The organism is Variovorax sp. Varisp85 (genome assembly GCF_047304045.1).
Taxonomy (GTDB): Bacteria; Pseudomonadota; Gammaproteobacteria; order Burkholderiales; family Burkholderiaceae_C; genus Variovorax.
Window position 1 is genome coordinate 55,008 of record NZ_JBGLYN010000007.1, and the last position, 56,389, is coordinate 111,396.

Consider the following 56,389-nt stretch of genomic DNA (forward strand, 5'->3'; position numbering starts at 1 on the left):
CAGTCGTAGGCGCGCTCGACGTTCACCGGCGGAAAGTCGAAGGTGGTGCGGCGGCTGCCTTTTTCCGCCTGCGTGTCGCGGCCGTACTTGCCGCTCAGCAGGCCGCCCGCGAGCGGGCTCCAGACCATCAACCCGACGTTTTCGCTGCGCAGCATGGGCGCCAGCTCGCGTTCCAGGTCGCGCCCGGCGATGGTGTAGTAGGCCTGCAGCGACTCGAAGCGCGCGAGCCGGTCGCGCTCGGCGATGCCCAGCGCCTTCGCGATCTGCCAGGCCGCCCAGTTCGACACGCCCACGTAGCGCACGTGGCCCTGGCGCACGAGGTTGTCGAGCGCGTGCACGGTTTCCTCGATGGGCGTGATGGGGTCGAAGCCGTGGATCTGGTACAGGTCGATGTGGTCGAGCTGCAGGCGCTGCAGGCTGGCCTTGACGCCGTCCATTATGTGGAAGCGCGAGGCGCCCGCGGAGTTGACGCCCTTGCTGCCGGTTTCGCCGAGCACCTTGGTGGCCAGCACGAAACTGTCGCGCGGCACCTTGAGGTTCTTCAGCGCCTGGCCGGTGATGACTTCCGACTGCCCTTCGGAGTACGCGTCCGCCGTGTCGATGAAGTTGATGCCGGCGTCGAGCGCGCGGCCGACCAGCCCTTCGGCCTCCGACTGCTGCAGGTTGCCGATCTGGCCCCAGATGCCGGAGGAGCCGCCGAAGGTCATGGTGCCGAGGCACAGTTCGGAAACCAGGAGGCCGGTGCGGCCGAATTTGCGGTATTGCATGGAGAGGTTCCTTTGCGTTGGAGGCAGGCGCCGAAAGGGGCCGACAAGCCCGGGCGACTGCGGAAAAGTATCCCGCCGGCGCCTGGCCCATGGCGAGCGCGTTCCTGCAAAGTATTCGCCTGATTCTCCAGACCTCCCGCGTGGCGCGTGCGAATCCGATGGAGGAGCGCTAAGCTTCGAACCGCTCATTCCTCCATGGTGGCCGCCCCTTTGGCCCCCAACCATGACAAGGCCTCGAACATGTCCGACGAAACACCCGAAATCGCCGCCGTCATCGCCCAGCCGATGCCGCTGGAGCCCGAACTCGACGAAGCCCGCAAGGAACTGGTGGCGCTCATCGAGCACATCACGCGCGGGCAGGACGGCACCGTCATCACCGCCGTGCCCGGCCTGCAGGTGTTCTGCATCAGCAAGCCCGAAGGCCCCAAGCACGCCTTCGCGTCTCCGGCGCTGGGCCTGATCGCGCAGGGTTCCAAGCGGATCATCGTGGGCGACGACATCTACGTGTACGACCCGATGCACTACCTCGTCACCTCGGTCGACCTGCCGGTGTGCGGCCAGGTGTGCGTGACGAGCGAGAAGGAGCCTTACCTCGGCGTGCGGCTGGAACTGGCCCTCGACGAAATCGGCGAGCTCATCGGCGACGAGAAGCTGCCCGCCAAGGCCAATGCGCCAGCCTCGCGCGGCATGTACGTCAACCGCATCGCCATGCCGGTGCTCGAACCCGTGCTGCGCCTGTTGCGGCTGCTCGATACGCCGGAAGACGTGCCGATCATGGCGCCGCTCATCAAGCGCGAGATCATGTACCGCCTGCTGGTCAACGGCGAGGGCGCGCGGCTGCGGCAGATCGCGCTGCAGGACAGCCACACCCAGCGCATCGCGAAAGCCATCAGCGCGCTGCGCGTCAACTACGCGCAGTCGCTGCGGGTGGAAGACATGGCGCGGGCGGTGCACATGAGCGTGTCGTCATTCCATCACCACTTCAAGGCCGTCACCGCGATGAGCCCGCTGCAGTACCAGAAGCAGCTGCGCCTGCAGGAGGCGCGCCGGCAGATGCTGATCGCCGGCGCCGACGTGGCGAGCGCCGCGCACAACGTGGGCTACGAAAGCCCGTCGCAGTTCGCGCGCGAGTACGGCCGCATGTTCGGCGCGCCGCCGCTGCGCGACAAGCGCCGCTGGCTCGGCGAGGCAGGCAACGACGCGATGGGGGCGGCCTCGATGGAGGCTGCGTGAACCGGCCGGGCAGCATGGCCGGCGCGCCGCCGCATGGCTGATTCGAAGATCGCCAAGTTCATCGTCGCGGGCATCACCGGCAGCTCGGCCATGCTGTCGGAAGGCATCCGTTCGGGCACGGCAAGGAGCTGTACTTCTGGAGCCTCATCGTCGCGGTGCTGATCTTCGGGCTGGGCGGCGGCGTTTCGTTCTACAAAGGCGTCCAGCACATCCGCCAGCCCGAGCCGATGCGCGACCCGACGTGGAATTACGTGGTGCTTGCGGCGGCCGCGCCGGGCATCTGGTCCAGCCATGCACTGGACGCGCGGTAGCACCTGCCGCGGTTCGCACGTCGCCCCTGCCATGCAGGTTTCGCGGAATTTCGCTATTGTTTTGTTCGCTGCAGCAACACGGAGTAATGCATGCTTTGGCAAAAGAAGCTGGCACGATGGAGCGACGTGGTCCGCGAACGCGCCAACCTGCCTGTGCGGCTTACCTTGTGGGACGGCCAGTCCTACGACTTCGGCACCTTCAGCGGGCCTTCGGTCACGCTGCACGTGAAGACGCCCGCCGCGCTGCCGCTGATGCTGCATCCCACGCTCGACAACCTCGGCGAGGCCTACGTCAAGAGCAAGATCGACATCGAGGGCAAGCTCAGCGACGTCATCGACATCGCCTACGGCCTCGCCAGGACGTCGATCGACAAGCACGGCGGGGCGCTGCGGAACATGGCGCGCCATTTCGCGCACACGAGGTCGTCGGACAGGAAGTCCGTCCAGTACCACTACGACGTCTCCAACGAGTTCTATCGGCTGTGGCTCGATCCGAACATGGTCTATTCATGCGCCTACTTCGAGAACGGCGACGAGGACTTGGCCACTGCGCAACTGAAGAAGATAGACCACATCCTCACCAAGATCGAACTGAAGCCGGGCCAGACGCTGCTCGACATCGGCTGCGGCTGGGGCGCTCTGGCGATCCGTGCGGCGCAGAAATTCGGCGCGCGCTGCGTGGGGGTGACGCTCTCTCGGAACCAGCTGGAGCTGGCGACCGAACGCGTGAAGGCCGCCGGCCTGCACGACCGCATCGAGATCCGCCTGCAGGACTACCGCGACGTGACCGGCCGGTTCGACCGCATCACCAGCGTCGGCATGTTCGAGCACGTGGGCCGCAGGAACCTGCCTGCGTACTTCAGGCGCGTGCAGGAGCTGCTTGCAGACGACGGCGTGGTGATGAACCACGGCATCACCTCGTCCGACCCCGCCGGCGGCGGCATGTCGTACGGCGGCGGCGACTTCATCGACCGCTACGTGTTCCCCAACGGCGAGCTGCCGCACATCAGCCTCGCGCTGCAGGCCATGCAGCAGGGCGGCCTCGAAGCCTTCGACGTGGAGAACCTGCGCCGCCACTATGTGCGCACGCTGCGCTGCTGGAGCGATGCCTACGAAGCCAACAGCGAGAAGGCGCGCGCGTTCGTCGACGAAGAAAAATTCCGTATCTGGCGCATCTACCTCGCGGGCTGCGCCTATGCCTTCGAGAACGACGACGTGGCCATCTACCAGGTCGTGGGCCGCAAGGCAGGGCGGCCGGCGAACACGCTGCCGTGGTCGCGCCGCTATATCTACGACGGCACCTCGTTCGGAAGCCCCTAGAGCTTGAGCGCCGGACAAGGGCTCAAGCCGTCTATAGCATGCACGGCTCATGACTTCCACCAACAGAACAACAAACCGCCCCCTCGTCATCGCCTCGATCATGGCCTCCATGGCGATGGTGGCCATCGAAGCCACCATCGTCTCCACCGTCATGCCGCAGATCGCCTCCGAACTGGGCGGACTGCATCTGTACAGCTGGGTGTTCGCCTCCTTCCTGCTGGCGCAGACCGCGATGACTGTGGTGTTCGGCAAGCTCTCGGACCTGTACGGCCGCAAGCCCATCATGTTCGTGGGCATCGCCGTCTTCGTCCTCGGGTCGGTGCTGGCGGGTTTCGCGTGGTCGATGCCGGCCATGATCTGCTTCCGGCTCATCCAGGGCATCGGCGCGGGCGCCATCCAGCCGGTGGCGCTCACCATCGTGGGCGATCTCTATCCGGTGCGCGAACGCGGCAAGGTGCAGGGCTGGCTTGCGAGCGTCTGGGCCGTGTCGGCTGTGGTGGGGCCGATGATCGGCGCACTGATCGTGCAGAAGCTGTCCTGGGCCTGGATCTTCTGGGTCAACGTGCCCATCGGCCTGGCGGCCGCGGCTGGCTTCTGGCTCTTCCTGCACGAAGCGCCGACGGTGCGCCGCTCGTCCATCGACATGGTGGGCGCGGTGCTGTTCACCATCGGCATTGCGGCGCTGATGATCGCGCTGACGGAATTCGGCGTCGGCAATTCGGGCGTGGCACTCGCGTGGGCCGGGTTGTTCGTCGTCACGCTCGTGCTGTTCATCGCGCAGGAGCGCCGTGCCACCGACCCGATGATGTCGCTGAAGCTCTGGGGCGCGCGGATGATCGCCGCCGTCAACGGCGCGGCAATGCTGGCCGGCATGGTGCTGATCGGCATCACGACCTTCCTGCCGATGTACGTGCAGGTGGTGCTCGAGCGCTCGTCGGTCACGGCCGGCCTCACGCTCACGATGGTGATGCTCGGCTGGCCCATCGGTGCGACGCTGACCTCGCGCACCTTCCATCGCATCGGCCTGTGGCGCATGGTGGTGGTCGGTGCAGCGCTGATTCCGGTGGGCACCTCGACCTTCGTCCTGCTCGCGTCAGGCAGCTCGCCGGTGCTGCCCGCCATCGGCTCCTTCGTCATCGGCCTGGGCATGGGCGTGATGAGCCTGAGTTCGCTGATCCTGATCCAGGAAGGCGTCGATCTTGCGCAGCGCGGCATCGCCACGGCGTCGAACGTGTTCTCCCGCAACCTTGGCAGTGCGCTGGGCGCGGCCTTCTTCGGCGCAGTCTTCAATTTCGGGCTGACGCGCGGGGATGGCAGCCCGATGTTCACCGACGACCAACTGCGCCTGCTGCTGCAGGGTGTGCAGGGTTCGGAGGCCAATGACGCGGGCATTCGCCTGGCGCTGGGCGGTTCGCTGCATCTGACTTTTGTGGCGATGCTGACCGTGAGCCTGGGTGTGGTCGCGCTGGCGTTGCTGCTGCCGAAGGAAGGACTGGAGAGCCATGCGGTCGGGGCTGGGAAGCCGGCGCCGAAGTAGGCCGCTTCAGCGCAGCAGCGACTTCTTCATGTACGCCAGGTAGAAGCCGGGCGCGTAATCGTCGATGCGGGCGTACTCCTCGTAGCCGTGCTTCAGGTAGAACGGGCGCGCCTGCCACTCGAAGGTGTCCAGCTTTGCGTTCTTCGCGCCCAGCGCGATGGCTTGCTGCTCGGCCTCGGCCAGCAGGCGGGTGCCAAGGCCCGAGCCTCGCGCGTCTTCTTCGACGAAGAGCACTTCGATGTTGAGCCAGTAGAGAAACACGAAGCCGCGCAGGCCACCGAGGAGACGCCCGTTCTCGTCCCTTGCGTTGAGGCGGATGTACTGCTGTTCGGGGTACTCGCCGACGAAGCCATAGTTGTAGTGGCGCAGCTTGAGGCCGAGCTCGCTAGAGCGGATTTCTTCAGGCGTGGCGGGGGCAATGGTGAGGTTTTTCATTCGGGAGAAAAGCTGTGCGATGGAACGGTGCAACTCTACCGGCTCGCCCCAAGTCCGAACCCGAACCACAGCCCGCTCAGGATTGGCGGACGAAGCCACCCAACGAAGAAAGCCGCGCACGCATATGCAATCCCTGGGAGACGCCATCGACCGACTTCGCCTGAGCCCCTCCATCGCGAACCTCATCAGGTAACTTGGAATCCGTCTTTGGAAAGGCGGTGGCACTGCGCAGAATCGGCCGAAGCGTTCGTTCGACCATTGCCATGCCACTGCGTACCTTTCATCTTTCTCCGTCGGCCCAGGGCCGCAAAGTTCTTGCCCTGACAGCCACTGCCTGGCGCATTCCGCCGCGCTCGGCACGCGAAGTGGCGCGCCGGGCACCACACGGCTATGTGCCTGTGCGGGCGCTGCGGCGGCTGCATGCGGCCGCGGTGCTGGCCCTGCTGCCGCATTCGTGGTGAACTTGGCGCCAGGGCCATGAACCTGGAGACAAGAGAAGATGCTGATCGTCCTGGGCGGTCTGCCGGGCACGGGCAAGACCACCATCGCGCGCGATATCGCCGAACATCGGCGCCGCGTCGAGCAGCGCAGCGTCGACGTGCCGGGCCTCGTGCCGCCGGCGTGGGCGTCCGTGCAGCGCCACGACTACGCGCCCTGGACCACCCAACGCCTCGTCATCGACACCGCAAGCCTCAGCGCGCATGAGGCCGTGCAATCGATCCTGTCCCACGTGCGCGACTGAGCATTCAGCAAATATCGATATAGAAATTCAGCGCAAACGGTGCGCGCGATGCCTCGGAGAATTTGCATCAATTCTTTCCGAGGCGTCTTTCGCCGCACACCGTGTCCTACTCGCTGTCCCTGCTCGACAAGAGCCTGATCCCAGAAGGCGCCGACGCCGCTCAAGCGTTCCAGCACACCATTGCGCTCGCGCAAAGCGCGGAGCGGCTGGGCTACCACCGCTACTGGCTCGCCGAGCATCACGGCAACAGGAACTACGCGGGCTCCGCCCCCGAGGTGCTGGCAGCGCACGTGCTCGCGAAGACCTCGCGAATCCGCGTGGGCACGGGTGGCGTCATGCTGCAGCACTACAGCCCGTTCAAGGTGGCCGAGACCTTCCGCGTGTTGGCTTCGCTGGCACCGGGGCGCGTGGACCTGGGCATCGGCAAGGCACCCGGCGGCCTGCCGCTGACGAGCAAGGCGCTGCAATGGCTGCACGATCCGGTGAAGGCGAAGGGCGAGGACTTCGGGCTGCGCCTGGCCGAGCTCGATGCCTTCCTGCACGATGGCATTGCCTCCGGCCATGCGTTGGCCGGCGTGGTGGCCACGCCCAATCCCCCGCAGCTGCCGCAGCGCGTGCTGCTCGGCGGCAGTCCTGAAAGCGCGGTGCTGGCGGCGCGCCTCGGCTGGGACTTTGCCTATGCGGGGCATTTCAACGGCGACCCGGTGAACCTTGCGCAATCGATCGAGGCCTACCGTGCCGAGACGGGCCGCGCGCCGCTGCTCGCGCTCTTCGCCTTCGCGGCCGAGACGCACGAGAAGGCCGCGGAGCTTGTCGGTGCGCTGCGCAGCTTTCGCGTGCACCTGTCCACGGGCCAGAGCGTCAACCTGCCGAGCCTCGAGGCGGCCGCCGAGTTTGCGCGGCAGGCCGGCGTGAGCGACTACCGCACCGAAGAACGCCGCCCGCATGTGATCGCAGGTTCCGGCGAAGAGGTGCGCGACGCGCTCGACGGGTTGAGCGAGCGCTACGGCATCGAGGAGTTCGTCATAGACATCCCCGTGGCCGGTTTCGCCGAGCGCCACGCCTGCGTCGAACTGCTTGCCAAGGCGCGCGAACCGGCGCTGGCCTGAGCCTTTCCTTCAACCTCACAAGAACGATCGTCATGAGCAACATCAAGTTCGGCGTCATGCTGCAGGGTGCCGGCAGCCACATGAATTCATGGAAGCATCCGGGCGGGCCGGCCGACGCCAGCGTCAACCTCGACTTTTTCGTGCGCACCGCGCAGAGGGCCGAAGCGGCCGGCATCGCCTTCGCATTTGTGGCGGACGGGCTCTACATCAACGAGAAGTCGATCCCGCATTTCCTCAACCGCTTCGAGCCGATCTCGATTCTTTCGGCTCTCGCCACCGTGACCTCGAAGATCGGCCTCGCGGGTACCGTTTCCAGTTCGTACAGCGACCCGTTCACGGTGGCGCGCCAGTTCGCCTCGCTCGACCTGATCAGCGGCGGCCGCGCGGGCTGGAACGTGGTGACCACCCCGCTCGAAGGCAGCGCGAAGAACTACAGCCGCAGCCACCCCGAGCACGCGCTGCGCTACGAGATCGCCGACGAGTACCTTGCCGTCACGCAGGGCCTGTGGGACAGCTGGGACGACGATGCCTTCGCGCGCAACCGCGAGACCGGCCAGTTCTTCGAGCGCGAGAAGCTCCACACGCTGGACCACAAGGGGCGCTTCTTCCAGGTATCGGGCCCGCTGAACATCCAGCGCTCGCCGCAGGGCCAGCCGGTGATTTTCCAGGCCGGATCGTCGGACGCGGGTGTCGGTCTCGCGGGCAAGTATGCGGACGCGGTGTTCACGCATTCACCTTCGCTGGAAGACACGCGCAGCTTCCTGCGGCAGGTGAAGGCCAGTGCGGTCGCGCAGGGCCGTCAGGCCGACGACGTGAAGATATTCCCCGGCATCGGTCCCGTGGTCGCGGCCACCGAGGAAGAAGCCGAGGCCAAGTACCGCGCCATCCGCGAACTGCTGACGGTGGAGGAGGCGCTGGCCTACTTGGGTCGCTTCTTCGATCATCACGACTTCGGCCAGTACCCGCTGGACGCGCCGTTCCCCGAGCTGGACGAAATCGGCCGCAACAGTTTTCGCTCGACCACCGACCGCATCAAGGCCAACGCGAAGGCCAATGGCCAGACCTTGCGCGAAGTGGCGCTCGAAGTGGCCACGCCGCGCACGCAGTTTGTAGGCACCGGCGAGCGCATCGCCGACGAGATCATCCGCTGGGTGGACGAGGGCGCGGCCGATGGCTTCATCCTCGGTTTCCCGGTGCTGGGGCAGGGCCTGGACGACTTCATCGAGTTCGTGATTCCGGTGCTGGAGGCGCGCGGGCGCTACCAGCGAGAACTGCCTGGCGTCACCCTGCGCGACCACCTGGGACTGCCACGCAAGGCGAGCCGCTACGCCGCGCAAGACGACGCACCCGCAGCGAAAAAGAAGGTCGCCTGATGGGAGTGAACCGCAAGGAGACGGAGACGAACCGCATGAACGAACACTTCCTCTACACCACGCCGCTCGACCCGCGCGCAAAGCCGTTGCTCGAAGGCCTTTCGTTTGAGTACGACAGCCGCTATGGCGACGTGCTGCGCGAGCCCGGCGCGCCGCGCGAGATAGACCGCTATCCGGCCGAGGTGTTTGCGCCGTCGCACGGCGGCAACTTCGTGCTGCTGCTGCGGGACGGCATCGCCATCGGCGGTGGCGCCTTCATGCGCCATGACGAGCGCACGGCGGAACTCAAGCGCGTGTGGACGCATGCAGACCTGCGGCGGCAGGGTTTGGCCAGCAAGGTGCTTGCCGAGCTGGAGGCGCAGGTGCTGCGGCAGGGCTATGAGCGCATCTACCTGACGACGGGCTTTCGCCAGCCCGAGGCCGTGGGCCTGTACCTCGGCCATGGCTACACGGCGCTGTTCGATCCGCCCATCGACCCCGAAACGCCGCGCAAGCTGCCTTTCGAGAAGCACCTGGACACGGGGCGCCATCACGGCCGTCCGGCCGCGCAACGAGCCGAGGCGGTACAGCGATGAACACGACCGTCCTCGACGCCGGCAGCGAGCCGCGCAGCCCCGCGCCCGTTCGCGTGCCTCAACCGCCGCGCGCGGCAGCAGCGCCAGCACCCGCCAAGGGCGACTACTCGCACTTCCGCGTCGTGCCGGCGAAGTACCCGGCCCGCACGGCCGGCACCATCTTTGCCGTGGCGGTCATCGGCATCGTGCTGCATTCGACGCTCACCAACCCGCGCTGGGGCTGGGGCGTGTTCGCCGAATGGTTCTTTGCGCAGCCGGTGCTCGAAGGGCTGGGCCGCACGCTGCTGCTGACGGCGCTGGGCGCGTTGCTCGGCTTCTTTTTCGGCACCGGGCTGGCGCTGGCACGCGTCTCCCGCTCGCCGCTGCTGGCGCGGCTGTCATGGGTGTTCACGTGGATCTTCCGGTCGATTCCGGTGATCGTGCTGCTGCTGATCATCAACAACCTCGGCTACCTCTACGAGACCGTAGCGCTGGGCATTCCGGGCACCGACGTCACCTTCTTCTCGTACCCGACCACGCAGCTGATCAGCCCGTTCGTGGCGGCACTGGTGGGCCTCACGCTGAACCAGGCGGCCTTTGCCTCGGAGATCGTGCGCGGCGGCATCCTTTCGGTGGAGCAGGGGCAGCTCGAAGCGGCGGCTGCACTGGGGCTGTCGCGCGGAAGGCAGTCGCTGCGTATCGTGCTGCCGCAGGCGATGCGCACGATCTTGCCGACGGCCTTCAACGACATCATCGGGCTGGCCAAGGGCACGTCGAACCTCTACATCCTGGCGCTGCCCGAGCTGTTCTACACGATCCAGATCATCTACCGGCGCAACCTCGAAGTGATTCCGCTGCTGATGGTGGCGACGGTGTGGTACCTCATCATCCTCACGGTGCTGTCGGTGGCGCAGCACTACATCGAGCGGTATTTTTCGCGCGGCGCGCTGCGCCATCCGCCGCGTTCGTGGCTCGGTGGCGTGGTGCGTGGCCTGTGGCGATCGAAGGCGCCGACCGTGGCACCCGTGACCGGAGCGCCGGTCGCCGCCGACGCCCCCGCGCAGGTGCCGCGCTGGACCGATCCGCTCACGCGGGGCGGCGAGGTCACGATCCACGGCGTTTCGAAGAGCTTCGGCACGCTCAAGGTACTCGACGACGTGACGCTCACCGTGGGTCAGGGCAGCGTGACGGTCATCCTCGGCCAGTCGGGCTCGGGCAAGTCGACGCTGCTGCGCGTCATCAATCACCTGGAGCGCGTGGACGACGGCTTCATTGCCATCGACGGCGAACTCATCGGCTACCGCCGCGACGCGGACACGCTCTACGAGCTGCACGAGAAGGAAATCCTCAAGCGCCGCGTTGACGTGGGCATGGTGTTCCAGAACTTCAACCTGTTCCCGCACCTCACGGTGCTGGAGAACATCGTCGAGGCGCCGGTGTCGGTGCGCGGCCTGCCGCGCGCCGAAGCCGAGGCACTGGCCTCCGAGCTGCTGGGGCGCGTGGGCCTGGGCGACAAGACGCATGCCTATCCGCGCCAGCTTTCCGGCGGCCAGCAGCAGCGCGTGGCCATCGCGCGCGCGCTCGCGGTCAAGCCCAAGGTGCTGCTGTTCGACGAGCCCACCTCGGCGCTCGACCCCGAGCTTGTGGGCGAGGTGCTGGCCGTCATCAAGGAGCTGGCGCGCTCGGGCACCACGCTGGTCATCGTGACGCACGAGATCGGTTTTGCGCGCGAGGTGGCCGACACCATCGTCTTCATGGAGCGCGGCCGCATTCTCGAAACCGGCACGCCCGACAAGGTGTTCAACGCGCCGGAGCATCCGCGCACGGCTGAGTTCCTGGCCAAGGTTCTTTGATTCCTCATCCTTTTCTTTCTCTACTGCATCGCTCTTCATGACCCATCGACGAAACATCCTGTCCGCTCTTCTGGCGACGTTGCTGCCCCTGGCTGCCCTGGCGCAACCCGCCGCCGACCTGAGCCCCGAGCAGGCCGGCCGGCCGCGCGCGCAGAAGCTCGACGAGGCCGTCAAGCTCGCGAAGGACTTCAAGTTCCAGAAGGAGGGCGTGCTCGTCGTCGGCACGACCACCGGCCGCCTGCCGTTCGCGGCCTATGCGACCGACACGAAGACGCCCGTGGGCAACGCCCCCGACATCGCCCAGCTGGTGGCCGACAGCCTCGGCCGCAAGCTGGAGCTGGTGTCCACCGCCTGGGCCGATTGGCCGCTGGGCCTGCAGTCGGGCAAGTTCGACGTGGTGGTGTCCAACGTGACAGTGACCGAAGAGCGCAAGGAGAAGTTCGACTTCTCCACTTACCGCAACGACCAGATCGGCATCTACGTGAAGTCCGACAGCAAGCTTGGCGCCATCAAGGAGCCGAAGGACATTGCGGGTCTGAAGGTGATCGTGTCGGCCAGCACCAACCAGGAGCAGATCCTGCTGCGCTGGAACAAGCAGAACGTGGCGGCCGGGCTGAAGCCGGTCGAGATCCAGTACTACGACGACGATGTGGTGCAGCGGCTGGCGATCCAGTCGGGCCGCGCCGATGCGTACGTGGGCCCGAACGCCATCGCGGCCTATGAGGCGCGCGACGGCAAGACGAAGCTCGCGGGTGTGTTCTCCGGCGGCTGGCCGCAGAACGCCGAGATTGCAGTCACTTCACGCAAGGGCTCGGGCATTGCGGACGCCATCACGCTCGCACTGAACGCGCAGATCAGGAACGGCAACTACGCCAAGGCGCTTTCGCGCTGGAATCTGAATTCCGAAGCCATCGAGGCCTCGCGCACCAATCCGCCAGGCCTGCCGAAGAACTGAGCGACGGGCATGACTTTCAAGTACGCACCGGGCGCCTGGATCGCCCGCAGCTTCGTCGCACTCGCGCTGGTTGCCGGCGCGGTGCAGGCTGCCGACAAGTTCGACTTCAGCCCCGAACAGCGCAGCCGTCTGCGCGCCGGCAAGGACGCGGAAGCCGTCAATGCCATTCCACCGAGCTTCAGATTCGTGAAGGAAGGCGTGCTGACCGTCGCCATTGCGCCGTTCGCCCCACCCATCTCGACCTACGCCACCGACGCGAGGACGGTCGTCGGCTTCGACGCCGACTTCGCGCTGCTCATCGCCGATGCGCTGGGCCTGAAGCTCGACCTGCAGCCCATCGCCTGGGCCGACTGGCCGCTGGGCCTGAGCTCGGGTAAGTACGACGCGGTGATCTCCAACGTGGGCGTGACCGAGCAGCGCAAGGAGAAGTTCGACTTCTCGACCTACCGCCTCGGCCTGCATGGCTTCTATGTGCGCACCGACAGCGCGATCAAGTCGATCAAGGAGCCGAAGGACGTGGCGGGCCTCAAGCTGACGACCGGCGCCGGCACCAACCAGGAGCGCATCCTGCTCGAGTGGAACCGGCAGAACGTTGCGGCGGGTTTGAAGCCCGTCGAGATCCAGTACTACGACGATGATGTGACGCGCACGCTGGCGGTGGTCACCAAGCGGGTCGATGCCAACTTCAATCCGAATGCGCCGCAGGCCTATGAGGCTGCGAAGAACGGGCAGATCCGGTTGGTCGGAACGGTCAACGCGGGCTGGCCGCTGAAGTCGGACGTGGCCATTGCCACGCGCAAGGGCAGCGGCCTCGCGGTGGCGCTGACCACCGCGGCCAATGGCCTGATCCGCAACGGCACCTACGCCAAGGCCCTGGCGCGCTGGAGCCTCGTGGAAGAAGCCTTGCCGAAGTCGGAGACCAACCCGCCCGGTTTGCCGAAGTTCGCGCCATGAGCATCCGCCATCTTGCATTCCTCACGCCCGGCAACTACGCCGAGGGCGATCCGCACACCGGACTCGAAGCCGCGCTGAAGCTCTTCGAATTCGGCGAGAAGCTCGGCTTCAACGGTGCATGGGTGCGGCAGCGGCACCTGGAGCGCGGCGTGTCGTCGGCCGCGACCTTCCTGGCCGCCGCAACGCAGCGTGCGCGTCGCATCGAGCTGGGCGCGGCAGTGATCCAGATGGGCTACGAGAATCCGTTCCGGCTTGCCGAAGACCTCGCCACGGTCGACGTGCTCTCGCGCGGCCGGCTGCAGGTGGGCCTGAGCGCGGGCGCGCCGCAGCATGGCGCGCTCTTGGGCAACCGCTTCTACGACGCGGCGCCGAACACCGTCGACTTCACGCACAAGCGCGTCGGGCGGCTCAAGGCCAACCTGGAGGACACGCTGCTTGGCGATGAGCAGACTTTTGTCGAGTCGGCCGGCGGTCGCGTGCGGCCGCGCATTCAACCGTACCCACAGGGCTTGACCGACCGGCTCTGGTACGGCGGCGGTTCGCTGCGCTCGGTCGAGTGGGCGGGACGCAATGCGTTCAACCTGCTGCTGGGCAATGTGCTGTCGGGCGAGACCACCGACGACTTTTTGCAGGCGCAGCTGGGCCTCGTCGAGCGCTATCGCGCCAGCGAAGCGGATGGGCGCAGGGGCAGGGTGGCGCTGGGCCGCGTGATCGTGCCGCTCGATGGCGCCGATGCCGCCACGCGCAAGCGCTACCGCGAGTTTGCGGCCGGCCGCGTCGAACGCACGCTGACGCCGCAGGGCGAGCGGCGCACGCTGTTCGCGGGCGACCTCGTGGGTACCTCCGACGAAATCCTGGAGCGCCTGCGGCACGACCCGGTGCTGCCGCATGTGAGCGAATTGCGTGTGGAGCTGCCCTACAACTTCAGCGGTGCGGAATACGAACAGATCCTGACCGACTTGTCTGGCCGCATCGCGCCGGAACTCGGTTGGCGGGCGCTTTGAACTGGAGGATGGAGAGAGAGGGGAGACCCTGAGGCATTGAGTTCGAGGTGAGTTGGAGTCGGGTTGCGCTTTCTGCAATTCGACGGGCGACTTTTCAACGGGCCTTCGGCCCGTTTTTTTTCAAGAGAAGGCGAGCCCTACAGCATGTAAGTCACGAGCTTGAAGTCCGGGTCCTCGGGGAAGGGCCTCACCGTGAAGCCCAGCCGCCGCACCAGCTTCAGCATGTCGGGGTTGTTGGCCAGCACCAGCCCGTCGATTTCCGCAAGGCCCTTGTCGCGCGCCACGTCGATGATGCTTTCCATCAGCCGCGAGCCGATGCCCTTGCCGCTGAACTCGTCGGCCACCACCAGCGAGAACTCGCAGCTGGTCTGGTCGGGGTTGGTGACGTAGCGCGACACCCCCACGATGTGCTCGCTCTCGAGCACGGTGCCTTCGGGCGACACGCTGCGCTCCAGCATCACCGCCACCAGCGCCATCTCGCGGTCGTAGTCGATCAGCGTGAAGCGCGACAGCATCGACGGCGGCAGTTCGTGGAAGCGCGAGACGAAGCGGAACCAGCGGCTCTCGGGCGACAGGCCCTGCACCAGCGCCTGCAGCATCTGGGCGTCGTTGGGGTGTACCGGCCGCACGATGTAGGTGCCGCCGCCGGTGCCCGGCAGGGGCCACTCGCGCCGGTAGCGCGCGGGGTACGGCATGATCGCCAGGTGCTGGTAGCCGTTGCCCAGGTGGCCCGCCGCCGCCTGCGTGCTGCTGCCGATCACGATGCGCGCATCGACGGACACCGCGCCCGACTCGTCCACGATGATCGGGTTGATATCCATCTCGCGCAGCTCGGGCAGCTCGCACACCATTTCAGACACGCGCAGCAGCACGTCTTCGATCGCTTCCATGTTCACGGCACTCGCGCCGCGCCATTCACCCAGCGTCTGCGCCACGCGCGAGCGCTCGATGAGCCGGTGCGCGAGAAACTGGTTGAGCGGCGGCAGCTCCATCGCGCGGTCGTTCAGCAGCTCGATCATGGTGCCTCCCGCACCGAAGACGATGACCGGGCCGAAGGGCTCGTCGGTCACCATGCCCACGTAGATCTCGCGGCCGCGCCGCGCCCGCACCATCTTCTGCACGGTCACGCCGTTGATGCGCGCCTCGGGCGCGAGGCGGGCCACGCGCTCCATCATCTCGATGTAGGTGTCGCGCGCGCCGGTGCCGTTCATCACGTTGAGCGCGACGCCCTCGACGTCCGACTTGTGGGGGATGTCGGGCGAATCGATCTTCAGCGCCACCGGAAAGCCAAGCTGCGTCGCGATCATCATCGCCTCGCTGGCGCTGCGCGCGAGCATCGTGCGCGTGATCGGAATGTGGAAGGACGACAGCAGCGACTTCGATTCCATCTCCGTCAACACACGGCGCCGCTCGGCCAGCACGCTTTCGATCAGCAGGCGCGCGCCCTCGATGTCGGGCTTGGCCAGCGCCGACAGCGGCGGCGGCGTCTGCTGCAGCAACTGCTGGTTCTGGTAGAAGGCCGCGATGTTGCCGAAGGCGCCCACCGCGGCCTCTGGCGTGCGAAAGCTCGGGATGGTTGCCTCGGCCAGCACCGAGCGCGCCTTGCCGACGGAAGAGTCGCCCATCCAGCAGGCCAGCAGCGGCTTGTTCATCGGCCGCGGAATGTCCGCCAGCGCTTTTGCGGTGGCGGCCGCATCGGCGCCGGCCTTGGGCGAGAAGATGGCGAGCACGCCGTCGACCTGGCTGTCGGCCGAGGCTGCGTCGATGGCGGCGCGGTAGTGTGCGGGCAGGGCCTCTTCAGAAAGGTCGATCAGGTCGGCCAGCGAGGCGAGCGGGGGCAGGGCGGGCTGCAGCACTTTCTGCGCGGGTGCGGAGAGCTTGCCCAGGTCGAGCCCGATCTCGTTGATCCAGTCGGCCGCCAGCACACCGGGGCCGCCGCCGTTGGTGACCACCGCAAGCCGCTTGCCCACGGGGCGGTAGCGCGAGGCCAGGCACTTGGCGGCCGAGAACAGTTCGACGAAGGAACGCACGCGCACGGCGCCCGCGCGGCGCAAAGCGGAATCGAACACGTCGTCGCTGCCCACGATGGCCGCGCTGTGTGTCTGCGCGGCCTCGTTGCCCGCGGGCTTGCGGCCGGCCTTGAGCACCACCACCGGCTTCGCATGCGAGGCCGAACGCAGCGCGCTCATGAAGCGGCGCGCGTCGGCAATACCTTCGAGGTACACGATGATGCTGTGCGTGGCCTGGTCGTTGGCGAGGAAGTCGAGCACCTGCGGAATGTCGACCGAGGTGTGCGGGCCCAGCGACACCACGCTGGAAAAACCGACGCCGTTCTGCCGCGCCCAGTCGAGCATCGAGGCCGTGAGCGCACCCGATTGCGACACCAGTGCGAGCGGCCCCGGCTTGGCCAGCGGACCGGCCGCACTCGCATTCAGATGCAGCAGCGGCCGCTGGAAACCGAGCGAGTTCGGCCCCAGCAGATGCACCCCTTCGCGCTGCGCGATCTTGCGCCACTGAGCCGCCTGGTCCGCGCCGATGCCGCTCGAAAGAACCGCTGCCGCCGTGCAGCCGATGCGCCCTGCGATTTCAAGCGCGGCCGCCACGTCGCGCGGCGCCAGCGCGATCAGTGCGAGGTCGGCGTGGGTCTGGGCCAACTCTTCGAGCGTGCCCTTGGTGCGCACGTCCAGAAAGCGCAATGTGCCGTCGAAGCGGTCGGTGCGAAAGGCCTCGCGCAGCGTGTGGCCCGCCGGAGTCTGGCCGCCCGGATCGTCGGCGTGGCCGACGAAGGCCACGATGGAGGCGGGCGCGAAAAGCGGGTTCAGGAAATGCTTGTCCATGCCCCCAAGTCTGCACCGTTCGCCGGCCGTTGTGCAGTGCGGTGGTCAGGACGGATTCAGCGCGCTTGGCTATAGTCAAGGTTCCATGCAAAAACGTATCGGCGTGATCTTCGTCTCGCGACGAAATTCATTACGCAGCATCCTGGCCGAAGCGTGCCTCGCGCACCTGGACCCGAAGCGGTTCTCGGCATCTTCCTGCGGTCAACCCGGGCAGGTCGCCCGCGAGTTCCATCCCGCAGCCGTCGCCGCATTGAAGAGCACGAGCATCCCCGTGCCGCTGCGGCCGCCGCGCAGCTGGGACGAACTGGTGCGCGCGAATGCAGCGGCGGCAGACTTCGTCATCACGCTGGATGCGACCACCGAATCCCGCCAGCCGCCATGGCCCGGCCAGCCCGACGCGGCGTTGTGGGCCTACCCGGACGTGGCCGATGGCAGCGACCTCGACAAGATCGCGCACGACGCGATCCAGATGCTGTTCTCGCTGCGCCGCCGGCTGGAACTGCTCGTGAGCCTGCCGATACAAGGGGTGGATCGCTCGGCCGTGCGCTCCGACCTGCGGGACCTGGGGTACTTGCGCTAGCGGGCCTGCGCGCCCGTTCGCTTCACTCCAGCGTGAAGCCGATCTTCAGCGTCACCTGCCAGTGCGCCACCTTGCCGTCGACCACATGCCCACGTGTCTCGGTCACGGTGAACCACTGGATGTTGCGCACCGTCTCGTGCGCCTTGGCGATGGCCACCTGCACGGCATCTTCGATGCTCGTCGGCGAGGAGCCCGTCAGTTCGAGCGATTTGTAGACATGGTTGGACATGGGATCGGTCTCCTTCAGGTTGTTGGTTGGACAGCGGCGGCAAGGCGGCCGCAAAACATCGTAGTCCTGTTGCGGGCGGCAGTGGACGAATCCGGCTATCGATATGCGCCCAGCTGCTTTCCCGCAGCCCCGAAGCTCTCGACCAGGAACCCGACGACGGCCTGCACGCGCGCCGTGCGGCCCTTGCGGCTCGGTACCAGCAGCGTGACCGGTGCACTGTCGAACTGCCAGTCGGCCAGCACGCGCACCAGCGTGCCGCGCGCGACGGCGTCGGCTGCGTCCCATTCGGAACGCAGCACGAGGCCCATGCCTTGCTCGGCCCATTGCCGGGCCACGCCGCCATCGTTGGTGACGTAGGCGGGCGAGATGCGCAGCGTTTCCCGCGCGGCCGACCGCTTGCCCGATGACCCCGCTGCGCCTTTGGCCGGACGCACGTGCCACAGCGTCACGTCTTCGTCGTTCTCCCGGATGCAGATGCAGCCGTGCGCCAGCACATCGCGCGGTGCACGCGGCACGCCGTGCAGGCGCAGGTAGTCCGGGCTCGCGCACAGCCAGCGCTCGTTGGCGCTCAGCGTGCGCGCCACCCATGAAGAATCGCGCACCGTGCCGATGTGGATCACCGCGTCGGCGTCGTGCCGGTCGGGCCACGGGGTTTCGCGCAGGTCGAGCTGCACGCGCAGCCCCGGATGCAGCCGGGCGAAGCGCGCCAGCATTGGCGCGATGTACTGCCGGCCGTAGCCGAAGGGCGCGGCGATGCGCAGCGCGCCGGTGAGCCGCCGGTCGTCGCGCTGCATCGATTCGCGCAGGCCCTCGATCTGCCCGAGCAGCGCGGCGGCCTCGCGCGCGAAGCGTTCGCCTTCTGGCGTGAGGCTCAGCCGCCGTGCGGTGCGGGTGGCGAGCGACAGGCCCAACGCGGCTTCGAGCTTGCGCAGCCGCATCGACAGCGCGGGCGGCGTCACGTCGAGCGCGCGGGCCGCGGCGCTCAGTGAGGGTTCGCGCAAAAGGGCGGCGGCGAGCTGCATGTCCTCGATCTGGATCATTAACTTCTGCTTAACGATTGATGACAGTGCATTGAAGCACAGGCTCGGCCTTGAAACGTACAGTCGGTGGCCATGAGTACCCTTTCCACCATCGACACACCCGCCGCCCTCATCGAACAGGCGCGCATGCAGCACAACATCGCGCGCATGCAGCAGCGCATGAACGAACTCGGCGTGCGCTTTCGCCCGCACGTGAAGACCAGCAAATGCATCGACGTTGCCAAGGCGCAGTGCGGCGCGGGCGCGCAGGGCATCACCGTTTCCACGCTGAAGGAGGCCGAGCAGTTCCTCGCCGGGGGCTTCACCGACATCCTCTATGCCGTCGGCATGGCGCCGCACCGGCTGCCGTATGCGCTGGACCTGCGCCGGCGAGGCTGTGCGCTCGGCATCATCACCGACAGCGTGGAATCGGCGCGGGCGATTGCCGCGTTCGGCCGCGCGAACGGCGAAGTGTTCGACGTGCTGATCGAGGTCGACACCGACGGCCACCGCAGCGGCATCCGCCCCGAGGAAGACGCGCTGCTCGACGTGGCACACGCGCTGCACGACGGCGGCATGCGCCTTGGCGGCGTGATGACCCATGCCGGCTCCAGCTACGAGCTGGACACGCCAGAAGCCCTGAGGGCGATGGCCGAACAGGAGCGCTCGGGCTGCGTGCGCGCCGCACAGCGTCTGCGCGGCGCGGGCCTGCCATGTCCCGTGGTCAGCGTCGGCTCCACGCCCACGGCGCTGATGGCCCAGGCGCTCGATGGCGTGACCGAGGTGCGGGCCGGCGTGTACGTGTTCTTCGACCTCGTGATGCGCAACATCGGCGTGTGCACCGAGGCCGACATTGCCTTGAGCGTGCTCACCACGGTGATCGGCCACCAGGCCGAGAAGGGCTGGGCCATCGTCGACGCGGGCTGGATGGCCATGAGCCGCGACCGCGGCACGCAGAAGCAGAAGCGCGACTTCGGCTACGGGCAGGTCTGCGGTATCGACGGCAAGGTGCTGGATGGCTACGTGCTCAGCGGTGCCAACCAGGAGCACGGCATCCTCTCGCGCGAAGGCACGCCGGACGCGGACATCGCGGCGCGCTTTCCCGTCGGCACGCGGCTGCGCATTCTGCCGAACCACGCCTGCGCGACGGGCGCCCAGTTTCCCGAATATCACGCGCTGTCGGAAGAGGGCGCGCTGAAGACCTGGGGACGGTTCCACGGTTGGTGACGCGGGCGTTGCGGAGCGGGCAAGGAAGGCATCACCTCCGCTCACCGCCTGGATGAACGATCGCTGCGCCTCGCAGCGGGTCATCGGTGCGCATGCATCGATGCGAACGCGAGGCAAAAAGGCGACGGCTGGGGTGCGGAAACCCCCCAGCCGTCTGACCAAGTGAAGTGCAACACCTCGGAAAGGACGCGCAACGTCGCCCAGTTCCGCTCTGCTCACCGAGATTGCACCCTTTCCATCCCTCGTTCCTGTTGTGAGTGCGAATGGCTTTGACGGAGTTGCAGCAAGGGGCCGGGTTTACTTCGAACGTCCGTCGAAATGCTGTACCGGCACCGCCTCAAGGTCGATGCCCTCGAGGCAGCGGATGTTGATGGCCGCCATCTTGTTGCCCTTGGGATCGGTGCCTTCGCCGAAGGGATGGATGCCGCAGACCGGGCAGAAGCGATGCGAGATCACGTGCTTGTTGAACATGTAGTTGCTCATGTCCTCGGCTGGCGTCTTCAGCCTGAGCCGGTCGTGCGGCACGAACCACAACAACGACCCCTTGCGCTGGCACATCGAGCAGTTGCATGCCATTGCCCCTTGGATGTCGCCCTCGACTTCGAAAGCGATCCGGCCACAGTGACAGCTGCCTTGGTAGTTCATCGGTCCTCCAGAAGAAAATTCGCGCATTCCGCGCCCGCCTTGCCGGGGATTGCTCACACCCCTTCGATGATCCGCAGATCCCGTTCGGCACCGTCGCACAGTGCAGCCAGCGCCGCTTGGTAGTCGGGGCTGTCATGAACGGATCTTGCATGATCGATGCTGTCGAATTCGACCAACACGGTGCGCTGGGCCAGTCCGAATTCGTAGACCTGGGCCGGCAGCCCTCGCGCCAGAAAGCGTCCGCCACCGGCGGTGATTGCCGGGCCGGCCAGCTTTGCGTAGGCCGCAAGTTTGTCGGCGTCCTTGATGGCACGGTATGCACTGACCCAGTAGGCTTTTGCCATGGTGATTTCTCTCAGGTTGGGGAGCAGGCAATATAGCTTGCGATGGCTCCTCGCCACCACTCGCCGGCATGGACACCCCCGATGAAACGGCTGTGTCGCCTCTGCAGGCACTCTCAGAAGGACTGTTCCGCAATCACCCGGCGCACCGTCCGCAATGCACTGCGCAGGCTGTCCAACCCGACGGAGCCGAGCGCCAGCCGCAGCGCATGCGGCACGTGCTGCGAGGCGGCAAAAGGCTCCGCCGTCGACACCGACACGCCATCGCGCATCAGCGCCGCCGCGACGCGGTCGGCGCGCGTTTCTTCCGGCAAGGGCAGCCAGACGAAGTACGACGCCGGGTGGCGCACGCAGCGCAGCCCGGCGAGCGCGTCGCCGGCAATGGCCTGCCGCGTCGCGGCGTCGTGCCGTTTCTCGGATTCGAGCCGGCCGACGGTGCCGTCCTCCAGCCACGCGCAGGCGATTGCCGTGGTCACGCCGGGGTTGCACCAGGTCGTGGCCCGGATCGACCGTTCGATCTTCGGCACCCAGGCTTCCGGGGCCACGACGAAGCCCACGCGCAGCCCGGTCGCCACGCTCTTGGACAAGCCCGAGACGTACACCGTCGTCTCCGGTGCCAGCGTCGCCAGCGGGGGAGGCGGGTCGTCGGCCAGAAAGGCGTAGGCCGCGTCTTCGATGACGAGCAGGCCGTGCCGCCGCGCGATGGCGGCCAGGCGGCGGCGCCGGCTCGCACTCATCACCCAGCCGAGCGGGTTGTGCAAGGTCGGCATGGTGTAGACGGCCCGCACGCGGCGCTGCGTGCACAGGCGCTCCAGCGCGTCAAGGTCGGGTCCCTGGCCGGATGCCGGAATGGGTGCCAGCTCCAGCCGCTGCGCCTCGGCGAGCACCTTGAAGCCCGGGTAGGTGAGGGCATCGACCGCGATCACGTCGCCCGGCTGCAGCAGCGCCATGACCGTCACTGCCAACCCGTGCTGCGCGCCGTCGACGATCAGCACCCTCGACGGTTCGGCCGCCAGCCCGCGCGACTCGAGGTGCCGCGCAACGCGGGCGCGTTCGTGCATCCGGCCGCCATGGGGCGCATAGCGCAGCATCGCTTCCAGTTCGCCGCCGGCGGCAAGCTGGCGCAATGCGCCGCGCAGCAGCTCGGCCTGTCCGGGCAGCGAGGGGTAGTTGAAGTTCAGGTCCACCAGGCCCGCGGCCACGGCCTGCTGGTCGATACCCGGTCCGCGAGGCCGCACGGTCTCGCGCACGAAGGTGCCGCGGCCGACCTCGCCGCTGACCAGCCCCATGGCCTCGAGCTCCGCATAGACGCGCGATGCAGTGACCAGCGCCAGCCCGTGGCGTTCGGCCAGCCGCCGGTGCGTGGGCAGGCGGGTGCCGGGCTGCAGGCGCCCCGCGCGGATCTCGGCAGCGAGTTGATCGACCAGTTGCTTGTAGCGGGCTTCGGCCATCGCGGGATGTATCCATGACAATTTTTTGATTGTATTGATCGTCTCTCCTACGATGGGCGCGCCCCTTCTTCCAACGCACGAACTCCACGGACACCATGCACATCGCGATCCTTACCTTCGACGGCTTCAATGAACTTGATTCGCTCATCGCGCTCGGCGTCCTCAACCGGATCAAGAAACCGGACTGGCGCGTGAGCCTGTGCTGCCCGACGGCGGAAGTCACGTCGATGAACGGCGTGACTGTTCGTGCGCAGTCCCTGCTCGAAGACGTGCGCCATGCGGATGCGGTCGTCGTCGGCAGCGGCATGCGGACGCGCGATGTCGTCGCCAGTCCCGAGCTGATGGGGCGCCTCGCGCTCGATCCGGCGCGCCAGCTGATCGCGGCCCAGTGCTCGGGCACGTTGATCCTGGCAAAGCTGGGCCTCGTGGGCAGCGTGCCGGCCTGCACCGACCTGACCACCAAGCCGTGGGTGCAGGAGGCGGGGGTGGAAGTGCTGAACCAGCCCTTTTATGCGCGCGGCAATGTCGCCACCGCGGGCGGCTGCCTTGCTTCTCCCTATCTGGCCGGCTGGATCATCGCCCGCACCGAGGGGCTCGAAGCCGCCACCGCGGCGCTTCACTACGTCGCCCCCGTGGGCGAGAAGGAAGCCTACGTTGCCAATGCGCTGAAGAACATCACGCCGTACCTGCCCCGATGACATTCGGATTCGGCTGAACGCAGAAATTCAGTGGTCCACGGGCGCCTGCAGCACCGCGGTCGCGCCCGATCCGGCCGACGCGTCCGCCAATATCCTGGCCGGCCCGCAGCGGCCGTAGGTGTCGTCGAAGCGCACAATGTCGTCCTCGCCCAGGTAGCCGCCGGTCTGCACCTCGATCACCTCGAGCACGGTCTTGCCCGGGTTCTCCAGCCGGTGGATCGCTCCCGAGGGCAGGTAGATCGATTCGTTCTCTCGCACCAGCGTGACTTCGCCGTTGCAGGTGGCCCGCGCCGTGCCCTGCACGACGATCCAGTGCTCCGCGCGGTGGTGGTGCATCTGCAGCGACAGCTTGCCGCCGGGCTTGACGGTCAGGCGCTTGACCTGGAAGCGCTCGCCCAGATCGATGCTGTCGTACGCGCCCCAGGGCCGCACCACGCGGCGGTGCTGGGTGGCCTCGGCGCAGCCTTCCCGCACGAGCTTGCGCACGACGTCAGCCACCTGCTCGGCGCAGCCCACGCCGGCCACCAGCACGGCGTCGGGCGTGTCCACGATGATCAGGTCTTCGGTGCCCAGCGCCACCACCGGCCGGTGCGGCGCGTGGATGAAGGTGTTGCGCGAATTCAGCGCGCTGGCCTTGCCGCTCAGGCGGTTGCCCGCATCGTCCGCCGGATGCAGGCTGGCAACCGCGTTCCAGCTGCCGACGTCGCTCCAGGCGCCTTCGAATTTCACGACCGCGATGTCCTTGTGCTTTTCGAGCACGGCGTAGTCGATGCTGTCGGCGCGGCAGCCCTCGAAGGCAACGGGCTCCAGCCGCAGAAAGCTGCCGTCGGCAGCCACCGCGGCGGTGGCATGTTCGCAGGCCAGGAGGATGTCGGGCGCGTGCTCGCGCAGCGCCGCGACCAGCGTGCGCGCCTGCACGAGGAAGATGCCCGCGTTCCAGCTGTAGCCGCCGTGCAGGATCAGTGTTTCGGCCACCGCCGCCGTCGGCTTTTCCACAAAGCGCGCGACGGCCTGGCTGCGCCCGTCGGCCGAGGGCTCGCCGGCCTCGATGTAGCCGTAGGCGGTGCTCGGAAAACTCGGCACCACGCCGAAGGTGACGATCTTGCCGGCCAGTGCTGCCTTGACGCCGGTGCGCACGGTGCGGGCGAACAGCGCGGTGTCTGGAATGTGGTGGTCGGCCGGCGCGAACAGCAGCAGGTCGCCGGGATCGGCCAACAGCGCGGCCGAGGCCATGGCCGCGGCGGTGTTGCGCGCCACCGGCTCCAGGATCTGCCGGCCCGTGGCATTGGCGTTCTCCAGCGTTTCCTTCACCAGGAAGCGATGGTCTTCCGACGTGATGCAGGTGATGTCGCGGTTCAGCACCGACAGTCGTTCGAGCGTGAGGTGCAGCAGGCTCTTGCCGCCGACCAGCGGCGCGAACTGCTTGGGCAGCGCCTTGCGCGACAGCGGCCACAGCCGCGTGCCGCTGCCGCCGCACAGAACCACGGGATGGATGAGAGGGGTTTTCATGATGGCCTGCCTGCGTTTCTTTTTGAGAGAGTGGGAAGAGGGCTTCAGATCAGCCCTGAGTACGCCGCGTAGCTCACGGCCTGCGCACGCGAATGCACGTGCAGTTTCTTGTAGATGTTCTTGATGTGCGCGTTGACGGTCTGGCCCGAGATGCCGAGCTTGGTGCCGATCTCGTCGGTGACGTGGCCGCGCGCCACGCAGCGCAGGATCTCGCACTCGCGGGCCGTCAGCGTCGCCTCGCGTGCGGGCGGCTCCACCGACGGCGGCATGTTGCCGGGCCGATGGATCAGTCGCGAGAGCAGCCGCCGCGCCAGCCGCGGCGTGATGGCCGCGCCACCGTTGACCACCTGCAGCACGGCCTGGGAAAAGCTCTGCAGCCAAGCGTCCTTCAGCAGGTAGCCGGTGGCGCCCAGTTCGAAGGCATGCAGCACGTGCGCCTCGTCCTCCATCGCGGAAATCACGATGATCTCTCCCGCGCGGTGGAGCTCGCGGGCCTCCTGGATCAGCTCGAAGCCGCTGCCGTCGCCCAGCCGCAGGTCGACCATCAACACGTCGAACTCGTGCGTGACCAGCAGCCGGCGGCCGTCGCGCAGGCTGCCGGCCTGGCCTTCGAGCTGGATGCGCAAGTCCGACAGCAGTTCCTGCGCGATGACCCGGCGCATGAACTCGTCGTCGTCGACGAGCAGCACGCGCACCGGCGCGTTTTCCTGCCCCCTCAGGAAGCCGGGCCATAGCGGCGCGGCGGGCGCGCAGACACCCGGTGGATACCCCGAGCGGCCAGCGGCCTGCTCGCCAGGAGATGAGGATGCGTTTTCAGGCATGGCTGTGTCCCGGTTTGGAGTTGATGCTCGTGCTGGTGTTGTCCTGGAAGCGCGGCAGGCCCGAGGCATGGGCCGGTGCCGGGTCGTCGAAACCATGCGGATTCGCGGCCTGCCAGCGCCAGCTGTCCGCGCACATCTGGTCGAGGTCGCGGCGCGCGCGCCAGCCGAAGGCCTGCCAGGCGCCGCGCGCATCGGCCCAGTAGGCGGGTGCGTCTCCTGGTCGGCGCGGCCCGATGCGCAGCGCGATGCGGCGGCCGCTCGCGCGCTCGAAGGCCGACACCACCTCCAGCACCGATGCGCCGCGGCCGGTGCCGAGATTGGCCATGAGAATGCCGGGCCGGCGGGCCACGTCCATCACGTGCACGTAGTCGCGCACGCCGGTGCCGTCGACGGTGTCGTAGTCGGCGCCATGCACCACGAGCCATTCGCGCTGGCCGGCCGCGACCTGCGCGATGTAGGGCATCAGGTTGTTGGGCGGCCCGTGCGGCCGCTCGCCGAGCAGTCCGCTTTCGTGCGCGCCGATGGGGTTGAAGTAGCGCAGGCAGGCGATGCTCCAGCGCGCATCGGCCCGAGCCAGGTCGGCCAGCATGCTTTCCACCATTGCCTTGGTGCGGCCGTAGGGGTTCACCGCAGCGTACGGCGCGCTTTCCACGATCGGCGAGGGCTGCGAGTCGCCGTACACCGTCGCCGACGAGGAAAACACCAGCGTGCGCACGCCGGTCCGGTCCATGGCCTGCACCAGCGCCAGCGTGCCGGCGAGGTTGACGTCGTAGTAGCTCACCGGGTCGGCCATCGATTCGCCGACCGCCTTCAGGCCGGCGAGATGCACCACCGCTGCGACGTCGTACGCCGCGAACACCCGGTCGAGCGCCACCGCGTCGCGCACGTCGCCGCACACGAGGACGGGCTCGACGCCCGTGATGCACGCCACCCGCTGCAGCGAACGCGCGTCGCTGTTGACGAGCGTGTCGAGCACCACCGGCAGGTAGCCCGCCGCGATCAGCGCCACGCAGGTGTGGCTGCCGATGAATCCGGCGCCGCCGGTCACGAGAATTCTGGGTGCGCGCATGGTCGTGGTCCTGGTGTGCGGCGCGTTTCGTCAGCGCGCGATGCAGCGCTGCAGTTCCTCTTCGAGGCGCAGCAGGATGGTGTCGCGGTCCAGCTCTTCCTCCGCGAAGCGGCGGCCGGCCGAGCCCAGCAGATCGCGCGTCGCGGGCGACATGGAGAGCTGTTCGATGGCATCGGCCAGCGCTGCCGCGTCGCCAGGCTCGACCACCACGCCGCGGCCCCACACGGCCTCGCTGAGCGCGGTGCCGGCGTGCGCGGTGACGATCACGGCGCGGCCGCTCGCGAACATGCCGCCGAGCTTCGACGGCATGACGAGGTCCGCGGCATCGGCGCGCTGGGGCAGCACGTGGATGTCGGCCATGCCCAGCAGTTCGTTGAATCGCTCGGCCGGCTGCAGGTCGAGAAAATGCGTGTTGGCCAGCCGGACGCAGGCGTCCATCAGCGAAGCGCGGCTCGGTCCGTTGCCGCAGAACACGAAGTGGATGCCGTGCGAGCAGACCAGCAGGCGCGCCGCCTCGGCCAGCAGCTCGATGCCCTGCTTGCTGCCGAGGCTGCCCGCATAGAGCACCACCACTGCGTCGGCCGGAATGTTCAGCTCGGCCCGATAGCCCTGCGGCGGCACGCCTTCGGCCACCGCCGGCCTTGCGACAGGCTGGATGGCCTCCACGTCGACCCAGTTCGGAAACAGCACCAGTTGGGCCTCGTCCACGCCTTTTTCCAGGGCTTTGGTGCACATCGCTGAAGAGATGCTCGACACCCGGTCGAACCGCTGCATCAGCCAGCACTCGGCCGCCAGCGCGAAGCGCCGCACCCGTTCGCCGCGTATCCAGCCCAGGCCGAATGCCGCGTCCACCTCGTAGTCCTGGATGTGCAGCCACGACCGGATGCCGAGCAGCTTCGCAAAGCACAGGGCGGCCGGCGTGCAGGAAATGGGCGGTTCCACGACGAACACCACGTCGGGCTTCCAGCGCAGTTGCGCCAGCAGCGACGGAATGCTCGACAGCGTGAAGGACAGCAGGTGCCCGATGCGCCCCAGCGCACGGGGCTTCGACGGTACCCAGGTGGGCGCGCGCCAGACCGTGACACCGTTCCAGCCAGTCTTGCGCCAGCTCCACGCCGAGTGGCCCTCGAACACCGACCATTGCGGAAAGAAGGGCGGCGACGCAATCACCCGCACCTCGTGTCCGCGGGCGTGCAGCCACTCAGCCATCTCGCCCGAGTACTTGCCGATGCCGGCCAGCTCGGGCGCGAAGTTCATCGAGTAGAGGAGGATCTTCACGATGCCTGCCTCCGCGCCAGCAGGCGCAGCAGGGGGAAGAAGCCGAAATGCAGGCGCATGCGTGTTTCGTACAGCGCGAGGTCGGTCGCACAGGCGATGAAGAACACGTAGTGCGGCTTGCCCGGAAACATCGCCGCCACCGCGACGTAGGACGCCAGCCGCAGGGCAACCTCCAGCAGCGCCCACCGGCCGAGCGACCCCATCGAGGTCTTCAGCGAGAGCACCATTTCGTGATGGATCGTGTAGGTGCGCAGCAGGAAGTACGGCGCAATGCACAGGAAGATGGAGCGCGCCTCGTTGCCCAGCTTGAGCAGCGGCGCAGCCACCGAGATGAGGGCGGCCAGCCCGACGAAGAGCCCGCAGCCCAGCAGGAAGGAATACTTCGCGAGGCGCAGCTTTTCCGCGGAGAAGTTGTGCGCATCCGTCTCCAGCATCGCGGGTGTCTTCGTCACGAGAAAAGCCTGCACGAACTGCGACGGCGCCTCGGCCAGCAGGAAGGCGATCTTGAAGGCCCCCACGTAGCCGAGCGGCATGAAGTACGCCACGATGAGCAGGTCCGATTTGCGCAGCAGGAACATGAGCAGCGAGTACATCGTTGCGCCGGCCTGCGACGCCAGCCCGAGCGCAGCCCGCCCGGCCGGTGGCGCCGCGCCGCTGCCCGGCAGGCCGATGGCCAGGCAAACCACCACCACGGCGAACAGGTTGATGAGCAGCAGGTGTGCCACGCCCAGCTCGAAGCGCACCGCCACGCAGAGGCCCACGCCGGCGACCAGGATGGTCGAGCGGATGCCGGTCTCCAGGTTGAGCAGCCCTGCGTGGCCGAGGCCGCGGCTGAACGAGAGGCGCAGGCTGTTGAACGCGAAGACCGCCAGCGTGGCAATCACGAGCAGGAAGGGCGCGTCGCCCACCGGCATGTGCTGCACCGTGAGGATCACGGTCGCCAGCATCGCGGCCAGCGGCAGCCCGATGGCCAGCGTGCGCACCACGTCGCCGCGCGTGACGCCCGGCGGTACGGTGGCCGCATTGCGCGAGAACAGCAGCGAGCTGCCCAGCGTGCCCACCACCAGCGCCACTTCCATGACCGACTGGTAGATGGAGTACTCGCCGAAGCGCGCCGGGGAAATGCTCGCCGCCATCAGGAAGATGGCCAGGAAACCCGACAGGTACACATACAGCCGCGAAGCCAGCGCGCCCACGCCCGAAAGCCAGGCCATGCGGGCGCCGGGCAGTGCGAGTTGCGGGCTGAAGTGCTTCATGGCGCAGGCCGGTTCACGGTTGCTTGCTGGCCGAGGCGCGGGGCGCGCGGCGCGGGTCGAAGACCCGGCGCGCGAACGCCGCGGCCCGGAACGCATTGTTCCTGGCGCGGCGTGCCATCTGCAGCACGAAGGTCACGACCGCCACGGCGTACGTGTGGCCGCGCAGTGCGTAGGGCATGGCCATCTTGGCGCTGCCCTGGAAGTGCAGCGCCACCACGTGCGTCATGTCGCCGGTGGTGCTCGTCAGCCAGGCCTTGCCCTCGCGGTACGCGATGCGCTTGGCGCCGCCCAGGACCTTGAACTCCCGCTGCAGCTGGTTGTGCATGCCGTTGATGTTGTGGTCGATGACGGTGCCGTTGAGCACGCGGTTGATGGGCGCGTCGTTGCCCGTGGCGTGGGCCCAGAGGTAGAGCAGTGTCATGTCCGACACGCCGCCGCGCACGCCCCGCGCGGCAAAGCGCGCGGCAATCTCGCGCAGCTTCCTGCGGCCCGACGGGGTGGCGTAGCAGTCGAGCACGTAGGCCACGAAGCGGCGCAGGCCGTTCGCGGTCCAGTAGCTCACGTGCGGCGAGATCTGGCAGTGGTTCCAGCCGTCCGAGGTCTGCATGCAGGAACCCGAGAAATCGGCCTTGCCCGCGAGCCGGGCGACATGCGGCCCGGCCCCCTGGAAGAGCAGCACGTCGCTGTCGATCAGCGTGAACTCGCGCACCTCCGGGTTGGATTCCAGAAACTGCGCTAGAAGAAAGTAGCGCCGGAAGCAGATCTTCTCGAACTCGGGCGAGTTGCTCGACAGATGCAGATACGACCGGCAGAAGCGTTCGTAGGCCGGGCCGGCGTCGGTGCTTGAGAGCACGAAAAGCGGCTCGCCGGCCAGCGCGGCCGATTCGCGGCACAGCGCGAGGGTCTTGTTCTGGCGGTCTTCCACGACGATGAAGGGCAAGGATGGATTCATGGCTCTTGTTTGAGGGGTGAGGGGACGTGACAGCACTCGTTGAATTCAGGGGGTGCGCGCCGTGACGCTCCTCATCAGCGCGACATGCGCGGGAAGAAAACGGCCGGTGGCATCGATGGGCATGTCCAGCGTGAAGAGGCCGCGCGCGGCGGCCGCTTCCGAGATCCAGTTGCGCAGCTGCGTGGCCGAGAAGCGCGCCGGCGCCTCGCGGCCCCACGAGGCACTCAGCGGCGTGAGCACGTGGAGCGCCAGCTCCGACGGCGGGGCCGAGAGACGCGCGGGCGGCTGCATGTACTCGCCGGCCATCAGGTTCTGGCAGGGCGCCGATTTCGCGCTGAAGTGCTCCGCGCCTTCCCCCGCGTTGAAGGCCAGCCAGCGGTTGCCCCCGCCCGCGCGGGCTGCGCTGCACAGCAGCTCCCAGCCGGCCGGCGTGATGCCCTTCGTGTTGTAGGTGCCGTCGAACCACCAGCCGCTCACGAGCGAGCCGTAGCGTTCCGACCAGTCGCGGATCACGCTCGACCAGGCGGCGATGAAGCGCGCGGGCGGCGGCTCCTGTTCGGACACGTCGCCCAGGCATTCCATCAGCGCGCGGTCGCCCTGCGGCGCGCGGAACGGCAGGTAGAGGATCAGCGCAATGCCGCGGCTGCGAAGCGCCTGGCCGATTTCCATCGGCAGGTCGCGCGGCGAACGGTTGCCTGCGCTGGCCGGGCAGAGCGCTTCGAGCGCGGCATTGGGCGCGATGTACTGGCCGTTGTTCTGCCCGAGCGTCAGGATCAGGTGCGAGGCACGCATGTCCGCCAGAGCCGACGCGAAGGCTTCGACGTCGAAGCGCCCGATCTCGCTGATCGACTGCTTGTCGGGCAGGTAATGCACCATCACGCCGAAGCCCGGCACCGGGCCGCCCGCAGGCTGCGCACGGCCGGCCAGCGGCAGTGCCGCCAGCTGGAACGACAGCAGCGCCGCGAGAAATCGCATGGCGCGGAGCGGCCGCTTCGTCATGGCATGGCCCTGGCGAGCGACAGCGTGCCGCGCTTGAGCATCAGGTAGCGGCCCGCGATGGTGGCGGGCGCGCAGGCGGCGGCATGCGCCCATACCGGATGCGTGCGTTCGTGGTGGGCGAGGTGCTTGGCGAGCCGGAAGGGGTCGCTGGAAGCGCTCCCCACGAAGAAGCCGTAGCCCTCGAACAACTCGCGGTGCACCGGAATGTCCGACAGCAGCAGCGGCACGCCCAGCGTCGCCGCTTCGGCCGCCGAGAGGTTGAAGCCCTCGAAGGTGGACAGCGAGATGAAAGCGGTGGCGCCCTGGTAGAGCCGCAGCAGTTCGTCGCGCGACACCAGCCCCCGGTGCCGCACGAAGCCGCGCACCTCGGGCGCCAGCGCGGCCACCATGCGCTCGACCTCGGCCGCGCCGTTGCCGGTGATGTCGAGGTAGTCGACGAGGCCGGCGCGCCGCATGCGCTCGAACAGCGTGAGGATGCCGCCGAAGTTCTTGTGCGGGTAGTAGTGGTAGGCGGCGATGAGGTAGCGCTCGTTCGGTGTCGCGGCGGGCGTCGCGGCGACCCGGGGCGCGTCCACCGGGTTGAAGATGACTGTCGAATGCTCGCAGCGGCCGAAGTGGCGCTCGAAGTCGCGCTGGCTGCTGCGACTGATGAAGACCACGTCCGCCGCGCTGCGTGCCGCGCGCCACAGGCTCCAGTCCAGGAAGAGGCGCTTGCTGCGCTTGAAGTACTGCGGGTAGGCCTTGTACTGCAGGTCGTGGACGATGACGATCGAATGGCGGTGCCGCCCGAAAAGCGTGACCGGCAGGAAGTAGTTGGGAAAGAACGAGTACAGCCGCTCGCCCGTCAACAGCGTGCGCAGGCAGTGGAAGTTGTAGAGCAGCGTGTCGAGGATGAAGCGGTTGATCTTCAGGCGCTGCGCCAGGGCGAACAGGCGCGGATGCCGCTCGCTCACCGGCTCGACCCGGTCGTCCTGCGACAGCCGCATGTGGCGAAGCAGCACCTCGGACACATTGAGCACGCCGCCGGCCGCCTTGTTGAGCCGCACGGTGTCGTAGTAGAGGTAGATGGCCATGGCGATGCCCCTCTTCATGCGCTCGGAAGGCCATGCCGCACGGCGCGCGGAAGCGGGCGACGGGCGCGGGAACTCAGGGCGCCGGCAATGAGAGCGGCGATCAGGCCCGAAGCCGCGAACGGCCCCCAGCCCAGGATCGGGCCGCGCATGAACGGCACGTAGGCCGCGAGCAGCACCAGCGCCGACAGGTAGGCGCCCGACAGCGGCCGGTTCGGATCGATGGCGCGGTCGACCATGCGAAAGCCCGCCGAGATCGCAAAGCCGAACAGCGCCGGCCCCGCCAGGCCGAAGTCGAAGTACGCCGTGGTGAAGGGCGGCAGCGACAAGTTGCTTTGGGAGAAGTTGCCGAGGATGGCCGACCAGCCGAGCGGGTCGAAGTCGGGAAACATCTTCAGGTCGCGCGGCAGGAAGAAAGAGAACGCCGAGAGCAGGTAGCGGCCCCAGCCGAGGTCCGGAATGGGCGCGCGCTCCAGGATGCCCGCGACAACGAACATGGCGTCGAAGTCCTGGCTGAACGGGAAGGTCGTGAGCTCCTCGCCCCACATGCTGCCGCGCGAGATCAGGTTCAGCACCGGGCCCAGGCCGGCGATGGAGCCGAAGGTCACCCCTGCGAGCAGCCAGCGCCGGCCGCGCCCCAGCCCATGGATGAGCAGCGGCAGCAGCCCGATCAGCAGGACCTGCCGCGCCGTGTTCACCGGGTTGGCCGCGGCCAGCGCCAGGCCGAACGCCAGGCCCGCCGCGCACCAGGACCACAGCGTGCGGCGGCGCACCGCGTGGATGACCAGCGCCACGAAGCACAGCAGAACCACCAGCTTGGGCAGCGTCGAATAGAAGATGTAATCGATCGGCACGTTGTCTTCACCGCCGCCGGCACCGCCCACGACGCCGCGCGCCACGAAGTTGAGCTCGGGCCTGATGAACAGCGAGGCGAAGGCGGCCAGCGAGCAGCTCAGCAACAGAAGAAGAGGGTGGGCCACGCCGATCAGCCGCCGGTCGTGGGCCCCCGGCAGGTGCTCGGGCGCGTCGGGCACGCCCAGCCGCGCGGCCTCCACGCCGGCCATGTACAGCAACAGGAGCATCAGCGCCTGGGTGTACGCGTCCGTGCGCATGACGCCGGCCTCCCAGAACTCGACGTCCTGCGAAATCTGCATCGCCGGCGCGATCGAGAAGTAGGTGAGGATCGTCGCGTAGTGGATCAGCAGGAACACGCTGCCGCCGGAGGAACCCAGCATCGAGAGCTGGATCAGCGACAGCGCGAACACCGCCGCATAGCCCCACACCGGATCGACCAGGCCGCACAGCATGGCGCAGACGATGCCGGACCAGAAGGAGAGGGTTCGCATGGCGGGCCTGCCGTGGGTGGGTCGATGGATGGGTTGGAGCGGTTCAGGCGTGCACGTGCGCCTGGACCGGGTTGCTTTCCTCGAGCGGCCGGGGCGCCTTCTGGTAGTCGGCGTAGGTGCGGCGAAGCCCCTCTGCCAGCGGCACGGTCGCGTGCCAGCCGAGGCTGGCGGCGCGCGACACGTCCAGCAGCTTTCTCGGCGCGCCGTCGGGCTGCGCGAGGTCGTAGCGGATGCTGCCGGTGTAGCCCACGACTTCGCTGATCAGCTCGGTGAGCTCGGCGATCGAGACGTCTTCGCCGGTGCCGAGGTTGATGTGCCCGCGCATCGCGTCGGTCTGCCGGTCGTAGTCGGCGCGCGACAGGTTCATCACCTCGAGGCAGCCTTCGACCATGTCGTCGACGTACAGGAACTCGCGCCGTGCGCGCCCGCTGCCCCAGATCAGCACGCTGGGCGCGTTGCTGATCTTGGCCAGGTGGAAGCGCTGGATCAGCGCCGGCACCACGTGGCTGTTCTCCAGGTGGTAGTTGTCGCCGGGGCCGTACAGGTTGGTCGGCATCACGCTGCGGTAGTCGATGCCGTGGCTGGCCCCGTACTGGCGGTTGTAGCTCTCGCACAGCTTGAGGCCCGCGATCTTGGCGATCGCATAGGGCTCGTTGGTGGGTTCGAGCTTGCCGTTGAGCAGGTACTCCTCGCGGATCGGCTGCTCGGCCATGCGCGGGTAGATGCAGCTGGAGCCGAGGAACAGCAGCCGCTTCACGCCCGACACGAAGGCCTGGTGCGTGACGTTGGTGGCGATCGTCAGGTTCTCGTAGATGAACTGCGCGGGATAGGTCATGTTGGCGTGGATGCCGCCGACCTTGGCGGCTGCCAGGTAGACCTGGTCGATCTGCTCCGTCGCGAAGAAACGGGCCACTGCCGCCTGGTCGAGGAGGTCGAGTTCGCTGTGGGTTCGTGTCACCACGTCGTGGCCCAGTTCGCGCAGCCGCCTTGCCGTCGCCTGACCCACCAAGCCGCGATGACCTGCAACAAAGATTCGCATATGAGCTTTCGTGAAGGGGTTGATGAAGTTCGAGGGAGACGGAATCGAAGCCGGCTACCGGGACCCGCGTGCGCCGGCGACCACGCCGAAGGTCTTCAGCAGGATCACGAAGTCGCGCCACAGCGACAGGTGGGCCACGTATTCCGCGTCCATCGCCGCGCGCCGGCGGTAGCTGATCTCGTTGCGCCCGCTGATCTGCCACAGGCCCGTGATGCCCGGGCGCACGGCGCGGTAGTGGTCCCAGTACTCGCCATACAGGTCCTTCTGCGCGAACATGCAGGGGCGCGGTCCCACCATGCTCATGTCGCCCTTGAGCACGTTCCAGAACTGCGGGAACTCGTCGATGCTGTACTTGCGAAGGAAGGCACCGAAGCGGGTGATGCGCGGGTCGTTCTGCAGCTTCTGGTACACGGCCCATTCGCGCCGCGCGGCCTCGTTGTTGCGCAGGTGACGTGCCAGCACCGCGTCGGCATTGGCCACCATCGAGCGGAACTTGTAGAACTTGAAGACGCGGCCATCCTTGCCGTAGCGCGGCTGCATGTAGATGGCCGGGCCGCCCGAGGTGTAGAGCACGCCCAGCCAGATGAGCGCGTAGGCCCAGCCGAAGAACAGGAAGAACGAGCCGGCCATCAGGATGTCGGCCGCACGCTTGGCGCGGCGCAGCGAGGGCGTGCCGCCCAGCGGCCCGTACGCGGCCGTGTTGGCCGCCGTGCCACCGGCGCTTCGCCCGGTGGAGGATGTCGATCGCAGTGTGTTCATGATTCTGCGTGCTCCGGCTGGATGCGCTTGGGCATGACGGTGTCGGCCGTGTCCAGCGCGTAGGGGGGGTCGCGGCGGGTCGGGGCATAGGCGTAGTAGCCGTAGCTGTAGCTACGGGAGTGGCGCTTCGAGGCGTCGACCGCGTTGAACACCGCGCCGTGGAAGGCCGCGCCCACGTGAGCCAGCCGCTTGGCGCTTTCCACCAGCTCGCCGAGCTCGCTCTCGTCGGCGCGGGCCACGAGCAGCACCGTGCCCATGCTCGGCGCCATCGCGGCGGTCTCGGACGCGAGCAGGACGGGAGGACCATCGACGATCACGACGTCGTAGCGCGCGGACAGCGTCGACAGCGTGTGCGCGAAGGCGTCGCTGGTCATCATGGATGCGGGGTCCGGACGCAGGGTGCCCGCGGCCATCACGTCCAGATGCGGCAGCACATGTTGGTGAATGGCGTCCTCGAGCGGCACGCCACCGGCGATGACGTCGGCCAGGCCCTCCTTGCTCTGCAGGCCGAACTCCTGGCTCAGCTTGCCGCGGCGCAGGTCGGCGTCGATCAGCAGCACGCGCTGGCCCGACGCGGCCAGCAGCGTGGCGAAGTTCGACGACACGAAGGTCTTGCCCGCACCGGCCGTGGCGCTCGATATCAGCACCCGGTTGTTGGGTGCTCCCATCGTCACGAACTTCAGCGCAGTGCGCAGCCGGCGCAGGCCCTCGAGCGCTGGGTCTTCCACGTGCAGCGCCGCCAGCACCTTGATGCCGGGCTTGCCTTTGCGAACGGCGCGGTCGAGCACGCGCTGCTGGGTGCTCATCGGGATCGAGGTGTACACCTGCACGCCGGTAACGGCCTCGATGTCGCCGGGGTTGCCGATGGAGCGCTTCAGGTTCTTGCGGGCCATCGCCGCGGCGCCGCCGAGGAACAGGCCGCCCGCCAGCGCCAGCGCGACGACGATCAGCGGCTTCGGCCGTACCGGCTTCTCGGCCAGCAGCGCCAGGTCGAGCACGCGCACGTTGGCAACCTTGCCTTCCTTGGCCAGCCGCATCTGCAGCGAGCTGTTCAGCAGCGTGGCGTAGAGGTCGGTGTTGACCTTGATATCGCGCTGCATGCGCAGCGAGTTCTGCTGCAGCATGGGCATGCGGCGGATGCGGCCGTCAACCGAGCCGAGCTCCTTCTTGAGCGATGCGATCTGCGCGTCCAGCGTCTTCAGGTCGGGGTGTGCGGCGGTGAAGCGGCTTGCCAGGTCCAGCCGCTTCTGCTTCGCATCGAGCAGCTTGGCCTGCAGGTCCACGTTCTGCGACAGGGCATTGCGGGCCTCGTCGTCCAGGCTGATGGTGCCGTTCTGGTTGCGGTACTGGTTGTAGGCGTCTTCCGACTGCTCCAGCTGCTGCTTGAACTTGGGCAGCTCGGTGCCCAGGAAGGCCAGCGCGCGCTCGGCCTGCACCGTCTTCTGGTCGATGTTCTGGCGCAGGTAGAGGCGCGAGATCTCGTTGAGCACGTCGGCCAGCTGGGCGCGGTTCGGGGCCTGCAGGCTGACGTCAATCACGCCGGACTGCTTGCCTTTCTCGACCACGCGCAGGTCTTTCTGAAGGCCCAGCAGGGTGAGCTGCTTCGAGTAGCGCACCAGCTCGAAGGCGCCGCCGGGCCGGGCTTCGAAGGAGCCCACCAGCAGGTGCAGGGTGCCGCCGGGCACGGAGGCCTCCAGCGGCACGCCGGCCGTGCCCTTCAGCGGCGTTTCCAGGTCCGGGTTGGTCAGCGTGTAGTTGCCTTCGCTGCCCGCGATCAGCGTGAACTTCTTGCCCTCGAAAGCGCTCGGCACATCCATCTGCGCGACGGCGATCCGCTCGGTGCCCGAGACGAAATTGCCATATCCGAACACGCCGGGGCTGGAGAGCTGGCTCGAATGCCGGGCGATGAACTCGCCCACCACCGGTATGTAGCGCGGCTTCGCGCTGATGTACAGCCGCGTGTTCTCCATCGCCTGTCCCAGCACCATGCGCGACCTCAGGATCTCGGTCTCGCCGGCGGTCGGCGTCTTCACGCTGATGCCCCCGCCGCCGTTGGCGTCACCGGGAAAGTTGCCGCCGGAGCGGTCGGGGTCTTCCACCTGGATCAGGATGTTGGCCTCGTACATGCGCGGGCCGAACAGCGCGTAGCCCACGCCCACCAGCAGCGCCAGCGCGGCGATGGAGGCAATCAGCCAGCGGCTGTCGATCAGGATGTCGAGGTACTCGTGGAACCGGGACTCCCGGGGCCAGGCCGTGGTCTCGATCACCGTCATGGGGGAAGCCGCAGGTGCGGGAAGCGAAGGTTGCCAGCGCGCGTTCATGGGGTTCACCTTTTCGTATTGCGGGGCGAGGCTGCGTGCTTACCGGCGAGCGGTGTCGCGGCCGAGGTTGACGACCTGGGCGGACGGCAGGATCAGGCTGATGACGCGGTTCCAGGTGACCAGCGGCACGTGGTCGACGTACACCACGTCGCGCGGCTGCAGCTCGAAGCGGTCGGCCAGCGCCAGCGCTGCCGGGTTCCTCGCGTTGAGGTTGAAGATCTGCTGCGTGTCGAGGTTGTCGGGCGCGTTGCGCACCACGTAGATCTGCCCCGTGCTGGCCGACAGCAAGTCGGGGCCGCCGGCATCGCCCAGCGCCTCGTTGAGGCTCAGGCGGCCGTTGTTGCGCATCAGCAGCGCGCCGGGGCCGCGCACCTCGCCCATCACGAAGACCCGGCTGTCGTCGCGGGAGCCGACATTCACCACATCGCCGTTGCGCAGCGCGATGCTGTTGCCGTCCAGGCCCATGGACTGGAGCATCGGCAGGTCGATCACCGTCGAGACGCCGCCGCGCGTCAGCGTGACCCGCGAACGGTCGCCGCTCTGCGTGAAGCTGCCGGCGCGGCCGATGGCTTCGGACAGCGTCATCGGCACGTCGGTGAAGATCTGCAGGCCGGGCGTGCGCACCTCGCCCTGCACGTAGGCGCGCTGGCTGCGGAACGACTGGATGCGCACCGAGACCTGCGGCTCCTTGATGTAGGTCCCGATGCGCCGCGCGACCAGCTCGGACGCGCCGCTTTCGGTCAGGCCCTGCAGCTTGACACGCCCAATGAACGGAAAGCTGATCTCACCCTTGGCGTCGACGATGAAGCCGGGCGCCACGGCAACGCCGGTCGGGTCGGTCTGCTGCGCGATCACCGCGCCGGCGTTGGGCAGCAGTTCCGGGTGGTTGTACACGATGATGCCGACCACGTCTCCGGGCCCGATGGTGTAGACCGGCGGCGCGGCCAGCAGGCGCTTCATGCCGTCGGGCGTGGTCTTGGGCCTTTGCGCCATCTGCGAGCGGATCAGGTCGGGCGTGATCGGAATGACCTTGCCGCTGTCGGCCGAGGCGGTGCTGTCGCCCGTGGTGCTGGTGAAGCCGAGCGGTCCCACGCCGCCGAAGCCCGGCGCGCAGCCGGAGAGCAGGACCAGTCCCAGCGACAGCAGCAGGCACAGGCCCAGCCATCGCAGCCGGCCATCGACCTGTGCCGGTGCCAGAGCGCGGGCTCTGGCTGGAAGGGCGCGTGCGCCGCATGTCTGCGTCGCTGGATCGGGGCGTTGCATGGTGATCTCCTTGACGGCCGGTTGACGGTGGGTGGATGGGGAACGACTGGGTGAAAGGGGCTGAGCCGTGCGTCAGGGCGCGGCCAGGGTGGCGGGCATGGCCCGGTCGGCGCCAGCCGCCATCGGACGGTTCTGGCTGCGGCGCTCGGTGCTTGCGCCGAAGCAGCGGTCGGCGACCCAGTCGCCGACGGACTGGAGGAACAGCCGCTGTCCCTGTTCCGTGCAGACGGTGTGGTCGGCTTCGGCGATGAATTCGTACTGCAGCGCCTGCGTGAAGGGCTGGCGGGCGAAGGCGCCGAGCTGGTCGCGGCCGTGGTCGCAGACGTGCAGCGACCCCGAATACAGCAACTGCACCGCCACCTGGCGTTCGACGAGGTGCCGCAGGGTGGCGCCGAACCAGGCCGCATTGACCTCGGGTGTGCGTTTCTCCGCGAAGAAGCCCGGCAGCGGCGTCGTCGAATGGCTGGGCAGGAGGTGGCGCTGGAGCCAGCGTTTGGCCTTGCCTGGGAAGGACGGGTGCGCGGGCGCGGCCAGCGCGCGGCGCACGTTGCGCTCCCAGCGGGCGCGCCGCTCCGGGAAGGCGAAGCCGTCGAACAGCGAAAGCGCCACCACGCGCGGGTCGGCCGCGGCTGCCAGCATCGCATGCTCGACACCCGAGCACATGCCGACGATCACGAACTGCCGGGCGCCCAGCATGCGTTCGCTGGCGTCCATGGCGGCCCGCAGGCTGTGCACGGCACGGGCCTGCAGATCGGGCGAAGTGTCGAGCGCATCGCTGTCGCCGATGCCGCCGAGGTCGAAGCGCAGGCTGCTCACGCCGCGCGCGGCCAGCACATGCGCCAGCTTCACGTTGATGCGGCGCGGCCCGACGCGGTGGTTGGCGCCCATGTTGAACATGAGGCAGGCGACGTCGCCCGGCGCCTGCTGCGCGGGCGCGGTGAGCATGCCCATCAGCGCGTTGCCCGGGCCGAAGCACACCGGTGTCTGTGTCGCGTCATTCATGGAGAGCCCCCTGGAGGCGGTTGAGCGCGTCGGCCGGAACCATCGCGCTGTTGGGGTAGGGGTCGGAGGTCCAGTCGAGCTGGTGCCGGAAGTACGCAAGGCGAACCGGCATGTGGCGCGACTGCTGGTCGGCGGCCCATTGCGCGGTGCGTTCGTCGTCCGGCTCGGCCAGTACCAGCGTGTCGTGCAGCGCCGTGAGCGGCAGCGATTCGGGAACCAGCGCCGCCAGCTGCGCGCGCAGCGCGGGCGAGAGCACCGTGCCGAGGGCTTCCTCGGGCACGGCATCGGGCTCCTGCGCCAGGCTGCGGTGCCAGGCCCGGTCGGGGATGCAGAAGGTGGTGTCGATGGCGGCCACGTGCTGTTCGCGCAGCAGCCGCGCATAGCGGCGCCCGTCGATCACCGGCTCCCACAGCACCAGCCGCACCGGGTCGCAGCGTCCGCCGCGCGCGGCCAGCACGGCCAGGGTGGCGCCGAGCCGGGCGCCGACCCACACGATGGCAGCGCCCGGCGCGCGGCGTCGCAGTTCCTCGTGCGCCGAGCACAGGTCTCGGCGCCAGCCGTCGAGTTCGCCCTCGTTCTCGTCGCCCGGCGAATCGCCCGAGCCATAGAAGTCGAAGCGCAGCGTGGCGATGCCGTTTCGCGAGAGACGCTCGGCCAGCACCTTGAAGAAGCGATGGGTGCGCAGGCCCTCCTGCCCGAACGGTGGACACAGGAGCACGGCGGTGTTCTCGGCACGGTCTTCCTCGGCCGGATGGAACACGCCGAAGATCTGGCGCGAGGCCGGCCCGAACATGAGTGGCGTGAACCGAGTCATTGGATAACCTCCGCGCTACGCGCTGCGGTATTCGCCTTGAGAACGGTTCGGCGGCTCATGCGTGCGCCTCCAGCAACCGCCCCGAACGGCTGGCGCGGGCTTCGGTCTGGCGCCATTCGGCGAGCGAGCCCACGCAGTCGAGCCGCGTGGGCGCCGGCCCCAGAACCAGCCACAGGATGCGGCCGGCCACCAGCAGCTCGACGCTGCGGCAGTCCGGTTCAATGCCCACCTCGAAGCTCTGCGACGACACCAGCAGGCCGACGCCGATGGCCTTCAGGCAGGCTTCCTTGCGGGTCCAGCAGGTCAGGAAGGCCTTGTCGCGCTCGTGCGCGGGCAGGGCGGCCAGCGCTTCCTGTTCGCGCTGCGTGAAATATTCCGCCGCAAGCACCGCCGCGTCGGGCACCGCGCGCAGCAGTTCGACGTCCGCGCCCAGAGGGCCGCGCCCGCCGATGGCCACCAGCGCCAGGCCCTGGCTGTGGCTCAGCGAGAACTGGGTGCGCGTATGGCCCGACAGCGAGGGCTTGCCGAATGAGCCGGTGGCCAGGTGCAGTGCAGCGTGGTGCAGGCCGGTGTACTCGCAGAGCGCTTGCCGCAGGGCGACGTGCGCGGCCACGAAACGCTGGCGGTCGATGGGAAACCGCAAGCTGGCGGCGCGCGCGCACTCTTCCTCCGACAGGATCTGCGCGGGAGGAAGCGCAGGGAAGCTGTCCAGGTCGACATACCGGCAGATCGGCGCGTCGATGGAAAGTGCGTAGTCGGAGTTGTCCATGATCACCCCTTGCGCAGCCAGCTGCCGAGGGCGCCCAAAAGGCCGCCGCGCTGCGCATGTCCGGCCGTGTCGGCGGCCAGTTCCGCGAGGTCGGACGGCACGCCCTGCGGCGCGGCCTGCGCCGACGAGGCGATCTGCCCGAGGTTTTCGAACAGATAGCGCCGCGGCTCCACGCGGTGCCCCAGCGTCTGTGCCGCCTGCTGCACGGCGCGCAGCACCAGCAGCGAGTCGCCGCCGAGGTCGAAGAAGTTGTCGCTGGCGCGGATCTCGCTCACGTCGATGCCGATCACGCCGGCCCAGATCTGGGCGAGCTGCGCGTGCTCGGGGCTGAGCAGGCCTTGCCTGGCCTTGCGCTCGTCGCCGTTGGCGGCGCCGGCCGGCGCGCCCTTGTCCGTGTCGCCGGTGGCCAGCTTGCGCAGGTAGAGCGCGCTGGCCGAGCCTTCAGTGCTGGCGATCTCCGCGAGCGTGGCGCCCGGGTGGTCCGCGACGCGGCGCAGCACCTCGAGGTAGCGCTCGCGCATCTGGGCGCCGGTCTCGCGCAGGTACACGTCGGCGTTGTAGATCAGCGCGCCTTCGAGGCCGTGCGGCTTGTCCATCAGCCACACGCCGATGTCGTCGGTGGCGCCATGCTGCATCACGTGCATCTGGCGGGTCTGCAGGCTGCCGATGGAGCGCGAGCGTTCGCGCGCGTCCTGGAACGAGAACATCGACTGGTAGGGACCCGAGGTCTTGATCTGCCCCGCATAGCCCGGCTCGGCCATCAGGCGCTCGAACGGCACTTGCTGGTTGTTCATCATCGACAGCAGCTCCTGCTTCACGTAGTGCATGAAGCCGGGCAGCGGCAGCGCCATGTCCACCGCGAGCGAGACCGGCAGCACGTTGTTGAAGTAGCCCATGACGTCTTCCGTCTCGGCCTGCTGGCGACCGCGCACCGGGTTGGCGATGACGATGGCGTCGTTGCCGGTCACCTGGGCCATGGTCAGCGCGTAGACGCCGAAGGTCAGCATGCTGAGCGTCACGTCCATGTCGCGCGCGATCTCGCGCAGCCGCTGTGTGCTTTGCAGGTCGATGCTGATCCAGTGCGCGCCGCCCTGGCCGCTCTTGCCCGCGCGGCGCGGCATGTCGGTCACGGGCGGCCGCACGGCCTTCGCGCCTTCGAGCCGGCCGCGCCAGAACGCGAGCTGTTCCTCGCAGGCGGGCTCGGTCATCCACTTCTCCAGCCACTCGGCATAGTCCCCGTGGGTGGTGGCGAGTGCGGGCAGGTTGTGCGGACGGCCGCGCTCGGCGGCGTCGTAGAGCGCGGCCAGTTCGCGCTGCATCAGGTCGAAGGACCAGCCGTCCCAGATCAGGTGGTGCGGCACGAACATGAAGACGTGCTCGTTGTCGTCGACCTGGAACAGGGTCGCGTGCATCATCGGCGCGCTGTGGATGTCGATCGGCCGGTCCGCCAGCTCCTGCATGCGCTCGGCCAGCTCGGCCTCGCGCTGGTCGGCCGGCAGGCCGCGCAGGTCGACCAGCGGCAGGGCGAATTCCACGGACTCCGCGATCAGCTGCACCGGCTTGCCGCTTTGCTGGTCGATGTCCATGCGGGTGCGCAGCGAGGGCTGGCGCCGGATCACTTCGCGCAGCACGCCTTCGAAGCGCGTTGCATCGAGCTGCCCGATCAGCCGCTGCGCCGAAGGCGCGTTGTAGACCGAGCGGCCCGGGTGCAACTGCTCCATGAAGCGGATGCGCTCCTGCGAAAGCGTCAGCGGCGCGCTACGGCGCTCCGGGCGGCATGCAATGGGAGCCTGCAGCCCGACGCCCGCACCCTGCAGGCCCTGGATGGCCGCGGACAGCTTCCCGGCCGTGGGCGACTCGAACAGCGAACGCAGCGGCAGCGTGACCTGGAACTCGCGGCTCAACAGCGTGGTGAGCCGCGCGGCCAGCAGCGAATGGCCGCCCACGGTGAAGAAGTTGTCGTCCATGTCGAGGCCCGGCAGGCTCAGCACCTTCTCCATGATCGCGAGCACCTTGCGCTCGTGGTCGTTGCACGGGCCGGCGCCTCGCCGCACCTCCTCGCGCGCGGCCGCCTGCGGCGGCGGCAGCGAGACGCGGTCGACCTTGCCGTTCGGCAGCGTGGGCAGGGCATCGAGCGTCACCACGTGCTGCGGCAGCATGAAGGCCGGCAGGTGCTTGCGCAGGTGCACCATCAGCGCATCGAGGTCGAAGCCGGCGTCCGGCATCAGGGCAAGGTAGGCCACCAGGCGCACGTCGCCGGGGTTGTCCTCGCGCGCAACGACCACGCTGCGCGAAACGCCCGCAACCTCGCAGCAGCGCACCTCGATCTCGCCGGGCTCGATGCGGTAGCCGCGCACCTTGACCTGGAAGTCGAGCCGGCCGAGGTGATCGAGCAGCCCGTCGTTGCGCCAGCGGCCGCGGTCGCCCGAGCGGTACACCCTCTTCGCGGTGCCGAAGATGCGCACCGTGACGAAGCGCTCGGCGGTCAGCTCTGGACGATCGAGGTAGCCCAGGGAGACACCTTCGCCGGCGATGCAGATCTCGCCCGGCACGCCGATGGGGCAGGGCTGCAGTTCGGCATCGAGGATCCAGATCTCGGTGTTGTCGACCGGCCGGCCGATCGACACGCCGCGCGACGCGACCTCTTCGGGGCGAACGTGCCAGGCTGTGGAGTACACCGTGGTCTCGGTCGGCCCATAGCCGTTCCACAGGCCCTCCATGCGTTCGCACAGCGCCAGAGCCATGCTCGGACGCAGCGCCTCGCCACCGGTCCAGCCGCGAAAGCCGGGGGCGCCGCCGGCCCACTGGGCATCGAGCAGGAGCTGCCACATGCCGGGCGTGGCCTGCAGGAGCGTGATCTGCTCCTGGTCGAGCGCCTGTCCCAGGCGATTGCCGTCCATCGCGATCTCGCGCTGCACCATCACGAGTTCGGCGCCAGCCGCCAGCGGCAGCAGCAGGTCGGGTATGGCCATGTCGAACGACAGGGTGGTGACGGCGGCGATCCGGTCGGCCGGGCCGACGTCCGATTCGCGCTGCATCCACTGCAGCAGGTGCGCCACGCCCCGATGATGGACGATGACGCCCTTGGGCAAGCCGGTCGAGCCGGAGGTGTAGATCACATAGCAGGCGTCTTCGGGCCCCGGGTCGTCCGTGCTCGGCGGCAGGGTCTCGCCGGCAAGCTGCCGCCATGAGGTGTCGCGGTCGATCTCGAAGATCCGCTGGCCCGCGTCGGCGCACCAGTGGCGCGGCGCCACGGCGACGTCCGACGAGGTCAGCATCAGGCTGAGCCGGGCGTCGCTGGCGTAGTGGTCGAGCCGCGCCTGCGGAAAGGCCGGATCGAGCGGCACGTAGGACGCGCCCGCCTTCAGGATGCCCAGCATCGCCACGACCATTTCCAGGCTGCGCTCCAGGCACAGCCCCACGCGCTGGCCGCGGCCCACGCCGCGCGCGTGCAATGCACGCGCCATGCGGTTCGACAGCGCATCGAGTTCGCCGTAACTGCAGCTTCGCGCACCATCGCGCACCGCCGGGTGATCGGGCTGCCGAGGCACGCGCGCGACAAAGCCGGCATGCGCCAGCGGCATGCCGACCAGCGGAACGCGCGCGGGCTGCAGCGCGATCAGCGAACGCGCGGCGTCGACGGACAGCACTTCGAGCCGGCCGACCGTTTCGTCCGGCTTGTGCGAGCCCGACTGCAGCACGCACTCGAACATGTCCAGCCAGCGTTGTACGCTGACGTCGTCGAACAGGTCGGTGTTGTACTGCGCCTCCACCATCAGGCCGCCATCGAGCGGGCGCAGGTTCAGGAACAATTCGAAGTTCTCGTAGCGGCGGGGGATGGTGTCCTGTGCCACGTCGAGGCTCGTGAACGCCTCGGCGCTGCTCGCCACGTCGGGGTCGACGTTGAACGCCACGCTCACCAGCGGCAGCCGGCTCGGATCGCGCTCGAGCGACAACTGGCCCAGCAGCGCGCCATAGGTGAGCGCCTGGTGGTCGAAGGCGTCGAGCACGGCGGTGTTGCATTCGTCCATCAGCGCGTCGAAGCGCATGCCGGCGTGCGTGGCGATGCGCAGCGGCAGCAGGTTCACGCAATGGCCGACCAGTCCGGGCACGTCATGCGCGAGCTGGCCCGACGCCGGCACGCCTACGACGATGTCTTCCTGGCCCGTGAGACGGTGCAGCGTCGCGACGAAGCCGCTGAGCAGGCCGGTGAACAGGCTGGCGCCGGCCTTGGTGCTCGTCACGCGCAGGGTGCCGACGAGGCGCTTGTCGAGCAGGCGCTCGGTGCGGCGCGAATTGAAGGTGCGTGCGGCCGGACGCGGACGGTCCAGCGGCAGGTCGAGCACCGGCTGCACGCTGCCGGGGAAGCGCCCGAGCCAGTAGTCCACGTGCGCCTGCATGTCGGGATGCGCGGCCGCGGCGGCTTCCTCGGCGGCGAAGTCGGCGAAGAGCGGCGCGGCCCTGAGCTTCAGCCCGGTGCCGTTCTGCTCGGCATACAGGTGGCCCAGCTGCTCGGTGATGACACCCCAGGACCAGCCGTCGCAGACCACGTGGTGCGCCGACATCACGAGTTCGTGCTCCGCATTGCCGAGGCGGTACAGCACGGCGCGAAACAGCGGGCCATGTTCGAGCGAGAAGGGCGTGCACACCGCTTGGCCATGGGCCGAGCGCAGCGCCTGCGCGCGGGCTTCAGGCTCGAGCCCGCTCAGGTCTTGCCGGGTCAGGACGTTCGCACCCGGATGGCTGACCAGCATGCAGGTGCCGTCCGGCGAGATCGTGGCGCGCAAGGCCTGGTGGCGTTCGAGCAGCCGGTCCATGGCACGCGCCAGGGCCTCCTCGTCCAGCGCGCCGCGCAGGCGCAGCAGGACCGATTCGTTGTAGGCCATCGAGGCCTCGGTGCTCAGGGTTGCGCCGAGCCAGACTTCGCGTTGCGATTCCGTCGTGGGAATGATGCATTCGATGGCACCGTCGCTGACGGTGGGCTTGAAAACGGCGTTCATGCTGCGGCCTTTCCATTGAAGATGTGCTGGCTGGGGGTGGGCGCGCCGGGCACGTACCAGAAGGGCTGGCCGTCGATGTCGCGGGCCAGCACCGAGCCTTCCTCGGTCGGCTTGTGCGCGTCGAAGCCGGCGATGGCCACGGCGCGGCGCGGCAGGAACCCGGATTCCTGCATCTCGGCGACCGATTCCTTGAATGCGCTCTGGATGAATGCGATGTCCTCGGCGCTGTGCGCGCTCGTGAGGAAGCACGGGAAGTTGTCCAGGATGTGCACGCCGCGGCTGCGCATCATTGCGAACAACAGGTCCTGCAGCGGGTGGTCCTCGAGCCAGCTCACGCGCCACAGCGACGCGAAGTGGCGGATCTCGACGGGCGCGCCGACTTCCCTGCACCAGCCCGAGAGCTCGGCGGCCATGGCGGCGGTGCTGCCATTGAGGCCGGCCTGCAGCGCGGGCCCGGCTTCCTTCAGGTGGGTGAGCGAGGCCTTGGCCGCGGCGAGCGCGAGCGGATGGCGCACGAAGGTGCCGGCGAAGTAGGTCACCCCCACGCCGGGGATCGAGTCGTCGCCGTACTGCCAGGCGCCACCGTCGAGCGCGTCCATGAACTCGCGCTTGCCGGCGATCACACCGACCGGGAAGCCCCCGCCGATCACCTTGCCGTAGGTGGCAAGGTCGGCGCGCACGCCGAACAGTTCCTGGGCGCCGCCCAGCGCGGTGCGAAAACCGGTGATGACCTCGTCGAAGATCAGGCAGCAGCCGCTCTTCGCGGTGATGTCGCGCACCTCGTGCAGGAACTCGCGCGGCTGGAAGTCGGGGCGGCGGCTTTGCACCGGCTCGGCCAGCACGGCGGCCAGGTCGTCGGCGTTCTCGCGGATGAACGCCAGCGCCTCGGGCGTGCCGTAGTCGAGCACGCGGATGTCGCCGAACATGCCGCTCATCACGCCCGGCGCTGCCGACAGGCCCTTGCCGCCCTTGCCGGCGCGCACCAGCACCTCGTCGAAGGTGCCGTGGTAGGAGCCGGTGAACACCACCACAGTGCTGCGGCCGGTGACGGTGCGCGCGATGCGCAGCGCGGCCATCACGGCTTCGGAGCCGGTGTTGCACAGGCCGGCGCGGTCGCTGCCCGTGAGCTCGCAGATGAGCGCAGTGACCTCGGCCGCCAGCGGGTGCTGCGGGCCGATCTCGTAGCCCTGGTCGAGCTGCCTGCGCACGGCCTCCTGCACGAAGTCGGGCTGCCAGCCGAACATGTTCATGCCGAAGCCGTTGAGCGCGTCGACGTATTCGTTGCCGTCGAGATCCCACATCTTCGAACCCTTGGAGCGCTCGATGACGATCTGGTAGGTGATCTCCTTCGTGATCGGGCGGAAGCCGTTGACCACGCGCGGGTCGGCCATGTGGGGGCGGTTGGCGTCGGTGAAGTCCTTGCTCTTGCGCGTGCGCTCGACATAGCGCCGGATGAAGGCGGCGAGGCGTGCCTTCTGGCGGCCGCTGGGTTCGGCCATGCGCTGGGTGTGGATGCGCGCGATGGCGCCGAAGGCCTTGGACACGTCGTAGCGCACCGGCTCCTTCTGCGCGGACTCCTCGGACGGAACTGCAGCCACCGGCTGGACCGGCACGGCCTGCAGCGTCATCAGCGGCGCGGCCGGCGCCGCACCCGACAGCAGTGCGAGCTGCTGGCGCATCAGTTCCATCTGCTGCGCAATCAGCTGGGACAACTGCGCGTCGCCCGCGGCACCCCCTTGCATCGGCATGTACACGGGCATCGGCTGGCGCGGCGCGGCCTGCGGCACGGCGACGGCACTTTCCACCGGCGCTGCCACGACGGCGGGTGCAACGGCCGACGCAGGCGCTGCCTCAGGCGGCAGGCTCTCGCGCAGGAAGGCCGAGAGCGAGTCGAAGCAGCGGTATTTCTCCATCAGCTGACGGAAGCTGAGGTTGACCTTGAAGTGCTTCTTGATCTGCGTGGCCGCCTGGGTCAGCGTGAGCGAATCCAGGCCCAGCTCGCCGAAGGGCGCGTGTCCCTCCGCCTGTGCCATGTCGAGGCCGGAGATGTCCTCGAACAGGGTGCGCAGGCGTGCGTCCATGGACGAGGCGGGAGGGGGAAGAGGCGAGGGCGTTGCTGCTGCGGTCACGATCGGCTCCAGAGGAATGGATGGAATGAAAGAGGCAGGGGCCGCGACGGCAGCGCTGACGGATGCGGTCGCGGTGGAAAGGGGGAGAAGGGTGGGAGCGGCGATGTCGACCCAGAAGCGCTTGCGCTCGAACGGCGTGGTGGGCAGGCACACGCGCTGGGCGCCGTTGCGTGCAGCGAGGCGCGACAGCTCGACCTCGGCGCCGCAGGTCCACAGGCGGCCCAACGCCAGCCGCAGGGTGCGAACCTCTTCGGCCGGCTCGCCGTGCAGCAGCGGTACGACGCTGCCCGCGCCGTGCTGGCGCACCAGCGTGGAAAGCATGTTGCGCGGGCCGGCTTCCACGAACAGCGGGTTTGCCGTCTGCACCATCGCGCAGCGTACGGCTGGCGAGAAGCGCACGGTTTCGCGCAGGTGCCGGGCCCAGTAGGCCGGGCTGGTGGCTTCGGTGTCTTCGAGCGGTTGGCCGGTCAGCGTCGAGTAGATCGGCGTCTGCGGCGCGCGCAGCGCCACCTCGCCGACCAGTGCCTCGAAGGGCGCGACGGCCGCGTCCATCATGGCGGAGTGGAAGGCATGCGAGGTCTGCAGCGGGCGGGCCGGAATGCCATCCGCTTCCAGCGCCGCCTGCAGCGCCGCGATGGCATCGAAGGGTCCGGCGGCGACGCAGGCCGCCGGGCCGTTCTCGGCGGCGAGCGACAGCTGCGGGCCGAGCCGGCCGGCCAGTTCGGCCGCGCCCAGGCGCACCGACAGCATCGCGCCCGCTGGCTGGGCCTGCATGAGCGCACCGCGGCGGGCCACGAGCCGGGCGGCGTCTTCGAGCCGCATCACGCCCGCGAGCACGGCCGCGACGAATTCGCCGACGCTGTGGCCGATCAGCGCATGCGGCCGCGCACCCAGCGCCAGCAGCCGCCGCGCGAGCGCGTATTCGAGCGTGAAGATCGCGGGCTGCGTGACGGCCGTGGGCACCAGCGACTGCGCGTCGCCGGAGAACATGCGCTCGCGCAGGTCGAAATCGGTCGCCCCGTCGAAGGCGGCCATGCAGTCGTCGAACGCGGCGGCGAACACCGGGTCGTTCGCGCGGAGGTTCTTGCCCATGCCTGCGTACTGCGCGCCCTGCCCGGGGAACATCAGCACGAGCTGCGGTGCACGCGAGGCGGTGCGGCCGCTGGCGCGGCTGGGCGAGTCGGCGCTGCGCAGGGCCGCGATGGCTTCGGCCGTTCCGCTGGCCACCACTGCGCGGCGGAAGGTGTGGGCCTTGCGGCCGACCGCGAGGGTGTGGGCCACGTCTGCCAGCGGCAGTTCGGGGTGCGCCTCGAGGTGCGCCGCGAGCTGCTCGGTGGCTGTGTCGAGCGCGGCCTCGGAGCGCGCCGACAGCGGCAGCACGTGGTCGCCCGCCGCCGCCGGCGAGGCCTGCCGCGGTGGCGCTTCTTCGACGATCACGTGCGCGTTGGTGCCGCCGACGCCGAAGGAACTGACGCCTGCGCGGCGCGGCTGGTCGGCGCGCGGCCACGGCTGCAGGCTCGCCGTGACGTGGAAGGGTGTGCGCGCGAAGTCGATCGCCGGGTTCGGCGCGCTGAAATGCACGGTCGGCGGAATCTGTTCGTAGTGCAGCGCCAGTGCCGTCTTGATGAGACCGGCAGCGCCGGCCGCCGTGACCATGTGGCCGACGTTGCTCTTGAGCGAGCCGAGCGTGCAGTAGCCGAGCGCGTCGGTGTGCTCGGCATAGGCACAGGCCAGCGCCTCGACCTCGATCGGGTCGCCCATCGGCGTGGCGGTGCCGTGAGCCTCCACGTAAGAGATGCTGCGTGCATCGACGTCGGCCGCCGCGAGCGCGGCGCGGATCACCGCCGCCTGCCCGTCGACGCTGGGCGCCGTGAAGCTGGCCTTGGAGCCGCCGTCGTTGTTCACGCAGGCGCTGCGCAGCACGGCGTAGATGGTGTCGCCATCGGCCTGCGCGTCGGCCAGCCGCTTGAGCAGCACCACGGCCGCGCCGTCGCTGAAGACCGTGCCACGGGCCTGTGCGTCGAAGCTGCGCGTGTGGCCGTCGGGCGAGAGCATCGAGCCCTCGTTGTAGAGATAGCCGCTGCGCGGCGGGCAGTTGACCGATGCGCCGCCGGCGAGCGCCATGTAGCACTGGCCCGTGCGCAGCGCGTGGAAGGCGTGGGCTACGGCCACGAGCGAGGTCGAGCAGGCGGTATGCACGCTGACGGCCGGGCCGGTGAGGTTGAGCCGGTTCGCCACCCGCGTGGTGATGTAGTCCTTCTCGTTGGCCAGCATCACCTGGAATTCGCCGACCGGCTCCACGAGGTCGGGCCGGGTGCTCACGTGGCGCTGGAAGTAGGTCGCGTTGTACATGCCGGCATACACGCCGACCGGGCCCGGCGCGGCATCGGGCACGTAGCCGGCGCGCTCCAGGCATTCCCAGCAGATCTCGAGGAACACGCGCTGCTGCGGGTCCATCAGCTGCGCTTCCTTCGGGCTGATGCCGAAGAAGGCAGCGTCGAAGTCCTCGATGCCGTCGATCACGCCGCGTGCGCGAACGTAGGACGGGTCGCTGCGCAGGGCCTCGCTCACGCCGGCGTCGAGCGTGGCGTCGTCGAAGAAGCTGATGGTGTCGCGCCCGGCAACGAGGTTGTCCCAGAACTGCTCGACGTCGGCCGCGCCGGGAAAGCGTCCGGCGGTGGCAACCAGGGCGATGGCGTCGTGAATGCCGGCGTCCGGCCGCGCTGCAAGGGTGGCCGCTGTGGTCGGTCGATCCTCCGAGACGACCACAGCGGCCGAGGCGGGCAGATCACCCGCCTGCTGCATCCGCGCACCCATCGCTTTTGGCGTGGGATTGCGGAAGAAAAGGTTGGTCGACAACGGCAGGCCGGTGCCGCGCTGCAGGTCGGCGAGCACCTGCAGCACCAGCAGCGAATCGCCGCCGAGGTCGAAGAAGTTGTCGTTGCGCCCGACCTTCGAGATGTGCAGTGCGCGGGCGAAGGCCTCGCACACCTGCTGTTCGACGGTGTCGCGCGCTTCCTCGAAGGGCTGGGCGAGTTCGGGGCGTTCGCCGGCCGGCTCGGGCAGCGCCCTGCGGTCGAGCTTGCCATTCGGCGTGACGGGCAACTGCGCGAGCCATACCTGGGCGGCGGGAATCAACGCCGCGGGCAGGCGGGCCGCGAGGTGCGCACGCAGGGCGTCCCACGAAACCTTCTGTGAGCGCGCGACGAGATAGGCCACAAGGCGTAGCTGGCCGCTCTCGTCGGGCCGCGCGACCACGGCGCAGGACTGGATGTCCGGGTGGGCGAGGATCGCGGCCTCGACCTCGCCGGTCTCGATGCGGTGGCCGTGGATCTTCACCTGGCCGTCGCGGCGTCCGATGAACTCGACGGTGCCGTCGGGCAGCCAGCGCGCGAGGTCGCCGGTGCGGTAGAGCCGTTCGTCCGCACCGCCGAAGGGGTCGGGCACGAAGCGTTCGGCATTGAGCGCGGGCTGCCGCAGGTAGCCGCGGGCCAGGCCGTGGCCGCCGATGCACAGTTCTCCCACGAAGCCCGTCGGCAGCAGTGCCATCGAGGGGCTCAGCACGCGCAGCACGGTGTCCTTGATGGGACGCCCGAGCGGAATCGAACGCAGGTCTTCCGGCAGCGGCGACGCGATGCGGTGCGTGGCCGCGAAGGTCGTGCACTCGGTGGGGCCGTAGCCGTTGCTCAGCGTGAGGCCGGGCAGGGCCGCCAGCGCGCGCCGCACGTGCGGCACCGACAGCGCTTCGCCGCCGGTGAACAGGTGCCGCAGGCCCGAGAGATGGGCCGGGTCGTCGTCGATCACGGCGTTGAACAGCGCGGCGGTGAGCCATGCCGTGTGCACGTCGTGGCGCGCGATGGTGCGCGCGAGGCCGGCACCGGTGGGCACGCGCTCTTCGTGGACCACGCAGCAGCCACCGTTGAGCAGCGGACCCCATATTTCGAGCGTGGCCGCGTCGAAGCCCAGCGGCGCCGCGTGCAGCATGGCGCGGCCCGGAGCGAGCGCGACGTAGTCCACGCCCACCACCAGCCGCAGGATCGACCGGTGGCAGATCTCGATGCCCTTGGGCGTGCCCGTCGAGCCCGAGGTGTACATGACGTAGGCCACCGATTCGGCATCGATCGCCGGCGGGTTCCATGCACTTCGATTTGTCTTGTCTTCGTACTCGTCGAGCAGCAAAACGCCCTGGTGGGGGGGGACCAGGTGGTGGTGCGCCTGCATGGTGAGCACGTGCTGCGCACGCGCCTCGCCGAGCATGTAGGCGATCCGATCGGGCGGGAAATCGGTGGGCACCGGCACGTAGGCGCCGCCAGCCTTGAGGATGCCGAGCTGGGCCACGATGGCGCCCATCGAGCGGTCGAGCAGCAGGCCTACGCTGTCGCCGCTGCGAACGCCCAGGCACTGGAGGCGCCGCGCGAGTTCGTCGGATCGCCGGTCGAGTTCGCCATAGCTCATTTGCGCATCGCCTTGTGCGATGGCAATGGCATCGGGGGCGGCCGCGGCCTGGCGGCTGAACACGCCGGTTACCGTGGTGACCGGGTCCATCGGAGCGAGGGCGGTGTTCCAGGCTGCGAGCTGATCGGCGCGGTCGGTGCTCGGCAGCGTGCGGATGTCGTCGAGGGCGGCATCGGGATGCTCCAGCAGGTCCTGGGCGGTGTCGGCAAGGGCAGCGAGCAACTGTTCGATTGCGGCGGCGTCCATCGAGCCCGCGGCTGCATCTATATGAAGCAATGCCGAAGCGGCGTCGAAGCGCAGCCGCACGGGGGCGTCGGCGTGGACCTCTTCGCGCAGCCAGAGCGAATCCGGTGGCGCAATGGGCTGCGGTGAGTGCGACGCTGCGCGGCGGGCGAGGTCCAGTTCAGCCAGCCAGGTACCCGCGGCCTTGGTGGCGTCGAACGCGACGGTGGTCGTGCAGCGCGCCGGGGCAACGCCCGCCTCGTGCAGCACGGGCCAGAGGCTTCCGAGCCAGCGCGACTGCAGCAGCAGCCATGCGCCCGCGAAGAGGGCATCCGGCAGCTGGCCGGTGGCGGCGAGCCATTGGCTCCAGCGCCGGGCAAAGCCGGGCTCAAGCGCCAGCGAACCGGTGCAGCCTCCGGCCGGTCCTGCCGGCTTGCATCGCGGCCCGAACAGGTCTTCCAGGGCGAGACCCGGAGAGCTTTCCTGCGGCTGCGAAATACTTCGAATTTCCATTTGAATATCCCGGAAGCAATGCAATGGAAGCAATTGGGCAAATGGAATTTCCATTTGCCCAATTAATGAGGGAGCATCTGTTGTGTTCTTTTCGTGACTTCATACTAGGAGCTTTCTACCGGCCGATGTGGGTACTTTATGGTTAGGTTACAAACAGATATGGTTATTTCTAAAACGTACTACCCGAATCATCCAGTTTGAGGTAACTGATGCGGGATTTAGGGGGCGCAAGCCTGTGCGCGAGCCACTTTCGAAGGTCAAAAGGCGGGGCTGAAGCGGGGTACTCCTGGGGAGAAATGCCGAAATTCCGGGGCAAAGCGCGTTGCATGGGGCGGCCTGGCGTGAGCGCGTTGGTCTCGCGTCCGCTCTCTGTAGTCATGCGAAAAACGGGGCGCCTTTGCTGTCGAAAAATGAAACATCCTCCCGGCGGCGGCTGTTATCAATTCACCCCGTCTGTAACCGGATAAAAAATAACTGTACAAAACCTTGGATTTGAAAAGACTGAAAGAAGCACCCGATTCCGCGCGAATCAATTCTTTCCAAGGTCGAAAATGCTTTACGAAATCCTATTGCCAGATGTTGCCCTGACGCCTTGCGAACACTATTGGAAATCAATTCTCCCGAACAATTCAGACGCATTGACCGCCAATGCCACATATTTCGGCAATGCGGCCTGGGCGCAGGAATATCTGGACTTCTGTCACCGCGATGCCCACTTTCGCAGCCGCTGGCTCGCCGCCGGGGGCGAATGGACGGACAAGGTCGTCATCGACCTGGGTTGCGGGCCTGGCAATGTCTTCGCCACGCTGGGCGGAAAGCCCCGGCTGCTCATCGGCGTGGACGTGGCCCCGGGCTCGCTGAAGCTGGCTGCGGGCCTCGGCTACACCACGGTGCTGGCGGATGCGGCGCATACGCCGTTCCGCTCGCACGTGGCGGACATCGTGGCCATCAATGCCACCCTGCACCACTGCGACGACATGACAGCGGTGCTGCGGGAAGGCGCCCGCCTGGTGAAGCCTGACGGCATCCTGATCACCGATCACGATCCCCAGCTGACGGCATGGGACTACAAGGGTCTGGCCAGGCTGTTGTGGGACGCGCGGCTGTGGGTCTACCGCATGACAGGGCGCGGTTTCCACAAGACCGGCAGCCAGCAGTCGTGGGGGCTGAAGACCGAGGTGCATCACCGGCCCGGCGACGGCGTGACGAAGGAGTTCTTCGAATCCACGCTGCAGCCGCTGGGCTTCGATGTCCGCGTGCATCCGCACAACCACCGGATAGGCGCCGAGGCGCTCGCCGGAGAGCTCGGGCGGGCCCAATGGAAATACCGCATGGGCAATGTGCTGTCCGGCCGCGATCCGGCTTCCCCTGCGAGCGCGCTGTCGTTGATGTGCATCGCAAGGCGCACGGCAGGAGAAGAATCGGAGGCGGGTTGAACGCCCCGCGGCTGCTGGTAGCCTTCCAGGATTCTTCGAACGCGGTCCCCGGAGCACCGGGGAGCGCGAGATTCAGCTCATCAAGGAAGGAATCCGCTAGTGGTTGTGACAGGAAGGAACTGGCGCGCGGGCATTGCGCTGACCGCGGCATTGATGGTGGCAGCGTGCTCCACCTCACCAAAGGCGCCGGTGGCGGGACCGGGCGAGTACGTCGTCCAGCCGGGCGACACGCTCTATCGCATTGCGTCAAAGGCGGGGCGTTCGCCGGGCGAAGTTGCGCGCTGGAACAACCTGCAGGACCCCGATCGGCTCGAGGCGGGGCAGGTGCTGCGCGTGGTTCCGCCGGGCGGCGCATCGTCGGAGCCGCCCGCCGCAAGGAGCGCAGGCGCCGAGCGCCCGGAGCGTTCGAGGCCGCCCCGGGTCGCGGTGCCGGAGCCGGAACCGGCCGCACCACCCGCATCGCGGCGAAGCGACTGGACCTGGCCCGCGCAGGGCCAGGTGATCGCGGGCTTCAACGGCAGCAGCAACAAGGGCATCGACATCGGCGGCAGCCTCGGCGAGCCGGTGATGTCCATCGGCGCGGGCAAGGTGGCCGTGACCGAAACGCTGCGCGGCTACGGCAGCGTGCTCATGGTTGATCACGGCGGCTCCTACATGTCGGTCTATACCAATGTGCGCTCGATGCTGGTGAAGCAGGGCCAGCAGGTGCAAAGGGGCCAGAAGATCGCCGAGATCGGCGGCGCCGACGGCGGGCGCGCGAGGCTCCACTTCGAGATCCGCCACCGCGGCAACGCGGTCGATCCGCGGCAGTACCTGCCTGCGAGGTGACCGCGGCGGGGCGGCCCTCTGGCGAAAGGCATCCCCCGAATTGGTGATATCGCGGCGCCGGTGGAATGCGCAGACTCTCGCCCTCACTCTGAACTGGAGCGGCAATGGAACTCGTGCAGTGGATGTTCCTCATTCTTGGCACCGCGCTGGCGCTGACCACGCAATGGTTCCTGCTTGCGCCCTTCAGTCTCGACTGGCCGCTGCTGCGTGCCCGGATCGCCGAACAGGTCACTCAATCGGCCGCGCTGCTGGAAGAGTGCGCGTCGGGGATCGACTCCAGGCCCTAGCTGTGAAGCTCCAATAGGTTGTATCCGGTGTTCATCCGGATTGGGTTTGAGAGACTGGAAGTCGCCAAACACCCAATC

General features: G+C 68.2%; 44 protein-coding genes and 1 pseudogene (1 of these 45 running past the window's edge). 19 read left to right on the forward strand and 26 right to left on the reverse strand.

The window, feature by feature from the left end:
- Nucleotides 1-767, reverse strand: the 5' portion of a protein-coding gene (locus tag ACCC97_RS04870; RefSeq protein WP_413331735.1) for an aldo/keto reductase. It extends 286 nt beyond the left edge of the window; 767 of the gene's 1,053 nt are visible here — the first part of the coding sequence; the start codon lies at nt 765-767; its stop codon lies off the left edge, out of view.
- A gap of 240 nt (nt 768-1,007) precedes the next feature.
- On the opposite strand from ACCC97_RS04870, the gene ACCC97_RS04875 reads away from it, so the two are divergent.
- From ACCC97_RS04875 to ACCC97_RS04890, 4 genes and pseudogenes are all read left to right on the forward strand, one after another.
- Entirely contained in the window at nt 1,008-2,000 is a 993-nt protein-coding gene (locus ACCC97_RS04875) for an AraC family transcriptional regulator (protein WP_042673222.1), read from the forward strand.
- Between the two features lie 33 nt (nt 2,001-2,033).
- Nucleotides 2,034-2,272: pseudogene (locus ACCC97_RS04880) on the forward strand (cation transporter); the annotation flags it as partial.
- 129 nt (nt 2,273-2,401) lie between these two features.
- The gene (locus tag ACCC97_RS04885) at nt 2,402-3,631 is read left to right on the forward strand and encodes a class I SAM-dependent methyltransferase (RefSeq protein ID WP_413331737.1); all 1,230 of its coding nucleotides are present in this window, start codon (nt 2,402-2,404) and stop codon (nt 3,629-3,631) included.
- Nucleotides 3,632-3,680: 49 nt separating this feature from the next.
- Nucleotides 3,681-5,168 (forward strand): MFS transporter, encoded by a 1,488-nt coding sequence (locus ACCC97_RS04890; RefSeq protein ID WP_413331738.1) that lies wholly within the window; start codon nt 3,681-3,683, stop codon nt 5,166-5,168.
- A 6-nt stretch (nt 5,169-5,174) separates the two neighbouring features.
- Here ACCC97_RS04890 and ACCC97_RS04895 read toward each other — a convergent pair whose 3' ends face one another.
- Entirely contained in the window at nt 5,175-5,603 is a 429-nt protein-coding gene (locus ACCC97_RS04895; RefSeq protein ID WP_413331739.1) for a GNAT family N-acetyltransferase, read from the reverse strand.
- 263 nt (nt 5,604-5,866) lie between these two features.
- Here ACCC97_RS04895 and ACCC97_RS04900 point away from each other — a divergent pair, with 263 nt between their 5' ends.
- From ACCC97_RS04900 to ACCC97_RS04940, 9 genes are all read left to right on the forward strand, one after another.
- The gene (locus ACCC97_RS04900; protein WP_413311785.1) at nt 5,867-6,064 is read left to right on the forward strand and encodes a hypothetical protein; all 198 of its coding nucleotides are present in this window, start codon (nt 5,867-5,869) and stop codon (nt 6,062-6,064) included.
- A 38-nt stretch (nt 6,065-6,102) separates the two neighbouring features.
- Nucleotides 6,103-6,345, forward strand: coding sequence for an AAA family ATPase (locus ACCC97_RS04905; RefSeq protein WP_413331740.1), 243 nt, complete (start codon nt 6,103-6,105; stop codon nt 6,343-6,345).
- A 101-nt stretch (nt 6,346-6,446) separates the two neighbouring features.
- Nucleotides 6,447-7,454 carry an LLM class flavin-dependent oxidoreductase gene (locus ACCC97_RS04910; RefSeq protein ID WP_007832168.1) on the forward strand — a complete coding sequence of 336 codons (1,008 nt, stop codon included), beginning with the start codon at nt 6,447-6,449 and terminating at the stop codon, nt 7,452-7,454.
- A 32-nt stretch (nt 7,455-7,486) separates the two neighbouring features.
- Entirely contained in the window at nt 7,487-8,827 is a 1,341-nt protein-coding gene (locus ACCC97_RS04915; protein ID WP_413331741.1) for an LLM class flavin-dependent oxidoreductase, read from the forward strand.
- 35 nt (nt 8,828-8,862) lie between these two features.
- Complete coding sequence (locus tag ACCC97_RS04920; protein WP_413331743.1) at nt 8,863-9,402, forward strand: GNAT family N-acetyltransferase; 540 nt, start codon at nt 8,863-8,865, stop codon at nt 9,400-9,402.
- A complete protein-coding gene (locus ACCC97_RS04925; RefSeq protein WP_413331744.1) occupies nt 9,399-11,234 on the forward strand; it encodes an amino acid ABC transporter permease/ATP-binding protein in 1,836 nt (611 codons plus the stop codon). Before ACCC97_RS04920 ends, ACCC97_RS04925 begins: the two co-directional genes overlap by 4 nt.
- A 37-nt stretch (nt 11,235-11,271) precedes the next feature.
- Nucleotides 11,272-12,189, forward strand: a complete 918-nt coding sequence (locus tag ACCC97_RS04930) for an ABC transporter substrate-binding protein (RefSeq protein ID WP_413311795.1) — start codon at nt 11,272-11,274, stop codon at nt 12,187-12,189.
- Nucleotides 12,190-12,198: 9 nt separating this feature from the next.
- Nucleotides 12,199-13,143 carry an ABC transporter substrate-binding protein gene (locus ACCC97_RS04935; protein WP_007832163.1) on the forward strand — a complete coding sequence of 315 codons (945 nt, stop codon included), beginning with the start codon at nt 12,199-12,201 and terminating at the stop codon, nt 13,141-13,143.
- Complete coding sequence (locus ACCC97_RS04940; protein ID WP_413331746.1) at nt 13,140-14,147, forward strand: LLM class flavin-dependent oxidoreductase; 1,008 nt, start codon at nt 13,140-13,142, stop codon at nt 14,145-14,147. The genes ACCC97_RS04935 and ACCC97_RS04940 overlap by 4 nt, the downstream gene beginning before the upstream one ends.
- Nucleotides 14,148-14,284: 137 nt before the next feature.
- On the opposite strand, the gene ACCC97_RS04945 is transcribed toward ACCC97_RS04940, so the two are convergent.
- Nucleotides 14,285-16,984, reverse strand: coding sequence for a GNAT family N-acetyltransferase (locus tag ACCC97_RS04945; protein ID WP_413331747.1), 2,700 nt, complete (start codon nt 16,982-16,984; stop codon nt 14,285-14,287).
- A gap of 85 nt (nt 16,985-17,069) precedes the next feature.
- On the opposite strand from ACCC97_RS04945, the gene ACCC97_RS04950 reads away from it, so the two are divergent.
- Nucleotides 17,070-17,564 (forward strand): low molecular weight phosphatase family protein, encoded by a 495-nt coding sequence (locus ACCC97_RS04950; RefSeq protein WP_007832150.1) that lies wholly within the window; start codon nt 17,070-17,072, stop codon nt 17,562-17,564.
- A 22-nt stretch (nt 17,565-17,586) separates the two neighbouring features.
- On the opposite strand, the gene ACCC97_RS04955 is transcribed toward ACCC97_RS04950, so the two are convergent.
- Nucleotides 17,587-17,793: a dodecin gene (locus tag ACCC97_RS04955; RefSeq protein WP_413331748.1), complete on the reverse strand. Its 207-nt coding sequence runs from the start codon at nt 17,791-17,793 to the stop codon at nt 17,587-17,589.
- Nucleotides 17,794-17,888: 95 nt separating this feature from the next.
- Complete coding sequence (locus ACCC97_RS04960; protein WP_413331749.1) at nt 17,889-18,833, reverse strand: LysR family transcriptional regulator; 945 nt, start codon at nt 18,831-18,833, stop codon at nt 17,889-17,891.
- Nucleotides 18,834-18,905: 72 nt separating this feature from the next.
- On the opposite strand from ACCC97_RS04960, the gene ACCC97_RS04965 reads away from it, so the two are divergent.
- Nucleotides 18,906-20,039, forward strand: a complete 1,134-nt coding sequence (locus ACCC97_RS04965; protein ID WP_413331750.1) for a DSD1 family PLP-dependent enzyme — start codon at nt 18,906-18,908, stop codon at nt 20,037-20,039.
- Nucleotides 20,040-20,336: 297 nt separating this feature from the next.
- Here ACCC97_RS04965 and ACCC97_RS04970 read toward each other — a convergent pair whose 3' ends face one another.
- From ACCC97_RS04970 to ACCC97_RS04980, 3 genes are all read right to left on the reverse strand, one after another.
- Nucleotides 20,337-20,684 (reverse strand): GFA family protein, encoded by a 348-nt coding sequence (locus ACCC97_RS04970; RefSeq protein WP_413311811.1) that lies wholly within the window; start codon nt 20,682-20,684, stop codon nt 20,337-20,339.
- 53 nt (nt 20,685-20,737) lie between these two features.
- Nucleotides 20,738-21,028, reverse strand: coding sequence for a DUF1330 domain-containing protein (locus ACCC97_RS04975; RefSeq protein ID WP_413331751.1), 291 nt, complete (start codon nt 21,026-21,028; stop codon nt 20,738-20,740).
- Nucleotides 21,029-21,141: 113 nt separating this feature from the next.
- Nucleotides 21,142-22,476, reverse strand: a complete 1,335-nt coding sequence (locus ACCC97_RS04980; RefSeq protein WP_413331752.1) for a PLP-dependent aminotransferase family protein — start codon at nt 22,474-22,476, stop codon at nt 21,142-21,144.
- Between the two features lie 95 nt (nt 22,477-22,571).
- On the opposite strand from ACCC97_RS04980, the gene ACCC97_RS04985 reads away from it, so the two are divergent.
- The gene (locus ACCC97_RS04985) at nt 22,572-23,174 is read left to right on the forward strand and encodes a DJ-1/PfpI family protein (RefSeq protein WP_413331753.1); all 603 of its coding nucleotides are present in this window, start codon (nt 22,572-22,574) and stop codon (nt 23,172-23,174) included.
- A 27-nt stretch (nt 23,175-23,201) separates the two neighbouring features.
- Here ACCC97_RS04985 and ACCC97_RS04990 read toward each other — a convergent pair whose 3' ends face one another.
- The 18 genes from ACCC97_RS04990 to ACCC97_RS05075 all read right to left on the reverse strand — a co-directional run bounded on the left by ACCC97_RS04990 (nt 23,202) and on the right by ACCC97_RS05075 (nt 53,760).
- Nucleotides 23,202-24,683 (reverse strand): mannose-1-phosphate guanylyltransferase/mannose-6-phosphate isomerase, encoded by a 1,482-nt coding sequence (locus ACCC97_RS04990; RefSeq protein WP_413331754.1) that lies wholly within the window; start codon nt 24,681-24,683, stop codon nt 23,202-23,204.
- 44 nt (nt 24,684-24,727) lie between these two features.
- A complete protein-coding gene (locus ACCC97_RS04995) occupies nt 24,728-25,504 on the reverse strand; it encodes a LuxR C-terminal-related transcriptional regulator (protein WP_007832138.1) in 777 nt (258 codons plus the stop codon).
- Complete coding sequence (gene galE / locus ACCC97_RS05000) at nt 25,497-26,573, reverse strand: UDP-glucose 4-epimerase GalE (protein ID WP_413331755.1); 1,077 nt, start codon at nt 26,571-26,573, stop codon at nt 25,497-25,499. The genes ACCC97_RS04995 and galE overlap by 8 nt, the downstream gene beginning before the upstream one ends.
- Before the next feature lie 30 nt (nt 26,574-26,603).
- Nucleotides 26,604-27,851 carry a glycosyltransferase WbuB gene (locus tag ACCC97_RS05005; protein WP_413331756.1) on the reverse strand — a complete coding sequence of 416 codons (1,248 nt, stop codon included), beginning with the start codon at nt 27,849-27,851 and terminating at the stop codon, nt 26,604-26,606.
- Nucleotides 27,848-29,107, reverse strand: coding sequence for a polysaccharide biosynthesis protein (locus ACCC97_RS05010; RefSeq protein WP_413331757.1), 1,260 nt, complete (start codon nt 29,105-29,107; stop codon nt 27,848-27,850). Before ACCC97_RS05010 ends, ACCC97_RS05005 begins: the two co-directional genes overlap by 4 nt.
- 13 nt (nt 29,108-29,120) lie before the next feature.
- On the reverse strand, nt 29,121-30,059 hold the full coding sequence (locus ACCC97_RS05015) for a hypothetical protein (RefSeq protein ID WP_413331758.1): 939 nt from the start codon (nt 30,057-30,059) through the stop codon (nt 29,121-29,123).
- Nucleotides 30,060-30,104: 45 nt separating this feature from the next.
- Entirely contained in the window at nt 30,105-31,034 is a 930-nt protein-coding gene (locus ACCC97_RS05020; RefSeq protein ID WP_413331759.1) for a hypothetical protein, read from the reverse strand.
- Between the two features lie 20 nt (nt 31,035-31,054).
- Entirely contained in the window at nt 31,055-32,131 is a 1,077-nt protein-coding gene (locus ACCC97_RS05025; RefSeq protein WP_007832132.1) for a glycosyltransferase, read from the reverse strand.
- A 14-nt stretch (nt 32,132-32,145) separates the two neighbouring features.
- The gene (locus ACCC97_RS05030) at nt 32,146-33,474 is read right to left on the reverse strand and encodes a hypothetical protein (RefSeq protein ID WP_413331760.1); all 1,329 of its coding nucleotides are present in this window, start codon (nt 33,472-33,474) and stop codon (nt 32,146-32,148) included.
- A gap of 43 nt (nt 33,475-33,517) precedes the next feature.
- Nucleotides 33,518-34,513 (reverse strand): GDP-L-fucose synthase family protein, encoded by a 996-nt coding sequence (locus ACCC97_RS05035; RefSeq protein WP_042673190.1) that lies wholly within the window; start codon nt 34,511-34,513, stop codon nt 33,518-33,520.
- 54 nt (nt 34,514-34,567) lie between these two features.
- Nucleotides 34,568-35,272: a sugar transferase gene (locus ACCC97_RS05040; protein ID WP_007832129.1), complete on the reverse strand. Its 705-nt coding sequence runs from the start codon at nt 35,270-35,272 to the stop codon at nt 34,568-34,570.
- Entirely contained in the window at nt 35,269-37,593 is a 2,325-nt protein-coding gene (locus ACCC97_RS05045; protein WP_413331761.1) for a polysaccharide biosynthesis tyrosine autokinase, read from the reverse strand. Before ACCC97_RS05045 ends, ACCC97_RS05040 begins: the two co-directional genes overlap by 4 nt.
- A gap of 39 nt (nt 37,594-37,632) precedes the next feature.
- A complete protein-coding gene (locus tag ACCC97_RS05050) occupies nt 37,633-38,856 on the reverse strand; it encodes a polysaccharide biosynthesis/export family protein (protein WP_007832127.1) in 1,224 nt (407 codons plus the stop codon).
- Nucleotides 38,857-38,928: 72 nt separating this feature from the next.
- A complete protein-coding gene (locus ACCC97_RS05055) occupies nt 38,929-39,858 on the reverse strand; it encodes a hypothetical protein (RefSeq protein WP_413331762.1) in 930 nt (309 codons plus the stop codon).
- Nucleotides 39,851-40,672: a serine aminopeptidase domain-containing protein gene (locus ACCC97_RS05060; RefSeq protein ID WP_007832123.1), complete on the reverse strand. Its 822-nt coding sequence runs from the start codon at nt 40,670-40,672 to the stop codon at nt 39,851-39,853. Before ACCC97_RS05060 ends, ACCC97_RS05055 begins: the two co-directional genes overlap by 8 nt.
- A gap of 55 nt (nt 40,673-40,727) precedes the next feature.
- A complete protein-coding gene (locus tag ACCC97_RS05065) occupies nt 40,728-41,441 on the reverse strand; it encodes a 4'-phosphopantetheinyl transferase family protein (RefSeq protein ID WP_007832121.1) in 714 nt (237 codons plus the stop codon).
- A 2-nt stretch (nt 41,442-41,443) separates the two neighbouring features.
- Nucleotides 41,444-46,441: an amino acid adenylation domain-containing protein gene (locus ACCC97_RS05070; RefSeq protein WP_413331763.1), complete on the reverse strand. Its 4,998-nt coding sequence runs from the start codon at nt 46,439-46,441 to the stop codon at nt 41,444-41,446.
- Nucleotides 46,438-53,760 (reverse strand): amino acid adenylation domain-containing protein, encoded by a 7,323-nt coding sequence (locus ACCC97_RS05075; RefSeq protein WP_413331764.1) that lies wholly within the window; start codon nt 53,758-53,760, stop codon nt 46,438-46,440. The genes ACCC97_RS05070 and ACCC97_RS05075 overlap by 4 nt, the downstream gene beginning before the upstream one ends.
- Nucleotides 53,761-54,311: 551 nt before the next feature.
- Between ACCC97_RS05075 and ACCC97_RS05080 the strand changes: the two genes are divergently transcribed.
- The 3 genes from ACCC97_RS05080 to ACCC97_RS05090 all read left to right on the forward strand — a co-directional run bounded on the left by ACCC97_RS05080 (nt 54,312) and on the right by ACCC97_RS05090 (nt 56,311).
- Nucleotides 54,312-55,196, forward strand: coding sequence for a class I SAM-dependent methyltransferase (locus ACCC97_RS05080; RefSeq protein ID WP_413331765.1), 885 nt, complete (start codon nt 54,312-54,314; stop codon nt 55,194-55,196).
- A gap of 99 nt (nt 55,197-55,295) precedes the next feature.
- Entirely contained in the window at nt 55,296-56,024 is a 729-nt protein-coding gene (locus tag ACCC97_RS05085; protein WP_413331766.1) for a peptidoglycan DD-metalloendopeptidase family protein, read from the forward strand.
- A gap of 104 nt (nt 56,025-56,128) precedes the next feature.
- On the forward strand, nt 56,129-56,311 hold the full coding sequence (locus ACCC97_RS05090) for a hypothetical protein (protein ID WP_007832105.1): 183 nt from the start codon (nt 56,129-56,131) through the stop codon (nt 56,309-56,311).
- The last annotated feature ends 78 nt before the right edge of the window (nt 56,312-56,389 follow it).

Coding starts and splice junctions, on each gene's coding strand:
- ACCC97_RS04955 (WP_413331748.1), bottom strand. CDS start 17,793: ATGTCCAACCATGTCTACAAATCGCTCGAACTGACGGGCTCCTCGCCG.
- ACCC97_RS05015 (WP_413331758.1), bottom strand. CDS start 30,059: ATGAATCCATCCTTGCCCTTCATCGTCGTGGAAGACCGCCAGAACAAG.
- ACCC97_RS04965 (WP_413331750.1), top strand. CDS start 18,906: ATGAGTACCCTTTCCACCATCGACACACCCGCCGCCCTCATCGAACAG.
- ACCC97_RS05090 (WP_007832105.1), top strand. CDS start 56,129: ATGGAACTCGTGCAGTGGATGTTCCTCATTCTTGGCACCGCGCTGGCG.
- ACCC97_RS05025 (WP_007832132.1), bottom strand. CDS start 32,131: ATGGCCATCTACCTCTACTACGACACCGTGCGGCTCAACAAGGCGGCC.
- ACCC97_RS04980 (WP_413331752.1), bottom strand. CDS start 22,476: ATGGCCGAAGCCCGCTACAAGCAACTGGTCGATCAACTCGCTGCCGAG.
- ACCC97_RS04975 (WP_413331751.1), bottom strand. CDS start 21,028: ATGGCAAAAGCCTACTGGGTCAGTGCATACCGTGCCATCAAGGACGCC.
- ACCC97_RS04875 (WP_042673222.1), top strand. CDS start 1,008: ATGTCCGACGAAACACCCGAAATCGCCGCCGTCATCGCCCAGCCGATG.
- ACCC97_RS05050 (WP_007832127.1), bottom strand. CDS start 38,856: ATGCAACGCCCCGATCCAGCGACGCAGACATGCGGCGCACGCGCCCTT.
- ACCC97_RS05070 (WP_413331763.1), bottom strand. CDS start 46,441: ATGAACGCCGTTTTCAAGCCCACCGTCAGCGACGGTGCCATCGAATGC.
- ACCC97_RS04935 (WP_007832163.1), top strand. CDS start 12,199: ATGACTTTCAAGTACGCACCGGGCGCCTGGATCGCCCGCAGCTTCGTC.
- ACCC97_RS05040 (WP_007832129.1), bottom strand. CDS start 35,272: ATGAACACACTGCGATCGACATCCTCCACCGGGCGAAGCGCCGGTGGC.
- ACCC97_RS04940 (WP_413331746.1), top strand. CDS start 13,140: ATGAGCATCCGCCATCTTGCATTCCTCACGCCCGGCAACTACGCCGAG.
- ACCC97_RS05060 (WP_007832123.1), bottom strand. CDS start 40,672: ATGACTCGGTTCACGCCACTCATGTTCGGGCCGGCCTCGCGCCAGATC.
- ACCC97_RS04890 (WP_413331738.1), top strand. CDS start 3,681: ATGACTTCCACCAACAGAACAACAAACCGCCCCCTCGTCATCGCCTCG.
- ACCC97_RS05035 (WP_042673190.1), bottom strand. CDS start 34,513: ATGCGAATCTTTGTTGCAGGTCATCGCGGCTTGGTGGGTCAGGCGACG.
- ACCC97_RS05080 (WP_413331765.1), top strand. CDS start 54,312: ATGCTTTACGAAATCCTATTGCCAGATGTTGCCCTGACGCCTTGCGAA.
- ACCC97_RS04930 (WP_413311795.1), top strand. CDS start 11,272: ATGACCCATCGACGAAACATCCTGTCCGCTCTTCTGGCGACGTTGCTG.
- ACCC97_RS05075 (WP_413331764.1), bottom strand. CDS start 53,760: ATGGAAATTCGAAGTATTTCGCAGCCGCAGGAAAGCTCTCCGGGTCTC.
- galE (WP_413331755.1), bottom strand. CDS start 26,573: ATGCGCGCACCCAGAATTCTCGTGACCGGCGGCGCCGGATTCATCGGC.
- ACCC97_RS05030 (WP_413331760.1), bottom strand. CDS start 33,474: ATGCGAACCCTCTCCTTCTGGTCCGGCATCGTCTGCGCCATGCTGTGC.
- ACCC97_RS04900 (WP_413311785.1), top strand. CDS start 5,867: ATGCCACTGCGTACCTTTCATCTTTCTCCGTCGGCCCAGGGCCGCAAA.
- ACCC97_RS05020 (WP_413331759.1), bottom strand. CDS start 31,034: ATGCGATTTCTCGCGGCGCTGCTGTCGTTCCAGCTGGCGGCACTGCCG.
- ACCC97_RS04990 (WP_413331754.1), bottom strand. CDS start 24,683: ATGAAAACCCCTCTCATCCATCCCGTGGTTCTGTGCGGCGGCAGCGGC.
- ACCC97_RS04925 (WP_413331744.1), top strand. CDS start 9,399: ATGAACACGACCGTCCTCGACGCCGGCAGCGAGCCGCGCAGCCCCGCG.
- ACCC97_RS04985 (WP_413331753.1), top strand. CDS start 22,572: ATGCACATCGCGATCCTTACCTTCGACGGCTTCAATGAACTTGATTCG.
- ACCC97_RS05065 (WP_007832121.1), bottom strand. CDS start 41,441: ATGGACAACTCCGACTACGCACTTTCCATCGACGCGCCGATCTGCCGG.
- ACCC97_RS04970 (WP_413311811.1), bottom strand. CDS start 20,684: ATGAACTACCAAGGCAGCTGTCACTGTGGCCGGATCGCTTTCGAAGTC.
- ACCC97_RS04950 (WP_007832150.1), top strand. CDS start 17,070: ATGCAAAAACGTATCGGCGTGATCTTCGTCTCGCGACGAAATTCATTA.
- ACCC97_RS04920 (WP_413331743.1), top strand. CDS start 8,863: ATGAACGAACACTTCCTCTACACCACGCCGCTCGACCCGCGCGCAAAG.
- ACCC97_RS04960 (WP_413331749.1), bottom strand. CDS start 18,833: ATGATCCAGATCGAGGACATGCAGCTCGCCGCCGCCCTTTTGCGCGAA.
- ACCC97_RS05045 (WP_413331761.1), bottom strand. CDS start 37,593: ATGAACGCGCGCTGGCAACCTTCGCTTCCCGCACCTGCGGCTTCCCCC.
- ACCC97_RS05055 (WP_413331762.1), bottom strand. CDS start 39,858: ATGAATGACGCGACACAGACACCGGTGTGCTTCGGCCCGGGCAACGCG.
- ACCC97_RS05010 (WP_413331757.1), bottom strand. CDS start 29,107: ATGAAGCACTTCAGCCCGCAACTCGCACTGCCCGGCGCCCGCATGGCC.
- ACCC97_RS04905 (WP_413331740.1), top strand. CDS start 6,103: ATGCTGATCGTCCTGGGCGGTCTGCCGGGCACGGGCAAGACCACCATC.
- ACCC97_RS04995 (WP_007832138.1), bottom strand. CDS start 25,504: ATGCCTGAAAACGCATCCTCATCTCCTGGCGAGCAGGCCGCTGGCCGC.
- ACCC97_RS04915 (WP_413331741.1), top strand. CDS start 7,487: ATGAGCAACATCAAGTTCGGCGTCATGCTGCAGGGTGCCGGCAGCCAC.
- ACCC97_RS04885 (WP_413331737.1), top strand. CDS start 2,402: ATGCTTTGGCAAAAGAAGCTGGCACGATGGAGCGACGTGGTCCGCGAA.
- ACCC97_RS04945 (WP_413331747.1), bottom strand. CDS start 16,984: ATGGACAAGCATTTCCTGAACCCGCTTTTCGCGCCCGCCTCCATCGTG.
- ACCC97_RS04895 (WP_413331739.1), bottom strand. CDS start 5,603: ATGAAAAACCTCACCATTGCCCCCGCCACGCCTGAAGAAATCCGCTCT.